Below are 56380 nucleotides of genomic sequence, written 5' to 3'. Positions count from 1 at the left end.
CATGCGCGCTCCACCGGCTCCTACTCGCTGGTTACCCAGCAGCCGTTGGGCGGCAAGGCGCAATTCGGTGGTCAGCGCTTCGGCGAGATGGAGGTCTGGGCGCTGGAAGCCTACGGCGCGGCCTACACGCTCCAGGAGATGCTCACGGTCAAGTCCGACGACGTGGAGGGACGTACCAAGATGTACAAGAACATCGTCGACGGCGATCACGCCATGCAGGCGGGCATGCCGGAGTCCTTCAACGTGCTGGTGAAGGAAATCCGCTCGCTGGGCATCGATATCGAGTTGGAAGGTTAAGCGCTTGGCGCTGATGAATGATGGTCCGCGGGGCCCCGAGATGTTGGGCCCCGCTCATGACAACTCCGCAACGGAGCCGACCCCATGAAAGATTTGGTGAAAGTCCTCAAATCGCAGGCACAGTCCGAAGAGTTCGACGCGATCAAGATTACCCTCGCGTCGCCGGACATGATCCGCTCCTGGTCTTACGGCGAGGTCAAGAAGCCGGAAACCATCAACTACCGTACCTTCAAGCCGGAGCGTGACGGCCTGTTCTGCGCCAAGATTTTCGGGCCGGTGAAGGACTACGAGTGCCTGTGCGGCAAGTACAAGCGCATGAAGCATCGCGGCATCATCTGCGAGAAGTGTGGCGTCGAAGTGACCAAGGCCGCGGTACGCCGCGAGCGCATGGCGCATATCGAACTGGCTTCGCCGGTTGCCCACATCTGGTTCTTGAAGTCGTTGCCGTCGCGCATCGGTATGTTCCTCGACATGACCCTGCGTGATATCGAACGTGTGCTGTACTTCGAGAGCTTCGTGGTCATCGATCCGGGCATGACCACGCTCGAGCGCGGACAGCTGCTCAACGACGAGCAGTACTTCGAGGCGCTCGAAGAGTTCGGCGACGATTTCGACGCGCGCATGGGCGCCGAGGCCGTTCAGGCCCTGCTCAAGGATATCGACCTCGGCGAAGAGATCGATCGCCTGCGCGAGGAGATTCCGCAGACCAACTCCGAGACCAAGATCAAGAAGCTTTCCAAGCGCTTGAAGCTATTGGAAGCCTTCTACAAGTCCGGCAACGCGCCGGCGTGGATGGTCATGGAAGTGCTGCCGGTACTGCCGCCGGACCTGCGTCCGCTGGTGCCGCTCGATGGCGGCCGCTTCGCGACCTCGGACCTAAACGATCTGTATCGCCGGGTGATCAACCGCAACAACCGCCTGAAGCGTCTGCTCGACCTCAATGCGCCGGATATCATCGTGCGCAACGAGAAGCGCATGCTGCAGGAATCCGTCGATGCGCTGCTCGACAACGGTCGTCGTGGCCGCGCCATCACCGGTTCCAACAAGCGTCCGTTGAAGTCGCTGGCCGACATGATCAAGGGCAAGCAGGGGCGTTTCCGCCAGAACCTGCTGGGCAAGCGCGTCGACTATTCCGGCCGCTCGGTGATCACCGTGGGCCCGACCTTGCGCCTGCATCAGTGTGGTCTGCCCAAGAAGATGGCGCTCGAGCTGTTCAAGCCGTTCATCTATTCCAAGCTGCAGTCCAGCGGCCAGGCGTCGACCATCAAGGCCGCCAAGAAGATGGTCGAGCGCGAACTGCCTGAGGTGTGGGACATCCTCGCCGACGTCATTCGTGAACACCCGGTGCTGCTCAACCGCGCGCCGACCCTGCACCGCCTGGGCATTCAGGCCTTCGAGCCGCTGCTCATCGAAGGCAAGGCGATCCAGTTGCACCCGCTGGTTTGTGCCGCCTATAACGCCGACTTCGACGGCGATCAGATGGCCGTGCACGTGCCGCTGACGCTGGAAGCCCAGCTCGAAGCGCGCGCGCTGATGATGGCCACCAACAATGTGCTGTCGCCGGCCAACGGCGAGCCGATCATCGTGCCGTCCCAGGACGTGGTGCTGGGTCTGTACTACATGACCCGCGAACGGATCAACGCCAAGGGCGAGGGCATGGTGTTCGCCAACCTCAAGGAAGTCGAGCGTGCCTTCGGTACCCAGAGCGTATCGATGCACGCGCGGGTCAAGGTGCGTCTGACCGAGTTCGTGGCGGAAGAAGACGGTGGCGAACTCATCGAGAGGACCTCGATTTTCGATACCACCGTGGGCCGTGCGCTGCTGTTCCGCATTCTTCCCAAGGGCGCGCCTTTCGAGCTGGTCGACCAGCCGATGAAGAAGAAGGCGATCTCGCGGCTGATCAACGAGGTCTATCGCCGCAGTGGCCTCAAGGACACGGTGATCTTCGCCGACCAGCTGATGTACACCGGCTTCCGCCTGGCGACCTGGTCCGGCGCCTCGATCGGCGTCAACGACTTCGTCATCCCCGAGGCGAAGAAGGAAATCGTCGACGCGGCCGAGGATGAGGTCAAGGAGATCGAGGATCAGTTCTCCTCGGGCCTGGTCACCGCCGGCGAGAAGTACAACAAGGTCATCGATATCTGGTCCAAGGCCAACGACAAGGTGGCCAAGGCGATGATGGCGGGTATCTCCAAGGAGACCGTGGTCAATCGCGAGGGCAAGAAGGTCGAGCAGGACTCGTTCAACAGCGTGTTCATCATGGCCGACTCCGGCGCGCGTGGTAGCGCCGCGCAGATCCGCCAGCTGGCCGGCATGCGTGGCCTGATGGCCAAGCCGGACGGCTCGATCATCGAAACGCCGATCGTCGCCAACTTCCGTGAGGGCTTGAACGTACTGCAGTACTTCATCTCGACTCACGGCGCGCGTAAGGGCCTGGCGGATACGGCACTCAAGACCGCCAACTCCGGTTACCTGACCCGTCGCCTGGTCGATGTCGCCCAGGATCTGGTGATCACCGAACCCGATTGCGGCACCGAGGAAGGCCTGACCCTGCACCCGGTCATCGAAGGCGGCGATATCATCGTCTCGCTGGCGCAGCGTGTGCTGGGTCGCGTGGTGGCCCAGGACGTCATCGATCCGGCCACCGACGACGTGCTGATCGCGCGCGGTACGCTGCTCGACGAAGCCTGGTGCGAGCAGCTCGACACCATGGGCGTCGACGAGATCGTGGTGCGCAGCACCATCGCCTGTGAAACCCCGCACGGCGTGTGCTCGGCCTGTTACGGTCGCGATCTGGCGCGCGGTCATCAGGTCAACATCGGCGAAGCGGTGGGCGTCATCGCCGCGCAGTCGATCGGCGAGCCGGGTACCCAGTTGACCATGCGTACCTTCCACATCGGTGGCGCCGCCTCGCGCGCCTCGGCGGTGGACAGCGTGCAGGTCAAGCACGGTGGCAAGGTGCGTCTGCACAACATCAAGTACGTCGAGCGTGGCGACGGCAAGCTGGTGGTGGTGTCGCGCTCCAGCGCGCTGGCGATCGCCGACGATCATGGGCGCGAGCGCGAGTACTACAAGCTGCCCTACGGCGCCGAGCTGTCGGTCAAGGACGGCGCGCCGGTCGAGGGTGGTCAGGTGGTGGCCAAGTGGGATCCGCACACCCACCCGGTGGTGGCCGAGGTGCAGGGCAAGGCCCAGTACATCGACATGGACGAAGGCGTTTCCATCCACCGCAGCGTGGACGAAATGACCGGGCTGTCCTCCATCGAGGTGATCGAGTCCGCGGCGCGTCCGGCATCCGGCCGCGACAAGCGTCCGATGATCATGCTCCAGGATGAAGCGGGCGAGCATGTGACGTTGCCGGGCTCCAATACGCCGGTGCAGTATCTGCTGCCCGGCAAGGCGATCGTCTCCGCCGAAAACGGTGCCAGCATCGGCGTCGGCGAGGTCATCGCGCGTATTCCGGTCGAGGCGTCCGCCAACAAGGACATCACCGGTGGTCTGCCGCGCGTCGCCGACCTGTTCGAGGCGCGCAAGCCCAAGGAGCCGGCGATTCTCGCCGAGATCTCCGGCGTGATCAGCTTCGGCAAGGAGACCAAGGGCAAGCGGCGTCTGGCGATCACCCCGGAATCCGGCGATCCGTTCGAAATGCTGATTCCGAAATGGCGTCAGATCAGCGTGTTCGAGGGCGAGACCGTCGAGAAGGGTGAAGTCATCTCCGATGGCCCGAGCAACCCGCACGACATCCTGCGCCTGCTCGGCGTCGCGGAGCTGGCCAAGTACATCACCACCGAAATCCAGGAGGTTTACCGCCTCCAGGGCGTGGGCATCAACGACAAGCACATCGAGGTGATCGTGCGTCAGATGCTGCGCAAGGTGGAGGTGACCGATGCCGGCGATGCCGACTTCATCCCCGGCGACCAGGTCGAACTGGTGCGGGTGGTGGAAGAGAACGCGCGCATGGCCGAGGGCGAAAAGTTCCCGGCCAAGTACGAGCGCGTACTGCTGGGCATTACCAAGGCCTCGTTGGCCACCGAATCGTTCATCTCCGCGGCCTCCTTCCAGGAGACGACCCGCGTGTTGACCGAGGCAGCGGTGACCGGCAAGCGCGATTACCTGCGCGGCCTGAAGGAAAACGTGGTGGTGGGACGTCTGATCCCGGCCGGTACCGGCCTGACCCACCATGCGGAACGTCGCCGTAAGCGCGAAGAAGCTGATCGCACGCAGCATCCGTCGGCCTACGATGTCGAGCAGGAGCTGGGTGCTCAGCTTACCGCTCTCGACGCGGACGACGACGAGTTGTAAAGCGCCGTTTCGTGTTGGCCGGCCCCCTTGGGGCGCCGGCCTTGACGCGGATCGCCGCCAGACATTAGAATGCGCAGCCTTTAACAGTGGGGCGGGTACGCCCCTATCTGCTGAAAAAGCGCTGAATGGGCAAGGCAACCACTGGAGTCAGCTAGACATTATGGCAACGATCAATCAGCTCGTGCGCAAGCCGCGCAAGCGCCCGGTCGCCAAGAGCGACGTGCCGGCGCTGCAGGCTTGTCCGCAGCGTCGCGGGGTTTGTACCCGCGTTTACACCACTACCCCGAAGAAGCCGAACTCCGCACTGCGTAAAGTGTGCCGCGTTCGCTTGACCAACGGGTTCGAAGTGGCTTCCTACATCGGCGGTGAAGGTCACAACCTGCAGGAGCACTCCGTGGTCCTGATTCGCGGTGGCCGCGTCAAGGACTTGCCGGGTGTGCGTTATCACACCGTGCGCGGGGCCCTCGACACCTCCGGTGTGCAGAATCGTAAGCAAGGCCGTTCCAAGTACGGCACCAAGCGTCCCAAGGCCTGAGGCCGAGCGTCGCTCACTAAAGAATCGCAATGGTCGGATAAGAGTAAGGTCGGGCCCCGCGCGAATTGCGCGAAGGTGTCTCGGGTTTACCTGAAGGACCCTTTACTGAGGGCTTATCATGCCTAGAAGAAGAGTTGCCGCTAAGCGCGAAATCCTCCCGGATCCGAAATTCGGAAGCGAGCGCCTGGCGAAGTTCATGAACCACCTGATGGTCAGTGGCAAGAAATCCATCGCCGAGCGTATTGTTTACGGCGCGCTGGACAGGGTTGCCGAGCGTGGCAAGGACGCGCCGCTGGACATCTTCGACAAGGCGCTGGAAGCCATCCAGCCGATGGTCGAGGTCAAGTCCCGCCGTGTCGGTGGTGCGACCTATCAGGTGCCCGTGGAAGTTCGCCCCTCGCGTCGCCAGGCGTTGGCCATGCGCTGGTTGGTGGATGCCGCCCGCAATCGTGGCGAAAAGACCATGGTGCAGCGTCTGGCCGGTGAAATGCTCGATGCCGCTGAAGGCAAGGGTGCTGCTGTGAAGAAGCGTGAAGACGTGCATCGCATGGCAGAAGCCAACAAGGCCTTCTCGCACTATCGTTTCTAAGTGCGTCGCTTCTAAACACTGCTGCCAACCAACGGGAGTTTCATCGTGGCACGCAAGACTCCACTCAAGCGTTATCGCAACATCGGTATCGTTGCCCACGTCGACGCCGGCAAGACCACCACCACCGAGCGTGTGTTGTTCTATACCGGTGTCAACCACAAGCTGGGCGAGACCCATGAAGGTGCATCCACGACCGACTGGATGGAACAGGAGCAGGAGCGGGGGATCACCATTACCTCGGCTGCTGTAACGACCTTCTGGAAAGGCATGAACCACCAGTTCGATGAGCATCGTGTCAATATCATCGACACCCCGGGGCACGTCGACTTCACCATCGAAGTCGAGCGCTCGCTGCGCGTACTCGATGGTGCCGTGGTGGTGTTGTGCGGCAGCTCCGGCGTGCAGCCGCAGACCGAGACTGTCTGGCGTCAGGCCAACAAGTACGAAGTGCCGCGCATGGTGTTCGTCAACAAGATGGACCGTGCCGGCGCTGACTTCTTCATGGTCGTCGATCAGTTGAAGAGCCGTCTGGGCGCCAATGCCGTGCCGATCCAGATCAACTGGGGTACGGAAGAAGACTTCAAGGGCGTCGTTGACCTGGTCGAGATGAAGGCGATCCTGTGGAATGAGGCTGACAAGGGTACCACCTACGAGTTGGTGGATATCCCGGCCGAGCTGCAGGAGACCGCCGAGAAGTATCGCGAAGAAATGGTCGAAGCCGCCGCCGAGGCCACCGAAGAGCTGATGGACAAGTACCTCGAAGAGGGCGAGCTGACCAACGATGAGATCAAGGCGGGGCTGCGTCGCCGTACCCTGGATAACGAGATCGTGTTGGTGACTTGCGGCTCGGCGTTCAAGAACAAGGGCGTGCAGGCGGTGCTGGACGGTGTTGTCGAGTACTTGCCGTCGCCCACCGAGGTCAAGGCCATCGAGGGTGAGCTGGACGACAAGGACGGCACCATCGCCACGCGCGAAGCGGACGACAGCGCCCCCTTTTCGGCGCTGGCGTTCAAGATCGCCACCGACCCGTTCGTCGGCACCCTGACCTTCATTCGCGTCTATTCGGGCGTGCTGAAGTCGGGCGACAGCGTCTACAACTCCGTAAAGGAGAAGAAGGAGCGTGTCGGCCGTATCGTGCAGATGCACGCCAATACACGCGAAGAGATCAAGGAAGTTCTCGCCGGCGACATCGCGGCCTGCATCGGCCTCAAGGACGTCACTACCGGCGACACCCTGTGCGATCTCAACGACAAGATCGTGCTCGAGCGCATGGAGTTTCCGGCGCCGGTGATCTCCGTGGCCGTCGAGCCGAAGTCCAAGCCCGACCAGGAAAAGATGGGTATCGCGCTGGGCAAGTTGGCCCAGGAGGACCCCTCGTTCCAGGTCAGGACCGATGAAGAGACCGGCCAGACCATCATCTCCGGGATGGGTGAGTTGCATCTCGATGTTCTCGTCGACCGCATGCGTCGCGAGTTCAAGGTCGAAGCCAACATCGGCAAGCCACAGGTCGCTTATCGCGAGACGATCCGTGGCAAGGTCGAGCAGGAAGGTAAGTTCGTTCGTCAGTCGGGCGGTCGCGGTCAGTACGGTCACGTACACCTGCGTATCGAGCCGTTGACGGCCGAAGACAAGGGCGAGGACGAGGATCTGCATTTCAAGTTCGCGTCCGAAATCGTCGGTGGCGCGGTTCCCAAGGAATACGTGCCGGCCGTCGAGAAGGGAGCCCATGAACAGCTCCAGAACGGTGTCATCGCGGGTTACCCGATGATCGACGTCAAGGTCACGCTGTTCGACGGCTCCTTCCACGACGTGGACTCCAACGAGACCGCGTTCAAGATCGCCTCTTCCATGGCGGTCAAAGAAGGCGCTCGCAAGGCCAAGGCCGTGTTGCTGGAACCGGTGATGAAGGTCGAAGTCGTGACCCCCGAGGAGTTCATGGGTGATGTCATGGGCGACCTGAACCGCCGCCGTGGTCTTGTACAGGGCATGGATGACTCTTCCTCGGGCAAGATCATCCGCGCCACGGTTCCGTTGGCTGAGATGTTCGGTTACGCGACCGATCTGCGTTCTCAAAGCCAGGGCCGCGCAAGCTACACCATGGAGTTTGCGAGTTACGAAGAGGCGCCGTCCAGCGTCGTCGAAGCCGTCATCAACCAGAACGGTTAACCGTTAGCTAACGTAAAGAGGTTATAGCAGTGGCTAAGGAAAAATTTGAGCGTTCCAAACCGCACGTCAACGTCGGCACCATCGGTCACGTCGATCACGGCAAGACCACGCTGACTGCGGCCCTGACCCGCGTTTCCGCCGAAGTCTTCGGCGGCGACTGGAGTGCTTTCGATACTATCGATAACGCACCCGAAGAGCGTGAGCGCGGTATCACCATCGCGACATCTCACGTCGAGTATCAGTCCGAGGCGCGTCACTACGCCCACGTCGACTGCCCGGGTCACGCTGACTACGTCAAGAACATGATCACCGGTGCGGCCCAGATGGACGGCGCAATCCTGGTGTGCAGCGCGGCTGACGGCCCCATGCCGCAGACTCGCGAGCACATCCTGCTGTCGCGTCAGGTTGGTGTTCCGTACATCGTCGTGTTCCTCAACAAGGCCGACATGGTCGACGATGAGGAGTTGCTCGAGCTGGTCGAAATGGAAGTTCGCGAACTCCTCGACCAGTACGATTTCCCGGGCGACGACACGCCGATCATCATCGGCTCCGCGTTGATGGCGCTGGATGGCAAGGATGACAACGGCATGGGCACCACCGCCGTCGCCAACCTGATCAAGGCGCTCGACGATTACATTCCGGAGCCGGAGCGTGCCGTCGATCAGCCGTTCCTGATGCCGATCGAAGACGTGTTCTCGATCTCCGGTCGCGGTACCGTGGTCACCGGTCGTGTCGAGCGTGGCATCGTGCGCACCGGCGATGAAGTTGAAATCGTTGGTATTCGCGACACCACCAAGACCACCGTTACCGGTGTCGAGATGTTCCGCAAGCTGCTCGACGAAGGTCGTGCCGGTGAGAACGTCGGCGCCCTGCTGCGTGGCACCAAGCGTGACGACGTCGAGCGTGGCCAGGTACTGGCCAAGCCGGGTTCGATCACGCCGCACACCAAGTTCGAGTCCGAGGTCTACATCCTGTCCAAGGAAGAAGGTGGTCGTCATACGCCGTTCTTCAAGGGCTATCGTCCGCAGTTCTACTTCCGTACCACCGACGTGACCGGTACCTGTGAGCTGCCGGAAGGCGTCGAGATGGTCATGCCGGGTGACAACGTACAGATGGTCGTCACCCTGATCGCACCGATTGCCATGGAAGACGGCCTGCGCTTCGCCATTCGCGAAGGCGGTCGTACCGTGGGCGCCGGTGTCGTCGCCAAGATCGTCGAGTAAGTCGTAACCGCTTGATGACCGAAGGGGCTCCGCATGGAGCCCCTTTTCTGCGCATGATTGACTCTCGATGTCAGCATGCCTATAATGCGCATCCTTTAAATGCGTGGGTAGACGGCTCGCGCCGTTACATCCATTGGAGTTTAGGGCTAATGCAGAACCAGAAGATTCGCATTCGGTTGAAAGCCTTCGACCATCGCCTGATCGACCAGTCCGCACAAGAAATCGTGGATACCGCGAAGCGTACAGGTGCCCAGGTGCATGGCCCGATCCCGCTGCCAACCAATCGTGAGCGCTACACCATTCTGATCTCGCCGCACGTCAACAAGGACGCGCGCGATCAGTATGAGATCCGCACTCACAAGCGCGTGCTCGACATCGTCGAGCCGACGGAGAAGACCGTCGACGCGCTAATGAAACTCGACCTCGCCGCTGGCGTGGACGTCCAGATCAAGCTCGATTAACCACACTAGTCACTCGCGGCCCAGCGCTCCGTTTTAAGAATCAGGAGCAGCAGCCGCCACGCCGGGACGGCGTCATACAATGTGCTAGTGGAATGCTCTGGAAAGGGCAGCCATAGCGGGTGACAGCCCCGTACACTATTAGGAGACTGAACATGACTATCGGTTTAGTCGGTAAGAAGAGCGGTATGACCCGCATCTTCACCGAGGATGGCGCATCCGTGCCGGTAACCGTTATCGAGGTTGAGCCCAACCGCGTGACTCGTGTCAAGACCGTTGAAAGCGACGGTTATAGCGCGGTTCAGGTGACAACCGGCTCCCGCAAGGCCAAACACCTGTCCAAGGCCGCCGCTGGCCAGTTTGCCAAGGCAGGTATCGAGGCCGGTCGTTCGCTGATGGAGTTCCGCCTTTCCGAAGGTGACGAGGCTCCGCAAGTGGGCGGCGAATTCACCGTATCCCTCTTCGAAGCTGGTCAAAAGATCGACGTGACCGGCACCTCCAAGGGCAAGGGCTTCCAGGGCGCCGTCAAGCGCTGGAACTTCCGCACCCAAGACATGACCCACGGCAACTCCTTGTCCCACCGTGCGCCTGGCTCCATCGGTCAGTGTCAGACTCCGGGGCGCGTATTCAAGGGCAAGAAAATGGCCGGCCAGATGGGCAATGTTCGCTGCACCGTCCAGAGCCTGGAAGTCGTGCGTGTCGACGCTGAACGCAACTTGCTGCTGATCAAGGGCGCCGTACCCGGTGCACCGGGCAGCGATGTCGTCGTTCGCCGTGCCGTCAAAGCTCGCTGAGGGGTAAAGACCGATGAATCTTAATCTTGCAGGTGCTGATGCCGGCACTGTCGAAGTCGCCGACGCCACCTTTGGCAAAGAATTCAATGAAGCGCTGGTACATCAGGTAGTCACTGCCTATCTGGCGGCGGGCCGTCAGGGTACCCGCGCTCAGAAGACCCGTTCCGAGGTGCGCGGCGGTGGCAAGAAGCCGTGGCGCCAGAAGGGCACCGGTCGTGCGCGTGCCGGTACCATTCGCTCTCCGCTGTGGCGTAGTGGTGGTGTGACCTTTGCGGCGCGTCCTCAGGACTACACCCAGAAGGTCAACCGCAAGATGTACCGTGCGGCGATGCGCTCGATTCTCTCCGAGCTGGTGCGTCAGGAGCGTCTGGTGGCCGTCGAGTCGTTCGTGGTCGAGGTGCCGAAGACCAAGCAGCTGATCGCACAGCTCAAGGAGCTCGATCTGGAGAAGGTGCTGATCGTCACCGAGGAAGTCGACGAGAAGCTCTATCTCGCCGCTCGCAACATTCCCAACGTGGATGTGGTGGACGTCGCCGCTGCCGATCCGGTGAGCCTGGTCGCCTTCGACAAGGTGCTGGTTACCGTCTCCGCCCTGCGTAAATTCGAGGAGAAGCTGGCATGAACCAGGAACGCTTATTCAAGGTTCTGCTCGGACCGCACATGACCGAGAAAGCCGCTTTCGCCGCCGAGAACAATCAGTACGTGTTCAAGGTGGCCAGCGACGCGACCAAGCCCGAGATCAAAAAGGCCGTCGAGGCGCTTTTTGACAAGAAGGTCGATCGCGTTCAGGTCCTGAACATGAAGGGCAAGACCAAGCGCACCGCCCATGGTGTCGGCATGCGCAAGGGCTACCGCAAGGCCTATGTCACACTGGCCGCGGGCGAGACCCTCGAAGACTTCTCTGGCGCCGAATAAGGGCAGGAGTACGGATCATGGCAGTAGTTAAAACCAAACCCACATCCGCCGGTCGTCGCCACCTGGTCAAGGTTGTCAACGACGAAATCTACAAGGGCCGGCCGCATGCCGCGCTGTTGGAGAAAAAGTCCAAGTCCGGCGGGCGTAACAATCGCGGTCGCATCACGACCCGGCACGTTGGTGGCGGTCATCGTCAGCATTATCGCCTGGTCGATTTCAAGCGTAACAAGGATGGCGTTCCCGCCATCGTCGAGCGTCTTGAATACGACCCGAACCGCAGCGCTCACATTGCGCTGCTGAAGTACCTGGACGGCGAGCGTCGCTACGTCATCGCGCCCAAGGGCGTGAAGGCGGGCGATACGCTCGAGTCGGGTGTCAATGCGGCTATCAAGAAAGGTAACACCCTGCCGCTGCGTAACATCCCGGTGGGCTCTACCGTGCATTGCATCGAGCTCAAGCCCGGCAAGGGCGCGCAGATCGCGCGCAGTGCCGGTACCAGTGCCCAGCTGGTCGCACGCGAAGGCAACTACGTCACCCTGCGTCTGCGCTCCGGCGAGACCCGCAAGGTGCTGGCGGAGTGCCGTGCGACGCTTGGCGAAGTGAGCAACTCAGAGCACAGCCTGCGTCAATTGGGCAAGGCCGGCGCCAAACGCTGGCGCGGTGTGCGCCCGACGGTTCGCGGTGTCGCGATGAACCCGGTGGATCACCCGCATGGTGGCGGTGAAGGCCGCACCAGCGGTGGACGTCATCCGGTGAGCCCGTGGGGCGTTCCCACCAAGGGCCACAAGACCCGTAAGAACAAGCGCACCGACAAACTCATTATTCGTCGCCGCAAGGCTCGGAACTGAGATTAAAAGTCTAGACATCAAGAGGTAACGGCTGTGCCACGTTCACTGAAGAAAGGTCCTTTCATTGACCTTCATCTGCTGAAGAAGGTTGAGACTGCAGTGGAAAAGAACGACCGCAAACCGATCAAGACCTGGTCGCGGCGTTCGATGATCCTGCCCAACATGGTCGGGCTCACCATTGCTGTCCATAACGGTCGCCAACACGTCCCGGTGCATGTCTCCGAGGAAATGGTTGGCCACAAGCTGGGCGAATTCGCTGCCACCCGCACCTATCGCGGTCATGTGGCGGACAAGAAAGCCAAACGGTAAGCCAGAGAGGATTGAGAGATGGAAGTCACAGCTAAGCTGCGTGGCGCTCGTTTATCCGCCCAGAAGGCCCGTTTGGTGGCTGACCAGGTGCGCGGTAAACCTGTCGCCGAGGCGCTCGACCTGCTGACCTTCTCACCGAAGAAGGCTGCCAAGCTGGTCAAGAAGACGCTTCAGTCCGCCATTGCGAATGCGGAAGAAAACAACGGCATGGACATCGACGAGCTGCGCGTCTCGACCATCTGTGTCGATGAGGGCATGACGCTCAAGCGCATCCAGCCGCGTGCCAAGGGCCGTGCGGATCGCATTTTGAAGCGCACTTGTCACATCACCGTCAAGGTAGCCGAGAAGTAGGAGTCGACCAGATGGGTCAGAAAGTAAATCCGACAGGTATTCGGCTGGGTATCGTCAAGGACCACACTTCGGTCTGGTATGCCGAGCGCGGTGCTTATGCCGACAAGTTGAACAGCGATCTCGAAGTGCGCGGCTTTCTCGAGCAGCGCCTCAAGAACGCCTCCGTGAGCCGTATCACCATCGAGCGTCCCGCGAATAACGCGCGGATCACCATTCACACCGCCCGTCCGGGCATCGTGATTGGCAAGAAGGGTGAAGACGTCGATCGACTGCGCCGCGACGTCGCCCAGATGATGGGCGTGCCGGTGCACGTCAACATCGAGGAAGTCCGCAAGCCCGAACTCGACGCCGCGCTCGTCGCGCAGAACATCGCCGGCCAGCTCGAGCGTCGCGTGATGTTCCGCCGCGCCATGAAGCGCTCCGTGCAGAACGCCATGCGCCTGGGCGCCGGCGGTATCAAGATCATGTTGTCAGGTCGTCTCGGTGGTGCGGAAATCGCCCGTACCGAGTGGTACCGCGAAGGTCGTGTGCCCTTGCACACCCTGCGCGCGGACATCGACTACGCGACCTATGAAGCTCACACCACCTACGGCGTCATCGGCGTCAAGGTGTGGATCTTCAAGGGTGAAATCCTCGGGGGCATCGAAGAGGTGCGGGCCAAGCAGAAGCAGCAAGGCGCCCAGCCCGCACCCAAGAAGAAAGGTTCCAAGTAAGGGGAGATGTAGTCGATGTTGCAACCTAAGCGCATGAAATTCCGCAAGATGCAGAAAGGCCGCAATCGTGGCCTGGCGCATCGCGGAAGCAAGGTGAGCTTCGGCGAATTCGGCCTGAAAGCCACCGGTCGTGGGCGCATCACCGCGCGCCAGATCGAAGCCGGTCGTCGTGCCATCACGCGTCACGTCAAACGTGGCGGCAAGATCTGGATCCGGGTCTTCCCGGACAAGCCGATCACCAATAAGCCGCTGGAAGTCCGTATGGGTAAGGGTAAAGGCTCCGTCGAGTATTGGGTCGCGCAGATCCAGCCCGGCAAGATGCTCTACGAGATCGAAGGGGTCTCCGAGGAGCTGGCCCGTGAAGCCTTTGGCCTCGCGGCGCAGAAGATGCCCTTGTCCACCACCTTTGTGAAACGGACGGTGATGTGATGAAAGCTCAGGAAATTCGCGAAAAATCGGTCGACGCGCTGCAGGAGCAGCTCTTTGAGCTCCTCCGCGAGCAGTTCAATCTGCGTATGCAGAAGGCCACCGGTCAGCTGAGCCAGACCCATCTGCTCAAGCAGGTACGCCGGGATATCGCCCGCGTGAAGACTGTGCTCAACGAGAAGGCAGGTGACTGAGATGGCCGAAGAGAAGAAAACCCGTACGCTCACCGGCAAGGTGGTGAGCGACAAGATGGACAAGTCCATCGTGGTCATGATCGAGCGCCGCGAGCGTCATCCGATCTATGGCAAATACGTGAAGCGCTCCACCAAGCTGCACGCCCATGACGAGGCGAACCAGGCGAAGGACGGCGATACGGTTTCCATTCAGGAATGCCGCCCGCTGTCGAAGAAAAAAGCCTGGACGCTGGTTGAGGTGGTCGAGCAGGCCAAGGGCTGAGTTCGGCAAGCGCCTTCAAAACCAGTGCAGTCAGATTAGGTTTGGAGAAAACCGATGATTCAGACTCAGACAATGCTGGATGTCGCCGACAACAGCGGTGCGCGCCGGGTGCAATGCATCAAGGTGCTGGGCGGTTCACACCGCCGCTACGCTCGCGTGGGTGACATCATCAAGGTGACGGTGAAAGAAGCTATCCCGCGTGGCAAGGTCAAGAAAGGCCAGGTCATGAAGGCGGTGGTGGTTCGCACCCGTAGCGGCGTCCGTCGTCCCGACGGGTCGTTGATTCGCTTCGACGGAAATGCGGCGGTTCTGTTGAACAACACCAACGAACAGCCGATCGGCACCCGTATCTTCGGACCGGTTACTCGTGAACTTCGTACCGAGAAGTTTATGAAGATCATTTCCTTGGCGCCTGAAGTGCTGTAAGGAGCGAGGCGGATATGCAAAAGATCAAACGTGACGATGAAGTGATCGTCATTGCCGGCAAGGACAAGGGTAAGCGTGGCACGATCAAGCGCGTCCTCCAGGACAGTCGCTATGTCGTGTCCGGTGTGAACATGATGAAACGCCACACCAAGCCCAACCCCATGCTGGGCAACCAGGGGGGTATCGTCGAGCGCGAGGCTCCGATTCACGCGTCCAACGTGGCCATCTTCAATGCGGAGACCGGCAAGGCGGATCGCGTCGGCTTCCAGGTTTCGGAAGACGGTACCAAGGTACGTATCTACAAGTCGACGCAGAAGCAGATCGACGCCTAACGCGAGTCGGGTAGCAAAATGGCGAACTTGAAAGAACGTTATCAAAACGAGGTGGTGGCTGGGCTCAGAGAACAGTTCAGTTACGCCAACGTGATGCAGGTGCCCCGGATCACCAAGGTGACCCTCAACATGGGCATCGGCGAAGCGACCAGCGACAAGAAGCTGATCGACAATGCCATCGGTGACCTGGAGAAGCTCTCCGGTCAGAAGCCGATCGTCACCAAGGCACGCAAATCCATCGCGGGCTTCAAGGTCCGTGAAGGATGGCCGATCGGGATCAAGGTCACGCTGCGCAGTGAGCGCATGTGGGACTTTCTGGATCGCCTGGTGAACATCGCGATTCCCCGCGTACGTGACTTCCGGGGTCTCAACCCGAAGTCCTTCGACGGGCGTGGCAACTACTCAATGGGTGTGCGTGAGCAGATCATCTTTCCGGAGCTCGAGTATGATAAGATCGACCGGATTCGTGGTCTGGATGTAACCATCACCACCACTGCCAACAGCGATGAAGAAGGCCGTGCGCTGCTGAGCGCGCTGAACTTCCCGTTCAAGAAATAAGGGTGGGATCATGGCAAAGAAAAGCATGATAGAGCGTGAGCTCAAGCGCGCGAAGCTGGTCGACAAATATGCCGCCAAGCGTGCCGGGCTCAAAGCTATCATCAGCGACGTCAACGCTTCTGACGAAGAGCGCTTCGACGCACAGCTCAAGCTGCAGTCGTTGCCGCGCGACTCCAGTCCGGCACGCCAGCGTAACCGCTGCCGCGTCACCGGGCGTCCGCACGGCTTCTACAACAAGTTCGGGCTGGGCCGTAACAAGCTGCGTGAAGCCGCCATGCGTGGCGATGTCCCTGGACTCAAGAAGTCCAGCTGGTAACGCCACGTCGAGAATCAGGAGCGCAACGTAATGAGTATGCAAGATACGCTGGCGGATATGTTTACTCGTATCCGCAATGCGCAGATGGCCACCAAGGAGGCGGTTGCAATGCCGTCCTCCAAGCTCAAGGTTGAGGTGGCCCGCGTATTGAAGCAGGAAGGCTATATCAGCGACTTCGCGGTTGCTGAAGGCGCCAAGCCAGAACTGTCCGTGACCCTCAAGTATTTCGAGGGCAAGCCGGTCATCGAACACATCCAGCGCGTTTCCAAGCCGTCCTTGCGCATCTACAAGGGCAAGGGCGAGTTACCGAAAGTCGCGGATGGCTTGGGTGTCGCGATCGTCTCCACCTCTCAAGGTGTGATGACCGATCGTGCGGCGCGTCAGGCCGGTGTCGGTGGTGAAGTCATCTGCACCGTATTCTAGGAGTGACGTAATGTCCCGCGTAGCCAAGTATCCGGTTAAATTGCCCAACGGCGTTGAAGCCAAGCTCGACGGCGATAAGCTCACCGTCAAGGGCGGTCAGGGCTCGCTCGGCATGACCGTTCACCCCGATGTGGTGATCGGCCAGGAAGACGGCCAGCTGACCTTCAACCCGAGCGAGAAAGCCAAGAGCTGGGCAATGGTCGGCACAACACGCGCACTGGTCCAGAACATGGTCACTGGTGCGTCCGAGGGCTTCAGCAAGTCTCTCGAGATCAACGGCGTCGGCTATCGTGCCCAGGCAAGTGGCAAGACGCTAAACCTGACACTGGGCTTCTCCCACCCGGTCGAGTACACGCTGCCTGAGGGTGTCACGGCGGAAACGCCGAAGAACACCACCATCGTGCTGAAGAGCGCGGACAAGCAGCAGCTCGGCCAGGTCGCCGCGGAAATCCGCGCCTTCCGTCCGCCCGAGCCCTACAAGGGCAAGGGTATCCGGTACGGCGACGAGCAAGTCCGCCGCAAAGAAGCCAAGAAGAAGTAAGGCAGGGTTATGAACGCGAAGAAAGAATCTCGTCTCCGTCGTGCCCGCCGCGCTCGCGCCAAGATCCGCGAGCTGGGCGTGTATCGCCTGTGCGTCAACCGTACCCCGCAGCACATCTACGCGCAGATTATCTCGCCGGATGGTGGCAAGGTACTGGCCAGCGCCTCCACGCTGGACAAGTCCCTGCACGAGGGCGGTACCGGCAACGCCGACGCCGCCTCCAAGGTGGGTGCGTTGATTGCCGAACGCGCCAAGCAGGCAGGCATCACTCAGGTAGCCTTCGATCGTGCCGGGTTCAAGTACCACGGCCGCGTCAAGGCCCTGGCCGACGCCGCTCGTGAAGGCGGCCTGGAATTCTAAAGGGTTTTACGATGGCGAAGAACGAACAGAACAGCGGAGATCTGCAAGAGAAGCTCGTGCAGGTCAACCGCGTCGCCAAGGTGGTCAAGGGTGGCCGTATTTTCGGCTTCACTGCCTTGACCGTCGTTGGCGATGGCAATGGTCGTGTCGGCTTCGGTCGTGGCAAGGCACGTGAAGTGCCGGTCGCGATCCAGAAGGCGATGGACCAGGCGCGCCGCAACATGATCAAGGTCAGCCTCAGTGGCCATACCCTGCAGTACCCGGTCAAGGCCCGTCACGGCGCCTCCAAGGTGTACATGCAGCCGGCCTCCGAAGGTACCGGAATCATCGCTGGTGGCGCCATGCGCTCCGTGCTCGAACTGGCCGGCGTCCATGACGTTCTGGCCAAGTGCTACGGCTCCACCAATCCGGTGAACGTGGTGCGTGCGACCATCAATGGTCTCTCCGCCATGCAAGCTCCGGATGACATCGCCGCCAAGCGCGGTTTGTCCGTCGAAGAGATCGCGGGGTAAGGCACCATGGCAGCTTTGATCAAAGTTACACAGATCCGTAGCACTATCGGTGTTCTGAGCAAGCACAAGGCCACCATGAAGGGCCTCGGGCTGCGCCGCATCGGTCATACGGTCGAGTTGGAAGACACCCCTGCCGTGCGCGGCATGGTCAACAAGGTCAACTACCTTGTGCGTCTCGAGGGAGAGTAATCCATGAAACTCAATAGCCTGAGCCCGGCACCGGGTTCCAAGCACGCCGCGAAGCGCGTCGGCCGTGGCATCGGCTCCGGTCTGGGCAAGACCGGTGGCCGTGGTCACAAGGGTCTGAAGTCTCGCTCCGGCGGCAGCGTGAAGCCCGGTTTTGAGGGCGGGCAGATGCCATTGCAGCGCCGCCTGCCGAAGTTCGGCTTCACGTCGATGAAGTCGCTGGTCAGCGAAGAAGTGCGTTTGAACGAGTTGGCCAAGGTCGACGGCGACGTCGCCGATCTGGCAGCGCTGAAGAAGGCCAACGTGCTCAAGGATGCCACGCGATTCGCGAAGGTGATCCTCTCCGGCGAACTGAACAAGGCGGTTACCGTCCGCGGTCTCAAGGTCACCAAGGGTGCCCGTGCCGCGATCGAAGCCGCTGGTGGCAAGGTAGAGGACTAAATGGCTAAGTCAGGAAACGTGCCGGCATCGGGAAGCGGGTTGAGTGAGCTGTGGGCGCGTTTGCGCTTTGTGTTCATCGCCCTTGTGGTGTACCGGATCGGTGCCCATATCCCCGTGCCCGGCATCAATCCTGACCAGCTCGCTGCCTTGTTCAGGGAAAATCAGGGCACCATCCTGAGCCTGTTCAACATGTTCTCGGGTGGTGCGCTGGAGCGCATGAGTATCCTCGCGTTGGGCATCATGCCCTATATCTCCGCGTCGATTATCATGCAACTCCTGACAGCGACCTCGCCTCAGCTCGAGCAGCTGAAGAAGGAGGGTGAGGCCGGCCGTCGCAAGATCAGTCAGTACACGCGCTATGGCACCGTCGTACTGGCATTGATTCAAGCGACCGGCATGGCAGTCGGTCTGGTTGGGCAAGGCGTGACCTATACCAGTGACTTCAGCTTCTACTTCACGGCGATCGTCTCGTTCGTCGCCGGTGCGGTGTTCCTGATGTGGCTAGGCGAGCAGATCACCGAGAAGGGGATCGGCAACGGCATTTCATTGCTTATCTTCGCGGGGATCGTCGCAGGGCTGCCTGGCGCGATCGGCCAGTCCTTCGAACTGGCGCGCAACGATGGCGCGTGGAACGTCCTGCCGCTACTGGCACTGACCATTCTGGCGATCGCCACCGTGGCCTTCGTGGTGTTCATTGAGCGCGGCCAGCGCCGCATCACGGTGAATTATCCGCGTCGCCAGGTCGGCAACAAGATGTATGCGGGTCAGAGCAGCTATCTGCCGCTCAAGGTCAACATGGCCGGTGTCATTCCGGCGATCTTCGCCTCGAGCATCCTGCTGTTCCCGGCGTCGATCGGCCAGTGGGTCGGCTCGGCCGATGGCTTCCAGTGGTTGCAGGTGGCTTCGCAATCGTTGGCGCCTGGGCAGCCCCTGTATATCTTGCTTTTCGCCGCGGCGGTGGTATTCTTCTGCTTCTTTTATACGGCGTTGGTCTTCAATCCCAAGGATGTGGCCGACAATTTGAAGAAGTCAGGTGCCTTCCTGCCGGGTATTCGTCCTGGTGAGCAAACCGCTCGCTATGTCGACAAGGTCATGACTCGTTTGACGTTGTTTGGCGCATTGTACATCACAGCCGTTTCCCTGATGCCTCAATTCCTGATCGTAGCGTGGCAGGTTCCGTTCTTCTTCGGCGGAACCTCGTTGCTGATCGTGGTCGTGGTCATCATGGATTTCATGGCCCAGGTACAGTCGCATCTCATGTCGAACCAGTACGAGTCGGTGATGAAGAAATCCAACCTGAAAGGCTACGGTAGCGGCGGCCTGATGCGCTGAAGCGCGGCCGCACGCATATTGGAGAGAACGATGAAAGTTCGAGCTTCCGTCAAGAAAATGTGCCGTAACTGCAAGATTATTCGGCGTAATGGCGCGGTTCGCGTCATTTGCATCGAACCGCGGCACAAGCAGCGTCAGGGCTAAGTCCTGATACTGATTGAAAGTGGGCGCCGGCATACCCCTCTTGTCTTCGCAAAGACAAAGGGGTATGCTATTGCGCCCTTTGTGGATGACTAACCGAGCAAGCCGCTCAAATTTCGGAGTAAGCTGATGGCCCGTATTGCAGGCGTCAACATCCCGGACAACAAGCATGCGGCGATCTCGCTGACCTATATCTTCGGGATTGGCCGCACTCGTGCACAGGCAGTCTGTGCATCAGCCGGCATCGCGCCGACCAGCAAGATCCAGGATCTGTCCGCTGAAGAGCTGGACACCCTGCGTACTGAAGTCGGCAAGTACACCGTTGAAGGCGACCTTCGTCGTGATGTGACGCTGAATATCAAGCGTCTCATGGACCTGGGTTGCTATCGTGGTCTGCGCCATCGTCGTGGTCTTCCGTTGCGCGGTCAGCGCACCAAGACCAATGCGCGTACCCGTAAGGGCCCGCGCAAGCCGATTCGCAAATAATACGCACGTTCTGGCGTTTAGACAGGAAGAAACATCAACATGGCTAACCCGCGCAGTAACCGTAAAAAGGTTAAAAAGCAGGTAGTGGATGCGGTTGCCCACATCCATGCCTCTTTTAACAACACGATCGTGACGATCACAGACCGCCAGGGCAACGCTCTCTCTTGGGCGACTGCCGGTGGTTCGGGTTTTCGTGGTTCTCGCAAGAGCACCCCGTTCGCTGCTCAAGTAGCAAGCGAGCGTGCAGCGACCGCTGCAGCCGAGTATGGTGTGAAAAACGTAGACGTGCTGGTCAAGGGCCCCGGTCCTGGCCGTGAGTCCGCCGTGCGCGCATTGAATGCCGCCGGTTTTCGCGTGCAAAGCATCACTGACGCGACGCCCGTCCCCCACAACGGCTGCCGTCCGCCTAAGAAACGCCGCGTTTAAGGAGACAGACTCATGGCTCGTTATATTGGACCGAAGTGCAAACTGTCTCGTCGCGAGGGAACCGACCTCTTTCTGAAGAGCGGTGTCACTCCCTTCGAGAAGAAGTGCAAATCCGAGCAGATTCCGGGTGTGCACGGCCAGCGCCGTCAGCGTCTTTCCGACTACGGCTTGCAGCTTCGCGAGAAGCAGAAAGTACGTCGCATGTATGGCGTGCTCGAGAAGCAGTTCCGCAACTACTACAAGGAAGCGGCCCGCATGAAGGGCGCGACCGGCGAGTTGTTGCTGCAGCTCCTCGAATCCCGACTCGACAACGTCGTCTACCGTATGGGCTTTGGCTCCACGCGCTCGGAAGCGCGTCAGCTCGTCAGCCACCGGGCGATCGTCGTCAATGGCCGCAGCGTCAATATCGCGTCCTACCAGGTCAAGCCCGGCGACGTCGTCGCCGTTCGTGAAAAGGCCAAGAACCAGGCGCGCATTCAGCATTCGCTGCAGTTGGCTGGCCAGCGCGGCGACGTGACCTGGGTCGATGTCGATTCCAAGAAGATGGAAGGCACTTTCAAGGCTGTCCCGGAACGCGGCGACCTGTCTGCCGACATCAACGAAAACCTGATCGTCGAACTGTACTCGAAGTAAGCGCGGAACAATCCGCGTTACGCCGAACCCGCCTGGCGGGTTCGGCTCAGAGTACCGAGTATCCGTTTGGCAGCCTGAAAGGTGTTCATATGCAGCGTTCAGTGACAGAGTTTCTCCGTCCTCGCGACATCAAGGTCGAAGAGATCAGCGCGCACCACGCGAAGATCGTTCTCGAACCGTTCGAGCGCGGCTTCGGTCACACCCTGGGGAATGCTCTGCGTCGCATCCTGCTGTCTTCCATGCCCGGCTGCGCCGTGGTGGAAGCAGAGATTACCGGTGTCGATCACGAGTACAGCGCGATCGAAGGCGTCCAGGAAGATGTCATCGAAATCCTCCTGAATCTCAAGGACGTGGCGATCAAGATGCATAGCCGCGATGAGGCCGTGCTGGCGCTGAACAAGCAAGGCCCTTGCGTTGTGACCGCCGGCGATATCGCCACCGATCATGACGTCGAGATCGTCAATCCGGAGCACGTGATCGCCCACGTCAACGAAGGCGCCGAGCTGAAGATGCAGCTCAAGATCGCCCGGGGTCGTGGCTATGAGCCCGCCGACACGCGTGTCGAGGCGGAGGACGAGTCGCGGGCCATCGGTCGCTTGCAGTTGGATGCGACCTTCAGCCCCGTGCGTCGGGTTTCCTATGCCGTCGAAGCGGCGCGTGTCGAACAGCGCACTGACCTCGACAAGCTGGTCATCGATCTGGAAACCGATGGCACCCTGGATCCGGAAGAGGCGATCCGTCGCAGCGCGACCATCCTGCAGGATCAGTTGGGCGCGTTCGTCGATCTGGAAGCCGACAAGGAACAGGAAGTCGAAGAGGAAGAGGATCACATCGATCCCATCCTGTTGCGCCCCGTAGACGATCTCGAGTTGACCGTCCGCAGTGCCAACTGCCTCAAGGCCGAGAATATCTATTATATCGGCGATCTGATTCAGCGCACCGAAGTCGAGCTGTTGAAGACACCGAACCTCGGTAAGAAGTCCTTGAATGAAATCAAGGACGTACTGGCAGCGCGCGGTCTTTCTCTCGGCATGCGGCTGGAGAATTGGCCGCCGGCGAGCCTGAAGGACGACAAGGCCTCCGCGTGAGTGTCGACTCGAGTCCCAGTTTGGTAAGGAATTACAACCATGCGTCATCGTAAGAGTGGTCGTCATCTGAATCGCACCAGCTCGCACCGCCAGGCCATGTTCAAGAACATGTGCGTGTCGCTGGTCGAGCATGAAGTCATCAAGACTACCCTGCCCAAGGCCAAGGAGCTGCGTCGTCATATCGAGCCGCTGATCACCTTGTCCAAGCAGGATAGCGTCGCCAACCGTCGCCTGGCCTTCAGCCGCACCCGTTCCAAGGAAGCGGTCGGCAAGCTCTTCAATGAGCTGGGCCCGCGCTATGTCAATCGCCCCGGCGGTTACGTGCGTGTACTGAAGTGCGGTTTCCGCACCGGCGACAATGCCCCCATGGCCTACGTCGAACTGGTCGACCGTCCGGTCGCCGACGAGGCGGCCGGCGAGGAGTGATCCTCGGCGGGTAACGCCCGGCAAGCGCCATAATAAAACCGGCTCCCTCGGGAGCCGGTTTTTTCGTATGCGTCAGGCATGGCGCAATGTTGATTGGCTTCTCACATTGGTGGCGGACCTAAACCAGGGGGAAGGTCACCTTGCCGTCAGGTTTCTACCGCGCGGGTGGCGCGCGGCGGGTGACTCGCGGTCTGCTTTTCCAGCAGGGGCGCGAGGAAGCGCCCGGTGTGCGAGACCTCCATCCCGGCGACCTGTTCGGGGGTGCCCTCGGCGATGATGCGTCCGCCACCCGAGCCGCCTTCGGGGCCGAGATCGATCAGCCAGTCGGCGGTCTTGATCACGTCGAGGTTGTGCTCGATGACCACCACGGTGTTGCCATGATCGCGCAGGCGATGCAGCACCGTCAGCAATTGGCGGATGTCCTCGAAGTGCAGCCCGGTGGTGGGCTCGTCGAGGATATACAGCGTCTTGCCAGTGTCGCGCTTGGCCAGTTCGCGGGCCAGCTTGACGCGCTGGGCCTCGCCACCCGACAGCGTGGTCGCGCTTTGCCCGAGGCGCACGTAGGACAGGCCGACGTCCATCAGCGTTTGCAAACGCCGCGCGATGGCCGGAACCGGGCTGAAGAATTCCAAGGCCTCCTCCACGGTCATCTCCAGCACTTCGTGGATGCTCTTATTCTTGTATTGCACTTCCAGCGTTTCGCGGTTGTAGCGCTTGCCCTTGCACACGTCGCAAGGCACGTAGATATCGGGCAAGAAGTGCATCTCGACCTTGATCATGCCCTCGCCCTGGCAGGCCTCGCAGCGTCCACCCTTGACGTTGAAGCTGAAGCGTCCCGGCTTGTAGCCACGCGAGCGTGCCTCCTGGGTACCGGCGAATAGCTCGCGAATCGGCGTGAAGATGCCGGTATAGGTAGCGGGGTTGGAGCGCGGTGTGCGCCCGATCGGGCTCTGATCGATATCGATGATCTTGTCGAGCTGATCGAGCCCCTCGATGTTCGTATAGGGCGCCGGAGTCAGCGTGGTCGCGCGATTGAGCTCGCGCGCGGCGATCGGCATCAATGTCGAGTTGATCAGCGTCGACTTGCCCGAGCCGGAGACACCGGTCACGCACACCAACAGGCCGAGCGGTAACGCGAGGCTGACATCCTGCAGGTTGTTGCCGCTGGCGCCGGTCAGGCGCAGCATCTTCTCGGGGTTGCCCGGAATGCGATACGGCGGGATCTCGATGCGTCGCGTGCCGGACAGGTACTGGCCGGTCAGCGAGGCTGCACTGGCCTCGATGTCGCTGGGCGTTCCCTGGGCAACGATCTGCCCGCCATGCACACCCGCTCCGGGGCCGATATCGAGTACATGGTCGGCGGCGCGAATGGCTTCCTCGTCGTGCTCGACGACGATCACCGTGTTGCCGAGATCGCGCAGGTGCACCAGCGTTTGCAGCAGGCGGTCGTTGTCGCGCTGGTGCAGGCCGATCGACGGCTCGTCGAGAATGTACATCACTCCGACCAGGCCGGCGCCGATCTGGCTGGCCAGGCGGATACGCTGCGCCTCGCCACCCGACAGCGTCTCGGCGCTACGCTCCAGGTTGAGATAGTCGAGGCCGACATTGACCAGAAACTGCAGGCGCGCATGGATCTCGTGAATGATCTTGACCGCGATTTCGCCCTTGCGACCCGGTAGTTCGAGGCTCTTGAAGTAACTCCAGGCCTCGCCGATCGGCAGGCGCACGATATCCGGCAGGGCATGATCGTCGATATACACGTGGCGGGCTTCCCGACGCAGACGGCTGCCATGACAGGTCGGGCAGGGCTGTACCGCCAGGTACTTGGAAAGATCCTCGCGGACCATGCTCGATTCGGTCTCGCGGTAGCGACGGCGCATATTTGGCAGTATGCCTTCGAAGGCATGCTCGCGAGTCACCTTGCGGCCACGGTCGTTGACGTAGCTGAAGGCGATGATGTCCTGGCCGCTACCGTTGAGAACGACATCGCGCTCGTGCCGGGCCAAGTCGCTCCACGAGGTTTCCAGCTTGAAGCGATAATGCTCGGCTACCGCCTGAAGCTGGTTGAAGTAGTAGACGCTGCGCCGGTCCCAGCCCTTGATGACCCCCTCGGCCAGCGATAGCTCGGGATGGCTGATCAGCTTCTCGGCATCGAAGAACTGCTGCACGCCCAGGCCGTCGCAGGTCGGGCAGGCACCGGCGGGGTTGTTGAACGAGAACATGCGCGGTTCCAGTTCGGCGATGGAATAACCGCAAATCGGACAGGCGAAACGCGCGGAGAAGGTCATGTCTTCCTGCTCGCCATCCATGAAATGCACGATGGCGATGCCGTCGGCCAGGTTGAGCGCAGTCTCGAACGATTCGGCCAGGCGAAGCTGCAGGTCGTCACGCACCTTGATGCGATCCACGACCACGCTGATGTCGTGCTTCTTGTTCTTGTCCAGGGTGGAAATGTCGTCGAGTTCCAGCACCTGGCCGTCGACCATGGCGCGCACGAAACCCTGGGCGCGCAGTTCGCTGATCAACTGTAGGTGTTCGCCCTTGCGGCCCTTGATCACCGGCGCCAGCAGCATCAACTTGCTGCCTTCCGGCAGGGCCAGCACCTGATCGACCATTTGCGAGACGGTCTGTGCCTCGAGGTCGGTAGCGTGTTCGGGGCAGCGCGGCGTGCCGGCGCGCGCGAACAGCAGGCGCAGGTAATCGTAAATCTCGGTTATCGTGCCGACCGTGGAGCGCGGGTTGTGCGACGTGGACTTCTGCTCGATGGAGATCGCCGGCGACAAACCCTCGATATGATCGACATCGGGTTTTTCCATCATCGACAGGAACTGCCGGGCATAGGTGGACAGCGACTCGACATAGCGGCGCTGGCCCTCGGCGTAGAGCGTATCGAAGGCCAGCGAGGACTTGCCGGAGCCCGATAGCCCGGTGACCACGATCAATTTATCGCGCGGCAGTTCGACGTCGATGTTCTTGAGGTTGTGGGTGCGCGCACCCCTGACCTGGATCCTGTCCATTCCCACCTCGCGTGCGGCGCAAAAGCTCGATTATACGGCCTAGCCGGAAGCAGCGGCAAAGCGACATCGCGCTTTTCCTGACGGATGCCGAGCCGGTAGAATAGTCGATCCACCGTCGCCAATTCGCTATCCGGTGTTATTCGTTCGATCGGTGATCCGGTTTTCCCATTCCAGCATGCGACTCGCTAATGACCTCTCGACTGCTTACCACTGAACGCCGCGCCATCGTCGGTCTGGCCAGTCTGTATGCCACGCGCATGCTCGGACTGTTCATGGTATTGCCAGTACTGGCGCTGTATGCCGATGACTTCAAGGGCGCCACGCCGCTGCTGGTCGGACTGGCATTGGGCGGCTATGGGCTGACTCAGGCGCTGTTGCAGATTCCCTTTGGCCTGCTTTCCGATCGCATTGGCCGCAAGGTGGTCATCGCCGGGGGGCTGGTGCTGTTCGCTCTCGGTAGCGTCGTTGCCGCCGAGGCGACCACCATCGGCGGGGTGATCGTCGGGCGTTGCCTGCAGGGCAGCGGTGCGGTGGCCGGGGCGATCATGGCGCTGCTTGCCGATCAGACTCGCGAGGAAATCCGCACCGCGGCGATGGCCACCATCGGCCTGTCGATCGGCGTGGCCTTCGCCGTGGCGATGGTGGTGGGGCCCTTGATCGCCGCGCCATTTGGCCTGGCCGGGGTGTTCTGGTTCAGCGCCGGCCTGGCGATGCTGAGCCTGCTGGTGCTGTGGCGGCTGGTGCCGGCGGCGCCCCGGCGCGCCCGGCATCGCGACGTGGGACTGGATCGCGGCCAGCTTCGCGATACGTTGGCCCGGGCGGACCTGCTGCGGCTGGATTTCTCGATCTTCGCCCTGCACCTGATCCTGATGGCGGCGTTTATCGCCGTGCCGTTCCGGCTGGTCGACGTGGGTATCGCGGCCGGCCAGCACGGCTGGGTGTATCTCGCGGTGATGGGCCTGGCATTCATCGCCATGGTGCCGCTGGTGATCGTCGCCGAGAAGCGCCGACGCATGAAGGGCGTGTTTCTCGGCGCGGTGGCGAGCATGGCGCTTGTACTGCTGGCGTTGGGCGAACTGGGGCATCAGCGCTGGTCATTATTCGCCTTGCTGTGGGCCTTCTTCGTGGCTTTCAATTTGCTCGAAGCGACGCTGCCCTCGATGATCAGCAAGCTGGCCCCGGCGGGTGCCAAGGGCACCGCCATGGGGGTCTACTCGACCAGTCAGTTTCTCGGCGCGTTTCTGGGCGGTGTGTTGGGAGGGGCCCTGGCGCAGCGTTTCGGTTATGATGCAGTATTCCTCGGTACCGCGCTGCTGGCGGTCGTTTGGCTGGCGGTGATCTGGAAGATGCCCGCGCCGCGCCACCTTTCCAGCGAAGTGGTCGCGCTGGATGCGCATCAGGGCGATGCCCTGGAGGCCCTGATGGCACGCTTCGCCGAGGTAGCGGGGGTGGAAGACGTGCTCGTCGTGCCTGAAGAGCGTGTCGCCTATCTCAAGGTCGACCGCCAACGACTGGACGCCGAGGCGCTGGCGCGAGTGGCCGGCATTAGACAGGATTCAAGGAGCGCCTGAACAGGCCTCAAACTCAAGCTCATGTAAGGAGTCCAACATGGCCCGTGGTGTCAACAAGGTGATTCTGATCGGCAATCTGGGTCAGGATCCCGACGTGCGCTTCATGCCCTCCGGCAACCCGGTGGCCAACCTGCGCATCGCAACGACCGATAGCTGGACCGACAAGCAGAGCGGTCAGCGTCAGGAACGTACCGAATGGCACAGCGTGGTGCTATTCAACAAGCTGGCGGAAATCGCCCAGCAATACGTCAAGAAGGGCTCGCGCATCTATATCGAAGGTCGCCTGCAGACGCGCAAGTGGCAGGGCCAGGACGGTCAGGATCGTTACAGCACCGAGATCGTCGCCAACGACATGCAGATGCTCGACTCGCGCGGCGGCCAGGGTGGCGGTGGCGGCGATTACGCTCAGCAGCCGCAGCAGGGCAACTATGGCGGTGGCGCGCAGCAGGGCGGTTACGGTAACAGCGCCCCGCAAGGTGGCGGCCAGCAGCAGCGTCCGCCGCAGCCGGCTCCGGCCCAGAATAACCAGCAGGGCAACAACTACGGCGCGCCGAACCCCGGCAGCTTCGACGATTTCGACGACGAAATCCCGTTCTGACTGGGATAAGGCTAGCCTGAACCGGCCCCGTCACCGTTCTGGTGGCGGGGCCAGTTCGTTTGGCGTGGCGTCAAGCGCTGTCCGGTGGCAAGTGGCGCCAATGATTGAGCATGGCCAGGCCGACAATCAGCCAGGCCGTAAGCGCGAACCACACCGTGACCTGCGGAATCGCCCTGAGAAAGCCGATGTCGAGTGCCTGGGACAGGCTCAAGGTGCCGGTGGTGTACATGCCCAAGGGAAAGACCATGCCCCACAGCTGCGCGTCGTAACGCAGCGGGTAACGGCGCACCAGGTGACGCCACAACGACAGCCCGACCAGCAGTGGGATCCACCAACTGGCCAGCGCCCAGAACAGTAGCGTGAAGCCCTTGAGAAACGGCACGAAGTCGGTCAGCAGCGTATCGGATCCGGCGCGCAGAATCAGTGTCGAGCCGGCCAGGGTGGTAATCGCAACGGCACCCATGTTGATCCAGTAGGGCGGAGTCAACGCCGCCGCCGAAAGGCGCAGGAAAACCAGCCGGTAGACGATCAGAGTAATGATGATCAGGTACAGCGCGCAGCCGAGCAGGAACATGCACAAGGCAAATAACAGCGCCGCTTCGCTGCGTGCCTCGGACCACGGCAGCAGCGCCGTCAGCACGGCGACGGATTGCGTGCTGACGGTGGTCAGCAGCCAGGCGCCATTGATGCTTTGCTCCATTGCCGGTTTGTCTTGTTGCACGATGACGGCGATGAAGAAGGCGTACATTACTGCCAGCCACAGGGTGACCGCCAGTAACCATAACAGCTGTGCCGCCAGCGTGGCCTGGGCGATCAGCAGCCATTGCGTGCCGAGGATGCCGGTGGCGGCGACCAGCGTAAAGAACCCCGGCCCGCGCGCATGATCGTTCAGATCGCCGACGAGTCGCCTGGGGTAGCGCATTGCGCGCATCAGGGTCAACAGCCATAGCCCGGCATAGGCGAAGGTGCCGAGCAGCGCTAGCAGCCAAGCGAGTGAGGGCATGCCGAGCACATAGGTGTCGATGGCGACGGCACCGGTCGCCATCACCAGCGCGAAGTAGCCGGGAAATAGCTGCGCGGTGCTATCGTCCAGACGGTGACCGAGCCCTTTACGAAACGTATTCATGCGGTTCTCTGATGATTGTGCGTGATGTGCATGGCCAGGCTCACTTCAGACCCAGGCGCCGCGCCAGGCGGTGCAGGTTGCCGCTATCCATCTCCAGAGCACGGGCGGTGGCCGCCCAGTTGCCGCCGTGGGCAGCCAGCGCCTGATGGATATGCCGGCGTTGAAAGGCCTCGGTAGCCTGGCGCAGGGTAGACCATCGTTCCGCGTCATGGGCTTTCGCCGTTGGCGTAGCTGGCGCTGAAGATGACTCGTCGGGATGCTCGAGCGTCGTCTGGGGCAGCTCCAGGTGACTGCGAGCGATACGCACCACGGCGCGGCGGCGTGAGTCGCCGGTAACGCTGGCTTCACCCAGGTAATCGCCAAGTGCGCGCAGCGCGGCGCGGCCCAGGGTGTGCTCCAGTTCGCGAACGTTACCCGGCCAGTGCCAGTTCAGCAGCGCCGCCTCGGCATCCTCGGCCAAGCGCAGGTTGGCCAGGCCCAGGCGAATGCGGTTGTCCTCGAGGAAGCGCCCGGCCAGCAGCGGGATATCTTCACGACGCTCGCGCAGTGGCGGCACCGACAACGGAAAGACGCTCAGGCGATGATACAGATCCTCGCGAAAGCGCCCGGTGGCGACTTCGGCGGCCAGGTCGCGATTGGTCACGGCAATGATGCGCACATCGATACGCTGCGGGTGTTCGCTACCCAACGGCTGAATATCGCCCTCCTGCAGCACACGCAGCAGCTTGGGTTGCAGGGTCAGCGGCAGCTCACCGATCTCGTCGAGCATCAGCGTGCCGCCATCGGCCATGGCGAAATGGCCACGATGATCGCGCACCGCGCCGGAGAAGGCACCACGGCGATGGCCAAACAGCTCGCTCTCGATCAGATGCTCGGGCAGGGCCGCGCAGTTGACCTGCACCAACGGTCCCTGATGGCGCGACGAACGATTATGCAGCGCGCGCACCACGCGCTCCTTGCCGACGCCGGTCTCGCCATGCAGCAACACATTCATATCGGTGGGCGCGACCAGCGTGATGGCTTCGTCAAGGCGGCGCATGGCCGGGCTGCTCCAGTGCAGGGCAGCCTGGGGCGGGCGGTCCTGGTCGAGCGCTTCGCTGAGCCGTGAGCGGGTCGCGCTAAGCTGCGTGGCCAGGCGCACGCAGGTGCCGAGCAGGCTGGCCGTGGCGAGCAGTTCCTGTTCGTCGATATGTTCGAGGCGCCCCGGTTCGAGGGCGTCCAGGGTCAACAGGCCGGTGAGCCGGGGGCCGTCACGCAGGGCGACGCCCAGGCAGTCATGCACTTCGCTGAGATTCTCATCGAGCAAGCCGTCGAAGGGGTCGGGCAAATCGCTATCCGGCGGGAAGCGGCATACGCCGGGGTGAGCGGCGATGGCTGCCAGGCGTGGGTGGGCCTGCAAGGTGAAGTTTCTGCCGCGCACCTCGTCATGCAGGCCGAGTAACGCCACCGGTCGCAGGCCGGTATCGGTCATCACCATCAGCGTGCTGGCATCGGCACGATAGGCGCCGACCATGGCATCGAGAAGTCGCGCCCAGTGATCGTGCAGGGCTTCCGCTGGGTGCCCTTCGCTGAGTTGGGCGAGTAGCTTGCGTAAGGCGACCAGAAAGGATGTCATTTTGACCGACTATGGTGGGTGATTGTAAAAATGATAACTGGTGAGTGTGTCATTTGCACATTGCCCGGCGAGAGTCGCAACATCCTGGCGGTGGCTAGTGGTGGATCGTGCGCTCCATTGTCCCGTATGGCGTGGGCTGTGGGGCAGCGCCGTGGCAGAGTGTCGCGGGTGCTGAAAAAGCCCCGAATCTGGCATAGCGGTTGCTCCTTCAAAGGTGACATATCTCATACACCATGAAGGAGTGTAACAATGCTGACAAGCGCCCAGGAACGTCTGATCGAAGCCACTGCGCCGGTGGTTGCCGAGCACCTCGACGCCATTACCCTGCGCTTCTACCCATTGATGTTCGAACGCTATTCCGACGTTCGCGCGCTGTTCAATGCCACCCACCAGGCCAGCGGCAGCCAGGCCAAGGCCCTGGCAAGCGGCGTGCTGGCCTATGTCCAACTGCGCAAGGACCGCGAGCGGGCCCGGCAGGTCATGAGCACTGTGGTCAGCAAACACGTGGCTTTGGGCATCCGCCCCGACCAGTACCCCATCGTCGGCGAGTGCCTGATGGCGGCGATCGGTGAGGTGCTGGGCGATGCCGTGACCGCCGAGATCGCTGACGCCTGGAGCGGACTCTACGAGGAACTGGCGGGCCTGCTGATCGAGATGGAGGATCATCGCTATCTCGAGTTTGCCAATCGCGAGGGCGGCTGGCGCGGCACACGCACCTTCCGCATCGCCGAGACGCGCCAGGAGAGCCGGGTGATTCGCTCCTTCGTGCTGGCGCCCGAGGATGGCGGGCCGGTGGCCGATTTCGAGCCGGGGCAATTCATCGGCGTCAAGCTGACCATCGATGGCGAGCCGGTCTATCGCCACTACAGCCTCTCGGCCGCACCCAACGGCAAGACCTATCGGCTGTCGATCAAGCGCGAGCCGGGCGGGCGGGTCAGTTCCTATTTCCATGAGCTCATGACGGTCGGCGATACACTCGAGTTGTTGCCGCCCTCCGGCGATCTGACCCTCATCGATGGCGACGAGCCGCTGATGCTACTCAGTGGCGGAGTTGGCCAGACACCGATGCTGCCATTGGCCAGCCGGGCACTGGAGCAGGGGCGCAAGGTCGTATACCTGCATGCCGCGCAACACGGTGAGCTTCATGCCTTCGGCGATGAGCTGGATGCCCTGAAGTCGAGTTATCCGCAACAGCTGCGCAGTGTCACGCTGTACGACCAGCCCCAGGCCAACGACTCACCCGATCACGTCGGCCTCATCGACCGTGAACTGCTTGCGCGCTATTTGCCCGAGGGCCAACCGCGCTGCTACTTCGTCGGCCCGCAGGGCTTCATGAGCTGCGTCGACGAGCATCTGGAAGACTTGGGCGTGGCTGCCGAGCGCCGGCATTACGAGTACTTCGGCCCGGCACGGCCGTTGCGTAGCGCCTGATCCATACCTTATGAACGAGGCCGCCATGATCGTGCACTCCGCTTTGACTCGGGCCACGCCGCTATGGCGGCTGGCCTTCCGACCGTTCTTTCTGCTCGGTGCCGCTTTCAGCCTGCTGGCGATGCTGATCTGGGGGGCGTTCTGGCATGGCACCATCTTACTGCAGCCACATGGCGGCATGTTCTGGTGGCATCAGCACGAAATGCTATTCGGTTTCGTCGCGGCGATCGTGGTCGGCTTCCTGCTTACCGCCGTGCAGAACTGGACGGGGCAGCCGGGATTGCGTGGCGTGCCATTGCTGGCACTGGCGGGGCTATGGTTGTTGGGGCGCCTGCTAATGGCCTCGCCACTGGGGCTATCGCCATGGGTGTTGATGCTGGTGGATGTGGCCTTCCTGCCGCTGGTGGCCATGGCCCTGGCTTGGCCGGTGATCAGAGTGCGGCAGTGGCGCAACCTGATCTTCGTGCCGGTGCTGGCGCTACTGGCCTTGAGCAACGGCTTGATGCATTACGCATTGGTTCTCGGCGATGCCCTATTGATGCGCGGTTCGGCGCATCTCGCGGTACTACTGATCGTGCTACTGATGATCGTGCTGGGCGGCCGGGTCATTCCGTTCTTCACCTCGCGCCGCTTGCAGCGCCCAGCGCCAACGCGTCCAGCATGGCTGGAAGTCGTGGCACTCGGTAGCGTGGTGGCCATGCTGCTGATGCAGCTAGCTGGGTTGGCCGGAATGCCGCTCCCGGCCAGTGGGTGGGCGGCCCTCGCCTTCACCGCCGGGCTAGGCAATGCCCTGCGATTACTGCGTTGGGAAGGCTGGCTTAGCTGGCGTGAACCGCTGCTATGGGGGCTGCATGTCAGTTATGCCTTCATCTGCATCGGTCTGATTATGTGGGGCCTGGCCGCGCTGGGCATCGTGGCGACATCGCTGGCGGTGCATGCCCTGACCGTGGGTGGCATGGCCAGCATGATATTGGCGATGATATCGCGCGTTGCGCTGGGGCATACCGGGCGCTCCATCGTGACCCTGCCGGGGATCGGTATCGCCCTGGTTCTACTGGTGCTGGCGGCGATACTGCGCGCCTTGCTACCTGCCGTGTGGCCGCTAGCCAGCCACTGGGCACTGAGCTTCGCCATCGTGTTCTGGTGTCTGGCCTTCGGCCTGTATTTATACCGTTACAGTCATATTTTGCTGTCAAATCGTGCTGATGGGGCGGAAGGGTAATCGACGCATCGGGCGGAATAAAAAGGAAACCAGCATGTTACGACTGAAGAAACGCACGAGCATGACGGAGCGTACAGGGGAAAAAGCATACAGCCAGGAGCGTGAAGCACTGTTAAGTCGTATTGCGACGCTCGAGAGTGAGAAGCAACTGACCCGGCGGGTTTTCGAGAATCTGACCGGCTTCGGTGAGTCGCTGGTCACATTGCGCGAATCCTTCGCCGATCTTTCGCGACTGCTCACCGACAATCGCCAGGCGACCGAGCGCACCGCTCAGGAGTCGCAAGCCAGTCGCGGCGCCCTGGAGATAATCGTCGCCGAGCTAGCCAGCATGAATGTACGCATCGGCGACACCGCCAGCCAGGCGGCCACGCTAAACAGCGATGCCGAGCGAATCAGCGATTTCGTCGAAATTATCGACAATATCTCTCGGCAGACCAATTTGCTGGCGTTCAATGCCAGCATTGAAGCGGCCCGTGCGGGCGAGTCGGGGCGTGGTTTCGCGGTGGTCGCCAGCGAGGTACGCAACCTGGCTGGTCGCACCGGTGGCGCGACCGTCGAGATCGGCGACCTGATCAAGCATATCCAATCCCAGGCCAGTGATACCGATACGCATATGCGCGGCAATGCCCATGATGCCGATAAGCTTAGTGGCGAGGCCAACAGCGTGCTGGAGCGCACCGGGCGCCTGCTTTCCCTGTCTCATGAAAGTAGCGTTGCACTAGGCTTCGCGGCGATGCTCAGCGAGATCGAACTCGCCAACCTCGAAGAGCTACAGATCAAGCTCGAGGTGTATCGTGTCTTCATGGGCCTGTCGAATGCCACCGCTGCTAGTTTCCCATCCGAGACGGAGTGCCGACTTGGGCGTTGGTACTATGAAGGGGAAGGCAGTGCCTTATTTGCCAATGCCGAGGGCTTTCGCGCCCTGGAGGAGCCGCATCGGCAGGTTCATGTGCAGGCTCAAGAGGCGGTCAGCCACTTTCATGCCGGAAACCAGGAAGCCGCATTGGTGGCCTTGGCGGCCATGGAACAGGCCAACCTGAATGTCATGACGCGGCTGCGTCTGGTCATGCAGCGTGGGCGCCCAGCGTCTCTTACCGAGAGGGCTGCGCGCAGTCTGCCCTCGCCTGGCTTGAGCGTCGTATAGCACCCGGTGTTTTGCCTTCTTGAGAGGCTCGCGTGGATTATTTCCTGGTTAAACAGATCCATATGACGGCTGTCGGGTTCAGCTTGGCGCTATTCATGCTGCGTGCCTGGTGGTCGGTGCGCGAATCTCCACGGCTTAAGCGGCGCTGGGTGCGCATTGTGCCGCATCTGGTGGATAGCGTGCTGCTGGTGTTCGGCGTCTGGCTGATGGTGCTGCTGCGCGCCTGGCCCACTCAGCAGCCTTGGCTAATGGCTAAGCTAATCGGGCTGGTCGCTTATATCATGGTGGGTAGTTTCGCCATAAAGCGCGGTAGAACGCCGCTGATACGTGGCCTGGCGGCGATTGCCGCCGTGGCGATCTTCATTTATATCGTCGGCGCCGCTGTCACCCACCATCCGCTATCCTGGTGGCAGTTCCTCATTACCACCAGAGGGTGAAAATGATCGGGCTTGAAAGCGCCTTGCTCGCTGATCTGACTACCGAATTGCCTAGTGCGGTGCGTTTGCAGCGGCTGGTATGCATGCTACGCGAGTATTTTCACTGTGGTGCCGTCGGTCTGCTGCGGTTGGATGACGACGCTTTAAGCCCGGTCGCGGTGGATGGCCTGACGCGCGAAGCGCTGGGCCGTCGTTTCGTCGTCGCCCAGCACCCCAGGCTCGCCACGATTCTGGCGAGCCGCGAGACGGTGGCTTTCCCGCCTGATTCAACATTGCCGGACCCCTACGATGGCCTGGTAGAAAACCATGTCGGCGAGCCACTGCCGGTCCATGACTGCATGGGTATCAGTCTGTATATCCAGGGCAGCCTATGGGGTGCGCTGACATTGGATGCACTGCGGGCCGGCACCTTCGACGATGATGCCCGCGACGATCTGCAGCGTTTCACCTTACTGGTCGAGGCAGCGGTGCGCATGACCCGGTTAGAACAGGATATTCGTGGGCTACGCCTGGTTCGCAGCGATGAAATGGGAGAGATCGCCACTAGCCGGGATGAGGGTGAGATTATTGGGCAGAGCGCGCCGATACGCCGTCTATTGGATGAGATCGAGGTGGTAGCCGACTCGGAGCTGCCGGTGCTGTTAACCGGTGAGACCGGGGTGGGTAAGGAGCTCTTCGCGCGACGCCTGCATCAGCGCTCAAGACGACGCCGGAAGCCGTTGATACAAGTCAACTGCGCGGCGCTGCCGGAATCGCTGGCCGAAAGCGAGCTGTTCGGTCACGTGAAGGGAGCCTTTTCGGGGGCGGGCAATGCCCGCGCGGGGCGCTTCGAAGCAGCCGATGGCGGAACCCTGTTCCTTGATGAGATCGGCGAGCTGCCGCTGAGCGTTCAGGCCAAGCTGCTAAGGGCTCTACAGAACGGTGAGATTCAGCGCCTTGGTGAGGATGTGCCACGGCATGTCGACGTACGTATTATTACCGCAACCAACCGGCAATTGCGCGACAGCGTGCGCGATGGTCATTTCCGCGCGGATCTCTATCACCGTCTCTCGGTGTATCCGGTGCCGATCCCGCCGCTACGCGAACGTGGCAGCGATGTGCTGGTGTTGGCCGGGCATTTTCTTGAACTCAACCGCACCCGCCTGGGATTGCGTAGCTTGCGTCTCTCTCCTGCGGCCGAAGAGGTGCTGTGTCGCTATGATTGGCCCGGCAATGTGCGTGAACTTGAGCATGTTATTAGCCGCGGAGCAATCAAGGCCTTGAGTCGAGGGGCCCAGCGAGAGGATATTGTGACTCTGGAACCGGAGCTGCTTGACCTGCCTTTCACGCCGCGGGGTATCGAAATAACTGAAGAAGTATCTTACCAACAGCCAATGGAAACCTTGCATAACAGCGTGGCGCGTGCTCAGCGTGCAGCCATTCGCCAGGCGCTGGCTCAGGCCGAAGACAACTGGGCGGCGGCGGCAAGAATGCTCTCGGTGGACCCCAGCAATCTGCATAAGCTGGCGCACCGGCTTGGTCTCAAGTCCGAGAGTCGGCACGATTCCTAAGCCGATACCGAAGCATAGCAACACCTAAATCAGCGCCAGATCCATGCCGGCGGATCGCTCGCCGGGAATGATTCCATGCTCGCTTCATCCAACATGTCTTCGATGGAGCTGTCCGCTTGCGGGGGAGCCGACGGTTTCGCTTCACTGATGGGCCGGCGCTGTGACGCTAGGGCAGTGAGTTCATTGTCGAGACTCCGCACGCCGTTCATAGCCTGTATTACCTGTTTCATCGTCTCCACCTCTCTTGCCCGTTCGAATCGCTCGAGAGCAATTGCTTGGAACCCGCCAAGGCCTGAGCAGGCGGACTCCAAGGTAGCGCCCATGGACGCCAGATTCTGCAGGCCTATTGACGCCGGCCGTGCAGCGCTTACCCAGCGACCGCGTTATGCTATAGCGAACATAATGGACAGAAATCCGCCCGCTCATCGTGGCCCATCCAGAAACCGGCCTCATGCCTGGCGATGCATGTCTTAAGAGCCTGATACTCATTATCGGCGCTCGCCCTGAATAGCGGATCACAGCCCCAGTCGCAAGTTGTGACCAATTCCAGCCAATCGCTGGCTGTCAGCCGTTCGGCAAGTGGCCCGTGTACCTGGGTTTCCTCGCAGTGCATGTGTGCACGATAGAGTTCGATATAAGCCTGGGCCAGATTCATGGTTGTCAGGTCCAGCTCGGGGGCAGCGCGTCCTTCGGCGATAGCAGCGAGCTTGGCATAAAGCTCGTCACCATAGATTGCTATGCGCCGGTGCTCTTCATGGAGCAGGTCCAATGTGGGCTGGACCTCTGGATAGCGCAACGCCAGCCGCTCGAACAGCAGATCTTCGAAGGCATGATGCGTACGATCGGGATGCTGCGTCATGTAATGGAAGATATCGCGCAGCAAGGTGAATTCGGGTGTGTCATCGCGACGAGCCCCGTAAAGCTGGCGATCGAGAATGCACAGCAGGCCTTCAAAGTTATGGTGGTCGTCCTGCAGGCGCTTGAGGGCGGGGATGGTCATGGTTGCCTCCTGTCATGGTCGGGACAGAGTAAGCTTGGGGTCTTCTCCCTATTGAGCTTCTTCACTTCTTCTATAGCAGGAAGCGTGCCAATTCTATCCCTTTGATAGTGCAGAGAACCTGGCCAAGAGGGTGAGTTATACCCGCCCGCAATAGGGTGATTATCACCAGTAATGGTAATAAATACCGCTAAATGCCAGCTCGCCGACAGCGCTTGGAACCCTAGTGTTCATCGGTTCAGGCCCCGCAAAAAGTGCGGAAGTTCTGCTCCTGAGACGCCGCCGGCTGGGCATAAGCCTTCGCGCCCTGGTGTTTTTCGAAGGGCCTCCTCGATCCGATGATTGCGAGGGATATAGATGGGGTTCACAGCACACATGCGCGTAGCGATGGTCGCGGAGTCGACATTCCCTCGGCTGGCGTTCCGCTCGGCTGCCGCCGCGTGGCTCTTAGGCTCCGTTCCTGAATAGCATGGCCTTGATATTGCCGATGGCGCGCATCGGGTTGAGCCCCTTGGGGCAGACCCAGGTGCAGTTGCCGATCTGACGGCAACGAAACACGCTGAACGGGTCTTCCAGTTCGGCCAGGCGCTCCGCCGTGGCGGTGTCGCGGCTATCGATCAGAAAACGATAGGCTTGTATCAGTCCCGCCGGGCCGATGTATTTTTCGGGGTTCCACCACCAAGAAGGGCAGGCCGAGCTGCAGCAGGCGCACAGGATACACTCATAGAGACCATCGAGTTTCTCGCGATCCTCGGGGCTCTGCAGACGCTCGATGGTGCCTGGCATCTGGTCATTGATGAGGTAGGGCCTGATCTTCTCGAACTGACGGAAGAATTGGCCCTGATCGACGACCAGATCGCGGATCACCGGCATGCCGGGCAGCGGCCTCAGCGTCAGGGTGCCCGAGCGACCGATCGCCTCATGCACGGGAGTGACGCAGGCCAGCCCATTTTTGCCGTTGATGCTCATGCCATCCGAGCCACATACACCCTCGCGGCACGAGCGCCGATAGGCCAGTTCCGGGTGGGTGGCTTTCAAGTGCTCCAGTACATCGAGCACCATCCGCTTGCGAAATTCGTCGCCGATCTGGAAGGTTTCGATATACGGTGCCGTGTCGATTTCAGGATGATAGCGAAACAGCTTGATGGTAATCATGAGCCTCCCGAGGCGCCATCAACCAGCTCAGCGAGGGCAATAGGGTCGAGGATGACAACGGCCTTGCCGGCGATGCTAAGTAACCCTCGTGCTTCCAGGCGTCGAAAGGTCCGGCTCATGGTTTCCGGCGCCAGACCGAGGTAGTTGGCGAGATCCGAGCGTGACATCGGCAAGCGGAAATGCCTGGCGGAGAGGCCACGATTGGCGAAGCGTTGTGAAAAATCCAGCAGCACCATCGCCAGGCGCTGCTCGGCCGAGCGGCGAGCCAGCAGGTGAGTTGTGCTCTGCTCGGTGGACAGCTCCCGGCTCATGATGCGCAGTAATTGACGTTGCAAGGCCGGGATGCGCTCGCTGAGGTGTTCCAGTTCGGTGAAGGGGATCTCGCAGACGTGGGACGTTTCCAGTGTGACCGAGGTGGACGGATGGCTGCGCGATGCGATGGCGTCGAGCCCCAGTATTTCCCCGGGTAGATGAAAGCCGGAAATATGTTCGTCGCCGCTGGGTAGCAGCGTCGACGTCTTCACCGATCCCGTGCGTACCGCGAAAATCGACTGAAAATGGCCACCAGCCTGCAATACATAAGTGCCGCGCTTCATGGGCCGACGCGTTTGCACTATCCGGGCCAGTTCACTGGTGTCCCCTTGGGGTAGTTCGCGGGGCAGGCACAGTGAATGTAGCCGGCAGGTGCGGCATTTCTCTCTGGCGGGTGACGTAGCGGGCATGACCCTATCCTCGCTTCGAAGCCATCCAATAACGCCTGTTACAATCCTCAGTAGGGAATATGCAGGCGCTGGCAGGCGTTGATACGTACGATATAACCGATTTTCAGCAGTACCGGCCCGGTGATGATCAGCATGTGGGCTAGGACCTGCTCGGCCAGGCCTAGCCGGTGGTCGACGATATAACCACCGAGGATACCCATGAATAGCAAGACTAGCCCACTCAGCAGCACGGCGTGAGAGAGCGAGAGAGTATGGCGAGGGGAGTCGAAGAAATGGATCACGGTAGCCTCCTTGTGATGTCGCCAGCGTTGTAGCGGGCTATATTACATAAAGCAGGAACTGTGCCAATTAATTTTTTATTGAGTGTCAGTAAGTTACCAGAAAAGCGTGTCTTTTTGATGGGTAGTTTACTGTGGTTTTAACAGTTTTATGTCGATTTGACATTTCCTCGATAGGAAGCGCTCTTCACGGTGGCGGATGGCCGGCCTCGGCCACATCGGAAATATTTCCTTGATTAGATAAAGCTACTTTTCCCTTGATCCTCGTCAATATTGCGTCTAGACGTGGATGGTATCTTGGCGCCTAGCTTGTGCGCCGATCGGGAGAAGTCCATGAGTCATTTCATTGATCGTCTGAAATACCTGACCCGTAAGCCTCCTGAATTCGCCGGGGGGCACGGCGAAACCCGCGACGAGACTCGTCAATGGGAGGATGGCTACCGTCAGCGTTGGCAACACGACAAGGTCGTGCGCTCGACGCACGGGGTCAACTGTACCGGCTCGTGTAGTTGGAAGATCTACGTCAAGAATGGACTGGTCACCTGGGAAACCCAGCAGACCGATTACCCGCGCACCCGCCCTGATCTGCCCAACCACGAGCCGCGCGGCTGCCCGCGTGGGGCCAGCTACTCCTGGTATCTATACAGCGCCAACCGCCTCAAATACCCGCTGGTGCGCAAGGCGCTGGTCAAGCTGTGGCGCGAGGCGCTGGCCGAGCATGGCGACCCGGTGGATGCCTGGGCCTCGATCGTCGAGGATCCGGCCAGAAGCGCCGAGTACAAGCGCGCCCGAGGCATGGGTGGCTTCGTGCGTGCCGACTGGGACGAGATACAGACGCTGATCGCCGCCTCCAATGTCTACACCGCCAAGCAGTACGGCCCGGACCGTGTCGTCGGGTTCTCGCCGATCCCCGCCATGTCGATGGTCTCCTACGCGTCAGGGGCGCGCTACCTGTCGTTGATCGGCGGTGTCTGCCTGTCCTTCTACGACTGGTATTGCGACCTGCCACCGGCCAGCCCACAGACCTGGGGCGAACAGACCGACGTGCCCGAGTCCGCCGACTGGTACAACAGCGGCTATATCATCGCCTGGGGCTCCAACGTACCGCAGACGCGCACGCCGGACGCGCACTTCTTCACCGAGGTGCGCTACAAGGGCACCAAGACCGTCGCCATCACCCCGGATTACGCCGAAGTCTCCAAGCTCTGCGATGAATGGTTGAGCCCTCAACAGGGCACCGATGCCGCGCTGGCGATGGCCATGGGCCACGTCATCCTCAAGGAGTTTCATCTCGACAAGCCCAGCGCCTATTTCACCGATTATGTACGCCGCTATACCGATATGCCGATGCTGGTCGAACTCGAAGCGCGCGAGGATGGCAGTTACGCACCGGGCAAACAGCTACGTGCCAGCGACTTCGCTGCCAACCTCGGCCAGGCCAACAACCCTCAATGGAAGACTCTGGCATGGGACGAAACCAGCGATCGTCTGGTGGTTCCGCGCGGCTCGATCGGCTTCCGCTGGGGCGAGGATGGACATTGGAATCTCGAGCCGGTGGATGCCGATGGTAACGACGTCTCACTGAGCCTGTCGCTGATCGAAAGGCATGACAGTGTTGCCAGAGTTGCCTTTCCGTATTTCGGGGGGATCGAACGCGAGCATTTCAAGCATGTGGCCGGCAACGATGTGCTCTATCACAACCTGCCCAGCAAGCGCCTGACATTAGCCTCCGGCCGCGAGGTGCTGGCGGTCACCGTGTTTGACCTGATGTGCGCCAACTACGGCATCGATCGGGGTTTGGTGGGCGAGAGCGAGGACGATGGCGCCACGACCTACGATCAGGTGCGCCCCTATACTCCGGCCTGGCAGGAGGCGATCACCGGGGTGCCTGCTGCGCAGGTGACTCGACTGGCGCGTGAGTTCGCCGACAATGCCGACAAGACGCGCGGTCGCTCGATGATCATCGTCGGTGCCGGCATGAACCACTGGTACCACATGGACATGAACTACCGTGGCCTGATCAACATGCTGGTCATGTGCGGTTGTGTCGGCCAGAGCGGTGGCGGTTGGTCGCACTATGTGGGTCAGGAGAAGCTACGCCCGCAGACTGGCTGGACACCGCTGGCCTTCGGCCTCGATTGGCAGCGCCCGCCACGCCACATGAACGGTACCTCGTTCTTCTATAACCATTCGAGCCAGTGGCGCTACGAGAAGCTCGAGATCAAGGAGTTGCTCTCACCGCTGGCGCGCCCCGAGGACTTCAAGGGCAGCCTGATCGACTTCAACGTGCGCGCCGAGCGCATGGGCTGGCTGCCCTCGGCGCCACAGCTCGATACCAACCCATTGCGCCTGGCCGCCGCCGCCGAGGCCGACGGCAAGAGCACCGCCGACTACGTGGTCGAGCAGCTCAAGAGCGGCAAGTTGCGTTTCGCCGCCGAGGATCCGGATGACCCGCAGAACTTCCCGCACAACCTGTTTATCTGGCGCTCCAACCTGCTCGGCAGCTCGGGCAAGGGCCATGAATACATGCTCAAGTACCTGCTGGGTACCAAACACGGCATCCAGGGCAAGAACCTGGGTGATACGGGCGCCACGCTGCCCGAGGAAGTGGTCTGGCGCGACGAGGCGCCGGAGGGCAAGGTCGACCTGCTGGTGACGCTGGATTTCCGCATGTCCACCACCTGCTTGTATTCGGATATCGTGCTGCCCACCGCGACCTGGTACGAGAAGGACGATCTCAACACCTCGGATATGCATCCGTTTATCCATCCGCTGACCGCGGCCACCGATCCCGCCTGGGAATCGCGCAGCGACTGGGAGATCTACAAGGGCATCGCCAAGGCTTTCTCGCGGGTGTGTGTCGGCCATCTCGGCGAGGAAACTGACCTGGTCACACTGCCGCTGCAGCATGACTCGCCTGGTGAGCTGTCTCAGCCCGATGTGCTGGATTGGAAGCGTGGCGAATGCGAGCCGATTCCCGGCAAGACCATGCCCAACCTGATAGAGGTCAAGCGCAACTATCCCGACACCTACGAGCGTTTCACCTCGGTGGGGCCGCTACTGGATAGCCTGGGTAACGGTGGCAAGGGTATCAATTGGGATACCCAGTCCGAGGTCGAGTTGCTGGGTAGGCTCAATTACGTCAAGCCGGATGGCGCGGCCAAGGGGCGTCCGCGGATCGATACCGCCATCGACGCCGCTGAGATGATCCTGACGCTGGCACCGGAAACCAACGGCCAGGTAGCGGTCAAGGCCTGGGGGGCACTGTCGAAGATCACCGGGCGCGATCACACCCATCTGGCGCGGCCCAAGCAAGAGGAGAAGATCCGCTTCCGCGATATCGTCGCCCAGCCGCGCAAGATCATCTCCAGCCCCACCTGGTCGGGGCTCGAGGACGAGCACGTCTCCTACAATGCCTGTTACACCAACGTCCACGAGTTGATCCCCTGGCGCACCCTGAGCGGGCGTCAGCAGCTTTACCAGGACCACGCCTGGATGCGTGCCTTCGGCGAGAGCCTGCTGGTCTATCGCCCGCCGATCAATACCAAGGCAGCCACCAGCCTCAAGGCGCCGAGTAGCAACGGCAATCCCGAGATCGCGCTGAACTTCCTGACGCCGCACCAGAAGTGGGGGATCCACTCCACCTACAGCGACAACCTGCTGATGCAGACGCTATCGCGGGGTGGGCCGATTGTCTGGTTGTCCGAGGACGATGCGCGCTCGATCGGCATCGAGGATAACGATTGGATCGAGCTGTACAACGCCAACGGCGCGATCGCCGCCCGCGCGGTGGTCAGCCAGCGGGTCAAGACCGGCATGGTGATGATGTACCACGCCCAGGAACGCATCGTGAACGTCCCCGGCTCGGAAATTACCGGTACACGGGGCGGGATCCATAACTCGGTGACCCGTGTCTGCCCCAAGCCGACGCACATGATCGGCGGTTACGCGCAGCTTGCCTACGGCTTCAACTACTACGGCACGGTGGGCTCCAATCGCGACGAGTTCGTCATCGTACGCAAGATGCACAACATCGATTGGTTGGATGGCGAAGGTAACGACACCGTCCAGGAGGCCGTGAAATGAAGATTCGCTCGCAAGTCGGCATGGTCCTCAACCTCGACAAGTGCATCGGCTGTCATACCTGCTCGGTGACCTGCAAGAACGTCTGGACCAGTCGTGAAGGTATGGAATACGCCTGGTTCAATAATGTCGAGACCAAGCCGGGTATCGGTTATCCCAAAGAGTGGGAGAACCAGAAGAAATGGAAGGGCGGTTGGCTGCGCCGCAAGGATGGCAAGATCGAGCCGCGCATCGGTGGCAAGTGGCGCGTGCTGGCGAACATCTTCGCCAATCCCGACCTGCCGGAAATCGACGACTACTACGAACCGTTCACTTTCGATTACCAGCATCTGCATAGTGCCAAACCCAGCGAGCACCAGCCGGTGGCGCGACCGCGTTCGCTGATCTCCGGCCAGCGCATGAACAAGATCGAATGGGGCCCCAACTGGGAGGAAATCCTCGGCACCGAGTTCGCCAAGCGCCGCAAGGACAGTAACTTCGAGCGGATCCAGGCCGATATCTACGGCCAGTTCGAAAACACCTTCATGATGTACCTGCCCAGGCTATGCGAGCACTGCCTGAATCCGACCTGCGTGGCGTCGTGCCCGAGCGGGGCGATCTACAAGCGCGAGGAAGATGGCATCGTGCTGATCGACCAGGACAAGTGCCGTGGTTGGCGGATGTGCATCTCGGGCTGCCCGTACAAGAAGATCTACTACAACTGGAAGAGCGGCAAATCCGAGAAGTGTATCTTCTGCTATCCGCGTATCGAGGTGGGGCAGCCCACCGTTTGCTCCGAGACCTGCGTGGGGCGCATTCGCTACCTCGGCGTACTGCTCTACGATGCCGATCGTATCGAGGAGGTTGCCGCTTCACCGGACGAGCGCGATCTCTACCATCGCCAGTGCGAGATATTCCTCGACCCGCACGACCCGGAAATCATCGCCCAGGCGCGTAAGGACGGGGTGCCGGATAACGTGATCCAGGCCGCCCAGGCCTCGCCGGTCTACAAGCTGGCTATCGACTGGCAACTGGCGCTGCCGCTGCACCCCGAATACCGCACACTGCCGATGGTCTGGTACGTGCCGCCGCTGTCGCCGATCCAGTCCGCCGCCGAGGCCGGGCATGTCGAGTACGACGGCGTGCTGCCGAAGATCGAGTCGCTGCGTATTCCGGTGCGTTATCTCGCCAACATGCTCACCGCAGGTGAAGAAGAACCGGTGGTACTGGCGCTCAAGCGCTTGATGGCGATGCGTGTGTACATGCGCGGCAAGCATGTGGAAGGCAACCCCGATGCTAGTGTGCTCGATGAGGTTGGCCTGAGCGTGGCCCAGGTCGAGCAGATGTACCGTTATCTGGCGATCGCCAACTACGAAGACCGCTTCGTGATACCCACCAGCCATCGCGAGCAGGCCCGCGAGGCGTTCCCCGAGCGCGGCGGCTGCGGTTTTACCTTCGGTAACGGCTGTCATGGCGGCGATAGCGAGTCCAGCCTGTTTGGCGGCAACAAGCAGAACACCACCCTGGTCAAGCCAGTAGAAACCTATGACCCCGTCGAGGATGCGCGCGATGTCTGATCCAGCAGAGCAAGTCGAACAGGACGAGGTGGTACAGGGAATGCGCAGCCTGCGGGTACTGGCGCGGCTGCTGGATTATCCGACCCCGGAGCTACAGCAGGCGAGCGGCGAGCTGATCGAGATCATCGATGCGGAGCCGCGCCTATCGGCGCCGCTGCGCGGCAGGCTGCGCGACTGGTGCCGGCGTCTGGCCGCTACCGCGCTGCTCGACTTGCAAGCCGAGTATGTCGGCCTGTTCGACAAGGGGCGTTCGACGTCACTGTTGCTGTTCGAGCATGTGCATGGCGAATCGCGCGAGCGTGGCCAGGCGATGATCGACCTGCTGGCCGAATACCGCGCCGCCGGCTTCGAGCTGGATGCCCGCGAGCTGCCGGATCACCTGCCGTTGTTCCTCGAATACCTGTCGACTCGCGGCGAGGTCGATATCGGCCGCTGGCTGGGGGAGATCCGGCATATCCTGGCGCTGCTGGCCGCCCGCCTGGAGGAGCGTGGTGCCGAGCATGCCCTGGTGCCGTTGGCATTGCTGGCACTGATCGGCGCCGAAGCCGATGTCGAGGCCCACCGGCTACAGGTTGCCGAAGAGGCACCCGATCACACCCCGCAAGCGTTGGACGCCGTCTGGGAAGAGGAGGCCGTGCGCTTTTCCGCCGATTCCGATCAGGACTGCGCGATGCAGTCCGCCGAGGGCCGGCGTCTCGCCGAGCGCAAACAAACTACATCCAGCGAGGCGGTGCGCATCGTCACTCCACCTTCTGCTGGCGTGAGAAGCTGATGGGAGGCATGTCATCATGGGCGCTTTCATGGGTTATCTGAATGGGCTGTTGTTCGGGCTGTACCCCTACCTTGCGGGCAGTGTCTTCCTGATCGGCAGCCTGCTGCGCTTCGACCATGGCCAATACACCTGGAAGACGGGCTCGAGCCAGTTGCTTTCCAAGCGCCAATTGCGCTTGGGTAGCAACCTGTTTCATATCGGTATCCTGGTGATCTTCTTCGGCCACTTGGTGGGGCTGCTGACCCCGCATTGGGTCTATGCCCCCTTCATCAGTGCCGGCGCCAAGCAGGTGGTGGCGATCATCGTTGGTGGCATCGCCGGGGTGATGTGCCTGGCGGGCGGGGCGATTCTGTTGCACCGTCGATTGACCAACCCGCGCGTGCGGGCCTCCTCGCGGACCGCCGATAACCTGATTCTGGCGCTGTTCGTGGTGCAGGTCACCCTGGGGCTCTTGACCATCATTCCCGCGCTTGGCCACCTGGATGGCGGCGTCATGCTGATGCTTGGCAGTTGGGCGCAGTCGGTCGTGTATTTCCAGGGTGACGCCGCCGCTCATCTGCAGGGCGTTGGCTGGATCTACAAGCTACACATTCTGGTTGGCTTGACCATCGTGCTGATATTCCCGTTCACTCGCCTGGTACACGTGTGGAGCGTACCGCTGGGTTACTTCGGCCGGCGTTACCAGATCGTGCGCCGGCGCGGCTGAAACGGGCCTTCTCGCGCGCAGTTTTATCATTGAGGAGAGTGTCATGCAGGTGATCGATGTCGAGCAACTGCCAGGGGGCGCGGCTCCCCCGCCCATTCGGGTCGGCGAAGTGGCCATCGACGAGCAGGCCGTCGCCGAGGAAATGCAGTACCACCCAGCCGGCTCGGTCGACGAGGCCCAGCTATTGGCGGCGCGTGCGTTGGTGGTGCGTGAATTGCTATATCAGCGTGCCGAGATGCTGGGGCTGACGGCGGGCATCGATGAGCGTGGAGTCGAGAGCGATCGGCTCATCGCCGAACTGCTCGAGCATGAGCTCGACGTGCCGGAACCCGATGAGGCGGCCTGCTGGCGCTTCTTCGAGAGCCATCGCCAGCGTTTTTCCGAGCCCACCCAGATGCGAGTGCGCCATATCCTGCTCCCGGCAGCACCGGATGACGCCCCGGCGCGGGATGCCGGATATCGGCTCGGCCAGAAGCTGCTCAAGCAGCTCGAAGAAATCCCCGAACGCTTTAGCGAGCTTGCCCAGCGCCATTCCGCCTGCCCATCCCGGGATGAGGGTGGCGAGCTGGGCTGGCTCGTGCCGGGTCAGACGGTCGGTGAACTGGATCGTGCCTTGCAGCACCTCCCCTGCGGCCTGCACGAGCGTCCGCTGGCCTCACGCTATGGCTGGCATGTGGTGAGCATCGACGAGCGCGTCGAGGGGCAAGCATTGGCCTTCGAGCAGGTCGCCGAGCGTGTTCGCCATACCCTGCGCGAGCAGGCTACGCGTCGCGCGCTGCGCCACTACTTGTTGGCGTTGCAAGAGGATATCGGTGTTGAGGGCATTGCCCTGGATGACGATAGCGCCGGAGCGCTGATGCAATAATAACCGATGAGCGTTTCCTGACGCGTTGGACAGGTAATCCTTCTCGCTTGGGCACCCACCGTGTACCTTGGTCGCGGACAATCGGTTATCCAACGAGGAAACGACGGACCATGCAAGCGAAGCAAGGGGCAACTGCCTACCGGGTCGCCTGGCAATCGATCATCGTGCTGTTCACGCTGTTATTACTCACGGGCTGTGGCGTCAACAACCTGCCCACGTATGATGAACAGGTCAAGTCGGCCTGGGCGCAGGTGGAAAACCAGTATCAGCGGCGCGCCGATCTGATTCCCAATCTGGTCAAAACCGTCAAGGGATTCGCCAAACAGGAACAAGAGACATTGACCGCCGTGGTGGAGGCGCGCGCCAAGGCGACGTCCATCCAGGTCGACGAGAGCATTCTCGACGATCCACAGAAACTGCGCCAGTTCCAGCAGGTTCAGGGGCAGCTCTCGGGCGCACTGAGCCGCTTGATGGCGGTTTCCGAACGTTATCCCGAGCTGAAATCAAACAAGAACTTCCTCGCGCTGCAGTCTCAGCTCGAGGGCACCGAGAACCGCATCGCGGTCGCCCGGCGCGACTTCATTCAAGCGGTCGAACGGTACAATACCGAGATTCGTACCTTCCCGGGGCGTATCTGGCATAGCCTGCTGTACAGCGAAATGGAGCTGCGCGAGAACTTCGAGGCGACCGCGGCCGATGCCGAGCAAGCCCCCCAGGTGGAGTTCTGATGGCTCGCCTGCTGCGTTTCCCCGTCATTTTACTGCTGTGGGCTTGCGCGTTGGGCGTGCAGGCTCAGCAGCAGCCCGATTTTCCCGAGCTGAGCGGCCGGGTCGTCGATCGGGCCGAGATGCTCGATGCCTCGGTCGAAGCGCAACTGACCGCGATGCTTAAAGCCCATGAACAGGCCACCACCGAGCAGGTGGTGGTCGTCACGTTGCCGAATCTACAGGGCTACCCCATCGAGCAGTTCGGTTATCAATTGGGACGCCACTGGGGCATCGGCCAGAAGGGCGAAGACAATGGCGCGCTACTGATCGTTGCCGAGGAAGAGCGGGCGATTCGTATCGAAGTTGGCTATGGCCTGGAGGGTCGCCTGACCGATGCGCAGTCCTCGGTGATTATCAGCCAGATTATCGTGCCGGCGTTCAAGCAGGGCGATTTCGCTGGTGGAATCACTCGCGGGGCACAGGCGATGGTTCAGGTGCTGGGTGGCGATCCGCTCCAACAGGCAGCCGTCGGCGGCAGTCGCCAAGCCGACGAGCCCGCCAGAGGCCCGATGTCGATCTTCTTCTTCGTACTGCTTCTCGTCGTCACGATGCTGGTGCGTGGCGGGGGCCGAGGTCGCGGCGGTAGAAGAGGCGGCCGCTCCGGGCTGCTTGGCGCGGTACTGCTGGGCGCGGCCCTCGGTGGACGCGGCGGTGGTGGAGGCGGTGGCTTCGGCGGGGGCGGCTTCGGTGGTGGCGGTGGTGGCTTCGGCGGCGGCGGTGCATCCGGTGGCTGGTAAAACAATTTCAACGAGTACAGATACCCCATGGCTTTACTGAGCGAAAGTGAGCAGCGCCAAGTCGCCGAGGCGATCAGCCGGGTCGAGCGCGAGACCGAAGCCGAGCTGGTTACGGTACTCGCCGCCAAAGCCGACGATTACGCATATATCCCCTTACTCTGGGCCAGTATCATCGCCCTAGTGGTGCCCGGTGCGATCAATTATTTCCCGGGCTGGTTGGAGCCGCATGTCTTGTTGCTGGTCCAGTGGGCCACCTTCATCGTGCTGGGTCTGATATTTCGTATTCCTGCGATCACCACACGCCTCATTCCAAGCAGCGTGCGCTATTGGCGGGCATCGAATCTGGCACGGCGTCAGTTTCTCGAGCAGGACCTGCATCACACCGCTGGCGGCACTGGCATGCTGATCTTCGTATCTGAAGCCGAGCGCTATGTGGAAATACTGGTCGACCAGGGGATTTCCAGCCGACTGGATAACGATACCTGGCAAGAGATCGTTAAATCCTTCACCCAACACGTCCGCCAGGGCCAGACCCTGCAAGGTTTCCTGGAATGTATCGAGTCGTGTGGCCAGCATCTCAAACGAGAGATACCCGCGACGCATGAGCGCAACGAGTTGCCTAACCATCTGGTGATTCTTCCCTGACCGGTCGCGCTGGGCAGTCGTCCCTGGATCGGGACAGGCTCGGCTAGCGGTAGCGGCAGGCCGGCAGGCCCTTCACGCCGGGCCTCACGGCAAACAGCCCGCCGGCCTGTTCTTCGTCGTCGCGGCCCACCGCGGCGGTGGTAATATACAGCGTGGATAGATCGTCATCGCCGAAGGTGCAGCAGGTGATGCGCGACACCGGCAGGCGAATCTCGCGATCCAGGCTGCCGTCGGGCAAAAAGCGGCTGACCCGCCCACCGTCCCAGTGGGCGACCCATAGCCCGCCCTCGGCATCGACGGTCATGCCATCGGGGCAGCCGTCGCGTTCGCCGAAATGCACATGCTCGCGCTTGTTGCTCAACTCGCCGCCAGGCGATAGATCGAAGGCATAGATCGTACGCGCCGGGCTATCGGTGTGGTAGAGCGTGCTGCCGGTGGCATCGATCGCCGGGCCATTGGTTACCGTGTAGTGGCGATCCATGGCGACCAGGCCACGCTCGTCGAAGCGATAGAAGATGCCTGTTGCCTCGCTTTCGGCATCTTGCATGGTGCCGAACCACAGCCGACCGTGGGTGTCGGCCTTGCCATCGTTGAGGCGATGGTCCACGGCATCGGCGACCGGCTCGGCGAGGGTGGCGGTAATGCGCGGGCCATTATCATCGAATTGCAGCCGCACCAGCCGCGAGCGCAGCCCGGCGACGAAGCCTCCGTCGGCGTGCGGGGCCAGCCAGCAGCAGGCTTCGTCCAGTGGCCACTCGAGCGTCTCGCCGTTGGCGGGGAAGTGGGCCAGCAGACGGCTGCCCAGGATATCGACGAACAGCAGTGCCTGATGGTCGGCGGACCACAGCGGACCTTCGCCGAGTTGGGCGCGGCCGGTCCATACACGGCGGATGGTATCGGTCATGAGATGTCCCGGTGATTGACGAGTTGCCAGTCGTGCATGGTGCCGCAACCTTGCCGCAATGAAAATGCTGCCGGGGTGATCACCGCCGAGATGACAGCGGCAAGCCGAAATGCTTAAGTATGAACCCCTTTGGGTGTCGTGGCATTGCCGCCGACACGCTCAAAGACGAATTCGAGGGATGCAAACGCCGTGAAGTTGTTGATTATGGATGCCGGACATTGTCTTAGTCTGGCGTTGGCCCGTGAAGCCAACCTGCGCGGTGACACCGAGTTGGTCATCGTAGAGGGGTTATCGCTGGCGTCCGGCCAGCTCGAGGATGTGGCGCCCGATGCCCTGGTGATCCCACCCTTGGCGCAGCCGATCAGCGCCGACCCGGCCGCGGTCACCGCGCATGCCGAGGCGGTCGAGGCGTGTCTGGAACACTGCCAACATTCGGAGGTGCCGCTGATCTGGTGCGTTTCCGACCAGCTCTACGAGGACGGCGCCGAGACGCCTATCGACGAGCACGTGGTCCCCGCGCCGCGTGACGAGAGCCTGCGCCGGTTGATCGTTACCGGCAACCTCATTCGTGAGCGGTACCCGCGCCACCTGATCGTGCGTTTGGGGCCGCTGTTCGCGCTGGCCGGCGCCGACGCCTGGCTGACCGAGTTGCTCGAATCGCTCCAGAGCGGGCAGGAGGTGCGCGCCGCCGAGGACATCATCTTCTGCCCGACCTCGGCGGATGCCGCGGCGCTGGCGCTGATCGGCATGCTTCAACAGCAAGGCTGCGGCGCCAACGCCTGGGGCGCCTACCACTTGGCCGGTACCGAGCCGGTCAGCCCCTATACCTTCGCCTCGGTGGTGCGCACCCAATTGGCCACACGCCTCGAAGGGCTCGGCAAGCGGGCCGAACTGGGCGATCTCAAGGCGCTCAATCACCACCATGACCAACCGCTGCGCCGGGTACTCAACTGCCGGCGCGTGCTGGAGGCATTCGGCGTGCATCAGAAACCCTGGCGGCTCGAACTAGGACGCATGCTGGATACCTGGTGCCAGGCCTACCAGGTCGAGGAGGAGGCATGAAGGCACTGCGCAGTGCGATCTTCTATTTCGGCTACTTCTTCGGCATTCTGGTGTTCGGCCTGTTGTGTCTGCCGGTGACGCCGTTGCTGCCGTTGCGGGGGCGCTATCGGTTGCTCAATCTCTACAACCATTTCATTGTCGTCTGGTTTTCGCTGACCTGTGGCGTGCGCTACGAGGTGCGTGGCCGCGAGCATGTACCCGAAGGGCCGGTGGTGATTCTGGCCAATCACCAGTGCGAATGGGAGACGCTGTTCCTGCAGGTGCTCAAGCCGCCGGTGTGCACGGTGCTCAAGCAGGAACTGCTGCGTCTGCCGCTGTTCGGTTGGGCGCTGCGCCTGCTGCACCCCATCGCGCTGGATCGTTCGCGACCCTCGCGGGCCATGAAGCAGGTGCTGACTCAGGGTCCCCAGCGCCTCAAGGAAGGGCTTTCGGTATTGATCTTCCCCGAGGGCACGCGGGTCGAGCTGGGCCAGCGGCGCCGCTATAACAAGAGTGGCGCGGTGATCGCCTGCCGCGCCGGTGTGCCGGTGTTGCCGGTGGCGCACAATGCCGGTGAACGCTGGCCGGGTCGGCACTGGATCAAGAATCCCGGGCGACTGTCGGTGGTCGTCGGCGAGCCGATCGCCACCCAGGGGCGCACTCCGGAAGAGGTGCTGGTCGAGGTCGAGAACTGGATCGAGACGCAGCTCGAGACGATCTGCGAGGTGCCGCGGCCGGCGCGGGCAGGTGCCCCGGCGAACAATCTTCCCGCCTAGAGCTACTTTTGTGATCCCTTCTGGGGTCGAAACAAAAGGGCGCCCGAGATCGTCTGAGCGCCCTTAAGCATTAGCATGGCATTAACCGCTCGGCGGCATCAGTCGTGCCAGCGTTGCAGCACCAGGCAGGCGTTGGTGCCGCCGAAGCCGAAGCTGTTGGAGAGCACAAGCTCGATTGCAGCGTCGCGGCGCTGGGTGACGATATCGAAGCCCTCGGCCTGATCGTCGAGTGCATCGACATTGGCCGAGGCGGCGATAAAGCCATGCTCCAGCATCAGCAACGAGTAGATGGCTTCCTGCACCCCGGTCGCGCCCAGCGAGTGACCGGTCAGCGACTTGGTCGAACTCATCGCCGGCGTGCTGTCGCCGAACACCTCGCGCACCGCCCTGAGCTCGGCGACGTCGCCGACTGGCGTGGAGGTGCCGTGGGTATTGATGTAATCGATATCGCCGTCGACCGTGGCCAGCGCCTGACGCATGCAGCGCGCTGCGCCTTCGCCGGAAGGCGCAACCATGTCGTAGCCATCGGAGGTCGCGCCGTAGCCGACGAGTTCGGCATAAATCTTCGCGCCGCGCGCCTTGGCGTGTTCGAGTTCTTCGAGCACCAGCATACCGCCACCGCCGGCGATGACGAAGCCGTCTCGGGCCTTGTCGTACGCTCGCGAGGCCTTGTCGGGCGTGTCGTTGTAGCCGGTGGATAGCGCACCCATGGCATCGAACAGGCACGACAGCGTCCAGTGCTCCTCTTCACCGCCACCGGCGAACACCACGTCCTGCTTACCGAGCTGAATCTGCTCCATGGCGCTGCCGATACAGTGCGCGGAGGTGGCGCAGGCCGAGGAGATCGAATAGTTGATGCCCTTGATCTTGAACGGCGTGGCCAGGCAGGCGGAGACCGTGCTGCCCATGGTGCGGGTGACGCGGTAGGGGCCCACGCGGCGCAGCCCTTTCTCGCGCAGCACGTCGGCGGCCTCGACCTGGTTGGCGCTGGAGGCACCGCCGGAACCGGCGATCAACCCGGTGCGTTCGTTGGAGACCTGTTCGGGGGCAAGGCCGGCATCCTCGATCGCCTGAGCCATGCTGACATAGGCATAGGCCGCCGCATCGCCCATGAAGCGGCGTAGCTTGCGGTCGATCAGCCCATCGAGGTCGATATCGACCACGCCGGCAACCTGGCTGCGGAAGCCACGCTCGGCATAGTCTTCCTTGAAGCGGATGCCCGAGCGCCCGGTCTTGAGTGCGTCCAAGACTTGATGCTGGTCATTGCCCAGGCAGGACACGATGCCCAGGCCGGTGACTACCACTCGTCGCATGGAAGCCTCCTGATCAGAAATTCGCGGTAGAAGTGAACAGGCCGACACGCAGGTCATTGGCCTGGTAGATCTCGCGGCCATCGACCGACAACGTACCGTCGGCGATGCCCAGGATCAGTCGTCGAGTGATCACCCGCTTCATATGAATATGGTAGGTGACCTTGCCGGCATTGGGCAGTATCTGGCCGGAGAACTTGACCTCGCCGCAACCTAGTGCGCGTCCGCGCCCCGGATGGCCGAGCCAGCCCAGATGAAAGCCTACCAGTTGCCACATGGCGTCCAGCCCCAGGCAGCCTGGCATGACCGGGTCGCCGGGAAAGTGGCAGTCGAAGAACCACAGGTCGGGGTGGATATCCAGTTCGGCAATCAGTTCACCCTTGCCGTACTTGCCGCCTTCCTCGCCGATGCGAGTGACGCGGTCGAGCATCAGCATATTGGGTGCCGGCAACTGGGCGTTGCCAGGGCCGAACAGTTCACCTTGGCTGCATGCCAGCAGCTCTTCGTAACTAAAGGAATGTTGCTTGGTCACTGGGTCGTTCCAAGAGTCGGAATTATAGTGTCATGCGCCTGCGCAGACGCGCCTAGTCTACTGGCAGCACGTGGTGAATGCACGTCGCGTCAAGCGTGGACGGTTGATGCGTGCAATGCAACGCCGGCGATTGTGCCGCTTCGACTTGCGCCGGGCTTTCCCGTCGGGGCATGATGCCCTGTGTTCGTCGCGGCAGTCATAATTACAAATGATGAGACATCATGTGGCCTTCCTTCTCGCTTAATCGCCCGTTGACCTGGATGGGCCTGGCCGCCTTGGCGGCGATGAGCTGGCTGCCATTCGTGTCGCTGCGCCTGGCCGCGCTGGGCATGGTGACGATCGCGCTGTTCGATGGCTGGCGCCAGATTCGCCGCGAACATCGTCGCCGCCAGCTCAGTGAAGAGGCCCTCAAGCTCTCCGAGGATGGCGTGATGATTGCCGATAGTCGCAATCGCATCGTCAGCGTCAACCCCGCTTTCACGCAAATCACCGGCTATACCCACGAAGAAGTGTTTGGCCTCGATCCCTCGACATTTTCCACCGGGCGTCACGATAGCGCCTTCTACGAACGCTACTGGCAGACGCTTAACGCCACGGGTCGCTGGGAAGGCGAAATATGGAATCAGCGCAAGCATGGCGATCAGTATCCCGAGTGGTTGCGCGTCCGGGCCTGCACCGATCGCAAGGGGCGCGTCAGCCACTACATCGGCCTGTTCACCGATATCTCTCGGCATAAGGCCCGCGAGCAGGATCTGCGTCGCATCGGCTTCGAGGACCCGCTGACCGGGCTGCCCAACCGGCGCCGCCTGCACGATCTGCTGGTCTCGCGGCTGCATCACCTGCGCGCTGGCGAGGGCCTGGATCTGGCGCTGATCGATATCGACGGCTTCAAGTCGGTCAACGATGCGCTGGGCGTCGACAGCGGCGACCGCTTGTTGGCGCGCTTCGGCCAGCGCCTGGCGGCGTTCGTCGCCGGTGGCGTGGTCGGGCGCCTGGGCGGCGACGAGTTCATGGTCATTCGCACCACCACCTTCGACGATCACCAGCGCTGGGTCTCGGGCCTGCGCGAGCATATGTGCGAGCCGTTCGAACTCAACGGCAGCTCGCTGCGCCTGGGGCTGACCATCGGCAGTTGCCGCGCGCCGGAGGACGGTAAGGACCCCGGCGTGCTGCTCCAGCGCCTGGAATCGGCGCTGTACAGCGCCAAGCGTCATGGTCGCAACCACGATCGGCGCTTTCGGCCCTCGCTGGAAGTCGACGGCGACCGTCAACTGGCGCTGGTCAACGAACTGCGCCGCGCGCTGGCCCAGGGTGGGCAACTGGAATTGCATTACCAGACCCAGCACCGTCTGGCCGACAATGCGCTGGTCGGCATGGAGGCGTTGCTGCGTTGGCGGCATCCGGAGCTTGGCCCGATAGCGCCCAACGACTTCATCCCACTCGCCGAGCGCCATGGCATGATGGTCGCGCTCGGCGGTTGGGTGATCGAACAGGCGGTCTCCCAACTGGCGAGCTGGCGCGCCAACGGCATGCCGAGCGTGCCGGTATGGGTGAACATCTCCGCGCTGCAATTGATCCAGGGCGACCTCGAATCGTGCCTCGCCGCAGCGCTGGCGCAGCACCGGATACCCGCCCAGCAAGTGGGACTGGAGTTGACCGAGTCGGTGCTGCTCGATGAGCGCGCGGGGGATATTTCTCCGCGCCTCGAAGCACTGCGCCGCCAGGGCCATCAGATCGCCATCGATGATTTCGGTACCGGCTACTCGTCGTTGGCCTATCTCAAGCGCCTGCCGGTGGACAAGCTCAAGCTCGAT

The 56380-nt window shown here is 61.6% G+C and carries 62 protein-coding genes (2 of these 62 only partly in view); 52 read left to right on the top strand and 10 right to left on the bottom strand.

All coding sequences use genetic code 11. The annotated features are described in order from the left end of the window. The 34 genes from rpoB to rplQ form a co-directional block, all read left to right on the top strand. Positions 1-297 carry the final stretch of a DNA-directed RNA polymerase subunit beta gene (gene rpoB / locus BLR92_RS17375; protein WP_089730544.1) on the top strand. Its footprint begins 3780 nt before the window's first position, so 297 of the gene's 4077 nt are visible here — the last part of the coding sequence; its start codon lies off the left edge, out of view; the stop codon is at positions 295-297. A gap of 84 nt (positions 298-381) precedes the next feature. Next, a complete protein-coding gene (gene rpoC / locus BLR92_RS17370; protein ID WP_089730543.1) occupies positions 382-4599 on the top strand; it encodes a DNA-directed RNA polymerase subunit beta' in 4218 nt (1405 codons plus the stop codon). 160 nt (positions 4600-4759) lie between these two features. Next, positions 4760-5134 (top strand): 30S ribosomal protein S12, encoded by a 375-nt coding sequence (rpsL, locus tag BLR92_RS17365; protein ID WP_089730542.1) that lies wholly within the window; start codon positions 4760-4762, stop codon positions 5132-5134. Between the two features lie 118 nt (positions 5135-5252). Beyond that, on the top strand, positions 5253-5723 hold the full coding sequence (gene rpsG / locus BLR92_RS17360) for a 30S ribosomal protein S7 (RefSeq protein ID WP_089730541.1): 471 nt from the start codon (positions 5253-5255) through the stop codon (positions 5721-5723). Between the two features lie 45 nt (positions 5724-5768). Continuing rightward, positions 5769-7889, top strand: a complete 2121-nt coding sequence (fusA, locus tag BLR92_RS17355; RefSeq protein ID WP_089730540.1) for an elongation factor G — start codon at positions 5769-5771, stop codon at positions 7887-7889. 29 nt (positions 7890-7918) lie between these two features. After that, positions 7919-9112 (top strand): elongation factor Tu, encoded by a 1194-nt coding sequence (gene tuf, locus BLR92_RS17350; protein WP_089730539.1) that lies wholly within the window; start codon positions 7919-7921, stop codon positions 9110-9112. A 149-nt stretch (positions 9113-9261) separates the two neighbouring features. Further along, positions 9262-9573, top strand: a complete 312-nt coding sequence (gene rpsJ / locus BLR92_RS17345) for a 30S ribosomal protein S10 (RefSeq protein ID WP_089730538.1) — start codon at positions 9262-9264, stop codon at positions 9571-9573. 152 nt (positions 9574-9725) lie between these two features. Beyond that, complete coding sequence (gene rplC / locus BLR92_RS17340) at positions 9726-10364, top strand: 50S ribosomal protein L3 (protein WP_089730537.1); 639 nt, start codon at positions 9726-9728, stop codon at positions 10362-10364. Between the two features lie 13 nt (positions 10365-10377). Continuing rightward, a complete protein-coding gene (gene rplD / locus BLR92_RS17335) occupies positions 10378-10986 on the top strand; it encodes a 50S ribosomal protein L4 (protein WP_089730536.1) in 609 nt (202 codons plus the stop codon). Then, positions 10983-11279 carry a 50S ribosomal protein L23 gene (gene rplW, locus BLR92_RS17330; RefSeq protein ID WP_089730535.1) on the top strand — a complete coding sequence of 99 codons (297 nt, stop codon included), beginning with the start codon at positions 10983-10985 and terminating at the stop codon, positions 11277-11279. Before rplD ends, rplW begins: the two co-directional genes overlap by 4 nt. A 17-nt stretch (positions 11280-11296) precedes the next feature. Then, positions 11297-12127, top strand: a complete 831-nt coding sequence (gene rplB, locus BLR92_RS17325) for a 50S ribosomal protein L2 (protein ID WP_089730534.1) — start codon at positions 11297-11299, stop codon at positions 12125-12127. Positions 12128-12160: 33 nt separating this feature from the next. Then, positions 12161-12436, top strand: coding sequence for a 30S ribosomal protein S19 (rpsS, locus tag BLR92_RS17320; RefSeq protein ID WP_089730533.1), 276 nt, complete (start codon positions 12161-12163; stop codon positions 12434-12436). An 18-nt stretch (positions 12437-12454) separates the two neighbouring features. Next, positions 12455-12787, top strand: coding sequence for a 50S ribosomal protein L22 (gene rplV, locus BLR92_RS17315; RefSeq protein WP_089730532.1), 333 nt, complete (start codon positions 12455-12457; stop codon positions 12785-12787). Positions 12788-12798: 11 nt separating this feature from the next. Beyond that, on the top strand, positions 12799-13500 hold the full coding sequence (gene rpsC / locus BLR92_RS17310; protein WP_089730531.1) for a 30S ribosomal protein S3: 702 nt from the start codon (positions 12799-12801) through the stop codon (positions 13498-13500). A 15-nt stretch (positions 13501-13515) separates the two neighbouring features. Then, a complete protein-coding gene (gene rplP, locus BLR92_RS17305) occupies positions 13516-13929 on the top strand; it encodes a 50S ribosomal protein L16 (protein WP_089730530.1) in 414 nt (137 codons plus the stop codon). Next, a complete protein-coding gene (gene rpmC / locus BLR92_RS17300) occupies positions 13929-14120 on the top strand; it encodes a 50S ribosomal protein L29 (protein ID WP_072824360.1) in 192 nt (63 codons plus the stop codon). The genes rplP and rpmC overlap by 1 nt, the downstream gene beginning before the upstream one ends. A 1-nt stretch (position 14121) precedes the next feature. Beyond that, positions 14122-14382, top strand: coding sequence for a 30S ribosomal protein S17 (gene rpsQ, locus BLR92_RS17295; RefSeq protein ID WP_089730529.1), 261 nt, complete (start codon positions 14122-14124; stop codon positions 14380-14382). Positions 14383-14436: 54 nt separating this feature from the next. Then, entirely contained in the window at positions 14437-14808 is a 372-nt protein-coding gene (gene rplN, locus BLR92_RS17290) for a 50S ribosomal protein L14 (protein ID WP_089730528.1), read from the top strand. A gap of 14 nt (positions 14809-14822) precedes the next feature. Next, positions 14823-15140, top strand: coding sequence for a 50S ribosomal protein L24 (rplX, locus tag BLR92_RS17285; RefSeq protein WP_089730527.1), 318 nt, complete (start codon positions 14823-14825; stop codon positions 15138-15140). Between the two features lie 18 nt (positions 15141-15158). Continuing rightward, positions 15159-15698, top strand: a complete 540-nt coding sequence (gene rplE, locus BLR92_RS17280) for a 50S ribosomal protein L5 (RefSeq protein ID WP_089730526.1) — start codon at positions 15159-15161, stop codon at positions 15696-15698. A gap of 10 nt (positions 15699-15708) precedes the next feature. Then, positions 15709-16014 carry a 30S ribosomal protein S14 gene (gene rpsN / locus BLR92_RS17275; protein ID WP_089730525.1) on the top strand — a complete coding sequence of 102 codons (306 nt, stop codon included), beginning with the start codon at positions 15709-15711 and terminating at the stop codon, positions 16012-16014. Positions 16015-16044: 30 nt separating this feature from the next. Beyond that, positions 16045-16437 carry a 30S ribosomal protein S8 gene (rpsH, locus tag BLR92_RS17270; protein ID WP_089730524.1) on the top strand — a complete coding sequence of 131 codons (393 nt, stop codon included), beginning with the start codon at positions 16045-16047 and terminating at the stop codon, positions 16435-16437. Between the two features lie 10 nt (positions 16438-16447). Then, a complete protein-coding gene (gene rplF / locus BLR92_RS17265; RefSeq protein ID WP_089730523.1) occupies positions 16448-16978 on the top strand; it encodes a 50S ribosomal protein L6 in 531 nt (176 codons plus the stop codon). A gap of 9 nt (positions 16979-16987) precedes the next feature. Next, entirely contained in the window at positions 16988-17338 is a 351-nt protein-coding gene (gene rplR, locus BLR92_RS17260) for a 50S ribosomal protein L18 (RefSeq protein ID WP_089730522.1), read from the top strand. A gap of 11 nt (positions 17339-17349) precedes the next feature. Continuing rightward, on the top strand, positions 17350-17850 hold the full coding sequence (gene rpsE / locus BLR92_RS17255) for a 30S ribosomal protein S5 (RefSeq protein ID WP_089730521.1): 501 nt from the start codon (positions 17350-17352) through the stop codon (positions 17848-17850). 6 nt (positions 17851-17856) lie between these two features. Beyond that, positions 17857-18039: a 50S ribosomal protein L30 gene (gene rpmD, locus BLR92_RS17250; protein ID WP_089730520.1), complete on the top strand. Its 183-nt coding sequence runs from the start codon at positions 17857-17859 to the stop codon at positions 18037-18039. A gap of 3 nt (positions 18040-18042) precedes the next feature. After that, on the top strand, positions 18043-18477 hold the full coding sequence (gene rplO, locus BLR92_RS17245) for a 50S ribosomal protein L15 (RefSeq protein ID WP_089730519.1): 435 nt from the start codon (positions 18043-18045) through the stop codon (positions 18475-18477). Then, entirely contained in the window at positions 18478-19809 is a 1332-nt protein-coding gene (gene secY / locus BLR92_RS17240) for a preprotein translocase subunit SecY (protein WP_089730518.1), read from the top strand. Between the two features lie 30 nt (positions 19810-19839). After that, positions 19840-19953 carry a 50S ribosomal protein L36 gene (gene rpmJ / locus BLR92_RS17235; protein ID WP_009099023.1) on the top strand — a complete coding sequence of 38 codons (114 nt, stop codon included), beginning with the start codon at positions 19840-19842 and terminating at the stop codon, positions 19951-19953. A 126-nt stretch (positions 19954-20079) separates the two neighbouring features. Next, entirely contained in the window at positions 20080-20436 is a 357-nt protein-coding gene (rpsM, locus tag BLR92_RS17230; protein ID WP_089730517.1) for a 30S ribosomal protein S13, read from the top strand. Positions 20437-20475: 39 nt separating this feature from the next. Beyond that, on the top strand, positions 20476-20862 hold the full coding sequence (gene rpsK, locus BLR92_RS17225; RefSeq protein ID WP_011505752.1) for a 30S ribosomal protein S11: 387 nt from the start codon (positions 20476-20478) through the stop codon (positions 20860-20862). Positions 20863-20874: 12 nt separating this feature from the next. Next, positions 20875-21495 carry a 30S ribosomal protein S4 gene (gene rpsD / locus BLR92_RS17220; protein WP_089730516.1) on the top strand — a complete coding sequence of 207 codons (621 nt, stop codon included), beginning with the start codon at positions 20875-20877 and terminating at the stop codon, positions 21493-21495. Positions 21496-21584: 89 nt separating this feature from the next. Then, positions 21585-22583, top strand: a complete 999-nt coding sequence (locus BLR92_RS17215; protein WP_089730515.1) for a DNA-directed RNA polymerase subunit alpha — start codon at positions 21585-21587, stop codon at positions 22581-22583. Between the two features lie 39 nt (positions 22584-22622). Continuing rightward, positions 22623-23009 carry a 50S ribosomal protein L17 gene (gene rplQ / locus BLR92_RS17210; RefSeq protein WP_089730514.1) on the top strand — a complete coding sequence of 129 codons (387 nt, stop codon included), beginning with the start codon at positions 22623-22625 and terminating at the stop codon, positions 23007-23009. A gap of 146 nt (positions 23010-23155) precedes the next feature. On the opposite strand, the gene uvrA is transcribed toward rplQ, so the two are convergent. Continuing rightward, complete coding sequence (gene uvrA / locus BLR92_RS17205) at positions 23156-26026, bottom strand: excinuclease ABC subunit UvrA (RefSeq protein WP_089730513.1); 2871 nt, start codon at positions 26024-26026, stop codon at positions 23156-23158. 188 nt (positions 26027-26214) lie between these two features. Here uvrA and BLR92_RS17200 point away from each other — a divergent pair, with 188 nt between their 5' ends. Together BLR92_RS17200 and ssb are read left to right on the top strand one after the other, a co-directional pair. Continuing rightward, complete coding sequence (locus BLR92_RS17200; RefSeq protein ID WP_089730512.1) at positions 26215-27597, top strand: MFS transporter; 1383 nt, start codon at positions 26215-26217, stop codon at positions 27595-27597. Between the two features lie 37 nt (positions 27598-27634). Then, positions 27635-28195 (top strand): single-stranded DNA-binding protein, encoded by a 561-nt coding sequence (gene ssb / locus BLR92_RS17195; protein WP_089730511.1) that lies wholly within the window; start codon positions 27635-27637, stop codon positions 28193-28195. 70 nt (positions 28196-28265) lie between these two features. Here the strand turns inward: ssb and BLR92_RS17190 are convergent, their stop codons facing one another. Both BLR92_RS17190 and norR (BLR92_RS17185) read right to left on the bottom strand, forming a co-directional pair. After that, positions 28266-29321, bottom strand: a complete 1056-nt coding sequence (locus BLR92_RS17190; RefSeq protein ID WP_089730510.1) for a tellurite resistance/C4-dicarboxylate transporter family protein — start codon at positions 29319-29321, stop codon at positions 28266-28268. Positions 29322-29361: 40 nt separating this feature from the next. After that, on the bottom strand, positions 29362-30936 hold the full coding sequence (norR, locus tag BLR92_RS17185; RefSeq protein WP_089730509.1) for a nitric oxide reductase transcriptional regulator NorR: 1575 nt from the start codon (positions 30934-30936) through the stop codon (positions 29362-29364). Positions 30937-31185: 249 nt separating this feature from the next. Here norR (BLR92_RS17185) and hmpA point away from each other — a divergent pair, with 249 nt between their 5' ends. From hmpA to norR (BLR92_RS17160), 5 genes are read left to right on the top strand one after another with little or no spacing between them, the layout of a single operon-like run. After that, on the top strand, positions 31186-32367 hold the full coding sequence (gene hmpA, locus BLR92_RS17180; protein ID WP_089730508.1) for an NO-inducible flavohemoprotein: 1182 nt from the start codon (positions 31186-31188) through the stop codon (positions 32365-32367). Positions 32368-32392: 25 nt separating this feature from the next. Then, positions 32393-33589: an NnrS family protein gene (locus BLR92_RS17175; protein WP_245704253.1), complete on the top strand. Its 1197-nt coding sequence runs from the start codon at positions 32393-32395 to the stop codon at positions 33587-33589. 34 nt (positions 33590-33623) lie between these two features. Further along, positions 33624-34733, top strand: coding sequence for a methyl-accepting chemotaxis protein (locus tag BLR92_RS20090; RefSeq protein ID WP_281242946.1), 1110 nt, complete (start codon positions 33624-33626; stop codon positions 34731-34733). A gap of 32 nt (positions 34734-34765) precedes the next feature. Continuing rightward, the gene (locus BLR92_RS17165; RefSeq protein WP_089730505.1) at positions 34766-35170 is read left to right on the top strand and encodes a SirB2 family protein; all 405 of its coding nucleotides are present in this window, start codon (positions 34766-34768) and stop codon (positions 35168-35170) included. 2 nt (positions 35171-35172) lie between these two features. Next, the gene (norR, locus tag BLR92_RS17160; protein ID WP_089730504.1) at positions 35173-36720 is read left to right on the top strand and encodes a nitric oxide reductase transcriptional regulator NorR; all 1548 of its coding nucleotides are present in this window, start codon (positions 35173-35175) and stop codon (positions 36718-36720) included. Positions 36721-37108: 388 nt separating this feature from the next. Here norR (BLR92_RS17160) and BLR92_RS17150 read toward each other — a convergent pair whose 3' ends face one another. The 4 genes from BLR92_RS17150 to BLR92_RS17135 all read right to left on the bottom strand — a co-directional run bounded on the left by BLR92_RS17150 (position 37109) and on the right by BLR92_RS17135 (position 39875). Continuing rightward, complete coding sequence (locus BLR92_RS17150) at positions 37109-37720, bottom strand: hemerythrin domain-containing protein (protein ID WP_089730502.1); 612 nt, start codon at positions 37718-37720, stop codon at positions 37109-37111. Positions 37721-38164: 444 nt separating this feature from the next. After that, positions 38165-38869: a succinate dehydrogenase iron-sulfur subunit gene (locus tag BLR92_RS17145; protein WP_281242950.1), complete on the bottom strand. Its 705-nt coding sequence runs from the start codon at positions 38867-38869 to the stop codon at positions 38165-38167. Further along, on the bottom strand, positions 38869-39594 hold the full coding sequence (gene fnr, locus BLR92_RS17140) for a fumarate/nitrate reduction transcriptional regulator Fnr (RefSeq protein ID WP_089730500.1): 726 nt from the start codon (positions 39592-39594) through the stop codon (positions 38869-38871). The genes BLR92_RS17145 and fnr overlap by 1 nt, the downstream gene beginning before the upstream one ends. Positions 39595-39641: 47 nt before the next feature. Further along, positions 39642-39875 carry a hypothetical protein gene (locus BLR92_RS17135; RefSeq protein ID WP_089730499.1) on the bottom strand — a complete coding sequence of 78 codons (234 nt, stop codon included), beginning with the start codon at positions 39873-39875 and terminating at the stop codon, positions 39642-39644. Positions 39876-40205: 330 nt separating this feature from the next. Here BLR92_RS17135 and BLR92_RS17130 point away from each other — a divergent pair, with 330 nt between their 5' ends. The 8 genes from BLR92_RS17130 (at position 40206) to BLR92_RS17095 (ending at position 50003) form a co-directional block, all read left to right on the top strand. Continuing rightward, positions 40206-43958, top strand: coding sequence for a nitrate reductase subunit alpha (locus BLR92_RS17130; protein ID WP_089730498.1), 3753 nt, complete (start codon positions 40206-40208; stop codon positions 43956-43958). Further along, complete coding sequence (gene narH / locus BLR92_RS17125; protein WP_089730497.1) at positions 43955-45511, top strand: nitrate reductase subunit beta; 1557 nt, start codon at positions 43955-43957, stop codon at positions 45509-45511. Before BLR92_RS17130 ends, narH begins: the two co-directional genes overlap by 4 nt. After that, entirely contained in the window at positions 45504-46283 is a 780-nt protein-coding gene (narJ, locus tag BLR92_RS17120) for a nitrate reductase molybdenum cofactor assembly chaperone (protein ID WP_089730496.1), read from the top strand. The genes narH and narJ overlap by 8 nt, the downstream gene beginning before the upstream one ends. Positions 46284-46311: 28 nt before the next feature. Continuing rightward, the gene (gene narI, locus BLR92_RS17115; protein WP_089730558.1) at positions 46312-46989 is read left to right on the top strand and encodes a respiratory nitrate reductase subunit gamma; all 678 of its coding nucleotides are present in this window, start codon (positions 46312-46314) and stop codon (positions 46987-46989) included. Between the two features lie 43 nt (positions 46990-47032). Continuing rightward, entirely contained in the window at positions 47033-47854 is an 822-nt protein-coding gene (locus BLR92_RS17110) for a peptidylprolyl isomerase (RefSeq protein ID WP_089730495.1), read from the top strand. A 110-nt stretch (positions 47855-47964) separates the two neighbouring features. After that, a complete protein-coding gene (locus BLR92_RS17105) occupies positions 47965-48582 on the top strand; it encodes a LemA family protein (protein ID WP_089730494.1) in 618 nt (205 codons plus the stop codon). Next, positions 48582-49358 carry a TPM domain-containing protein gene (locus BLR92_RS17100; RefSeq protein WP_175488843.1) on the top strand — a complete coding sequence of 259 codons (777 nt, stop codon included), beginning with the start codon at positions 48582-48584 and terminating at the stop codon, positions 49356-49358. Before BLR92_RS17105 ends, BLR92_RS17100 begins: the two co-directional genes overlap by 1 nt. A 27-nt stretch (positions 49359-49385) precedes the next feature. Next, complete coding sequence (locus BLR92_RS17095; RefSeq protein WP_089730493.1) at positions 49386-50003, top strand: TPM domain-containing protein; 618 nt, start codon at positions 49386-49388, stop codon at positions 50001-50003. Between the two features lie 43 nt (positions 50004-50046). Here BLR92_RS17095 and BLR92_RS17090 read toward each other — a convergent pair whose 3' ends face one another. Continuing rightward, entirely contained in the window at positions 50047-50907 is an 861-nt protein-coding gene (locus BLR92_RS17090; RefSeq protein WP_089730492.1) for an SMP-30/gluconolactonase/LRE family protein, read from the bottom strand. A 189-nt stretch (positions 50908-51096) separates the two neighbouring features. On the opposite strand from BLR92_RS17090, the gene BLR92_RS17085 reads away from it, so the two are divergent. Next, positions 51097-51969: a sugar nucleotide-binding protein gene (locus tag BLR92_RS17085; protein WP_089730491.1), complete on the top strand. Its 873-nt coding sequence runs from the start codon at positions 51097-51099 to the stop codon at positions 51967-51969. After that, on the top strand, positions 51966-52724 hold the full coding sequence (locus tag BLR92_RS17080) for a lysophospholipid acyltransferase family protein (protein ID WP_089730490.1): 759 nt from the start codon (positions 51966-51968) through the stop codon (positions 52722-52724). The genes BLR92_RS17085 and BLR92_RS17080 overlap by 4 nt, the downstream gene beginning before the upstream one ends. Before the next feature lie 98 nt (positions 52725-52822). Here BLR92_RS17080 and fabB read toward each other — a convergent pair whose 3' ends face one another. Further along, the gene (fabB, locus tag BLR92_RS17075) at positions 52823-54037 is read right to left on the bottom strand and encodes a beta-ketoacyl-ACP synthase I (RefSeq protein ID WP_089730489.1); all 1215 of its coding nucleotides are present in this window, start codon (positions 54035-54037) and stop codon (positions 52823-52825) included. Between the two features lie 13 nt (positions 54038-54050). Then, the gene (gene fabA, locus BLR92_RS17070) at positions 54051-54566 is read right to left on the bottom strand and encodes a 3-hydroxyacyl-[acyl-carrier-protein] dehydratase FabA (protein WP_089730488.1); all 516 of its coding nucleotides are present in this window, start codon (positions 54564-54566) and stop codon (positions 54051-54053) included. Positions 54567-54787: 221 nt separating this feature from the next. Here fabA and BLR92_RS17065 point away from each other — a divergent pair, with 221 nt between their 5' ends. Next, positions 54788-56380, top strand: partial view of a putative bifunctional diguanylate cyclase/phosphodiesterase gene (locus BLR92_RS17065; protein ID WP_089730487.1) — the 5' portion only. Its footprint extends 270 nt past the window's final position; 1593 of the gene's 1863 nt are visible here — the first part of the coding sequence; it begins with the start codon at positions 54788-54790; the stop codon falls past the right edge of the window.

The organism is Modicisalibacter muralis, from assembly GCF_900102945.1.
GTDB lineage: Bacteria > Pseudomonadota > Gammaproteobacteria > Pseudomonadales > Halomonadaceae > Modicisalibacter > Modicisalibacter muralis.
The sequence above is the reverse complement of the archived record's forward strand: the minus strand, read 5'-3'. Positions and strand labels throughout refer to the sequence as shown.

Coding starts and splice junctions, on each gene's coding strand:
- rpoC (WP_089730543.1), top strand. CDS start 382: ATGAAAGATTTGGTGAAAGTCCTCAAATCGCAGGCACAGTCCGAAGAG.
- rpsL (WP_089730542.1), top strand. CDS start 4,760: ATGGCAACGATCAATCAGCTCGTGCGCAAGCCGCGCAAGCGCCCGGTC.
- rpsG (WP_089730541.1), top strand. CDS start 5,253: ATGCCTAGAAGAAGAGTTGCCGCTAAGCGCGAAATCCTCCCGGATCCG.
- rpsJ (WP_089730538.1), top strand. CDS start 9,262: ATGCAGAACCAGAAGATTCGCATTCGGTTGAAAGCCTTCGACCATCGC.
- rplC (WP_089730537.1), top strand. CDS start 9,726: ATGACTATCGGTTTAGTCGGTAAGAAGAGCGGTATGACCCGCATCTTC.
- rplD (WP_089730536.1), top strand. CDS start 10,378: ATGAATCTTAATCTTGCAGGTGCTGATGCCGGCACTGTCGAAGTCGCC.
- rplW (WP_089730535.1), top strand. CDS start 10,983: ATGAACCAGGAACGCTTATTCAAGGTTCTGCTCGGACCGCACATGACC.
- rplB (WP_089730534.1), top strand. CDS start 11,297: ATGGCAGTAGTTAAAACCAAACCCACATCCGCCGGTCGTCGCCACCTG.
- rplV (WP_089730532.1), top strand. CDS start 12,455: ATGGAAGTCACAGCTAAGCTGCGTGGCGCTCGTTTATCCGCCCAGAAG.
- rpsC (WP_089730531.1), top strand. CDS start 12,799: ATGGGTCAGAAAGTAAATCCGACAGGTATTCGGCTGGGTATCGTCAAG.
- rplP (WP_089730530.1), top strand. CDS start 13,516: ATGTTGCAACCTAAGCGCATGAAATTCCGCAAGATGCAGAAAGGCCGC.
- rpmC (WP_072824360.1), top strand. CDS start 13,929: ATGAAAGCTCAGGAAATTCGCGAAAAATCGGTCGACGCGCTGCAGGAG.
- rpsQ (WP_089730529.1), top strand. CDS start 14,122: ATGGCCGAAGAGAAGAAAACCCGTACGCTCACCGGCAAGGTGGTGAGC.
- rplN (WP_089730528.1), top strand. CDS start 14,437: ATGATTCAGACTCAGACAATGCTGGATGTCGCCGACAACAGCGGTGCG.
- rplX (WP_089730527.1), top strand. CDS start 14,823: ATGCAAAAGATCAAACGTGACGATGAAGTGATCGTCATTGCCGGCAAG.
- rplE (WP_089730526.1), top strand. CDS start 15,159: ATGGCGAACTTGAAAGAACGTTATCAAAACGAGGTGGTGGCTGGGCTC.
- rpsN (WP_089730525.1), top strand. CDS start 15,709: ATGGCAAAGAAAAGCATGATAGAGCGTGAGCTCAAGCGCGCGAAGCTG.
- rpsH (WP_089730524.1), top strand. CDS start 16,045: ATGAGTATGCAAGATACGCTGGCGGATATGTTTACTCGTATCCGCAAT.
- rplF (WP_089730523.1), top strand. CDS start 16,448: ATGTCCCGCGTAGCCAAGTATCCGGTTAAATTGCCCAACGGCGTTGAA.
- rplR (WP_089730522.1), top strand. CDS start 16,988: ATGAACGCGAAGAAAGAATCTCGTCTCCGTCGTGCCCGCCGCGCTCGC.
- rpsE (WP_089730521.1), top strand. CDS start 17,350: ATGGCGAAGAACGAACAGAACAGCGGAGATCTGCAAGAGAAGCTCGTG.
- rpmD (WP_089730520.1), top strand. CDS start 17,857: ATGGCAGCTTTGATCAAAGTTACACAGATCCGTAGCACTATCGGTGTT.
- rplO (WP_089730519.1), top strand. CDS start 18,043: ATGAAACTCAATAGCCTGAGCCCGGCACCGGGTTCCAAGCACGCCGCG.
- secY (WP_089730518.1), top strand. CDS start 18,478: ATGGCTAAGTCAGGAAACGTGCCGGCATCGGGAAGCGGGTTGAGTGAG.
- rpmJ (WP_009099023.1), top strand. CDS start 19,840: ATGAAAGTTCGAGCTTCCGTCAAGAAAATGTGCCGTAACTGCAAGATT.
- rpsM (WP_089730517.1), top strand. CDS start 20,080: ATGGCCCGTATTGCAGGCGTCAACATCCCGGACAACAAGCATGCGGCG.
- rpsK (WP_011505752.1), top strand. CDS start 20,476: ATGGCTAACCCGCGCAGTAACCGTAAAAAGGTTAAAAAGCAGGTAGTG.
- rpsD (WP_089730516.1), top strand. CDS start 20,875: ATGGCTCGTTATATTGGACCGAAGTGCAAACTGTCTCGTCGCGAGGGA.
- BLR92_RS17215 (WP_089730515.1), top strand. CDS start 21,585: ATGCAGCGTTCAGTGACAGAGTTTCTCCGTCCTCGCGACATCAAGGTC.
- rplQ (WP_089730514.1), top strand. CDS start 22,623: ATGCGTCATCGTAAGAGTGGTCGTCATCTGAATCGCACCAGCTCGCAC.
- uvrA (WP_089730513.1), bottom strand. CDS start 26,026: ATGGACAGGATCCAGGTCAGGGGTGCGCGCACCCACAACCTCAAGAAC.
- BLR92_RS17200 (WP_089730512.1), top strand. CDS start 26,215: ATGACCTCTCGACTGCTTACCACTGAACGCCGCGCCATCGTCGGTCTG.
- ssb (WP_089730511.1), top strand. CDS start 27,635: ATGGCCCGTGGTGTCAACAAGGTGATTCTGATCGGCAATCTGGGTCAG.
- BLR92_RS17190 (WP_089730510.1), bottom strand. CDS start 29,321: ATGAATACGTTTCGTAAAGGGCTCGGTCACCGTCTGGACGATAGCACC.
- norR (WP_089730509.1), bottom strand. CDS start 30,936: ATGACATCCTTTCTGGTCGCCTTACGCAAGCTACTCGCCCAACTCAGC.
- hmpA (WP_089730508.1), top strand. CDS start 31,186: ATGCTGACAAGCGCCCAGGAACGTCTGATCGAAGCCACTGCGCCGGTG.
- BLR92_RS17175 (WP_245704253.1), top strand. CDS start 32,393: ATGATCGTGCACTCCGCTTTGACTCGGGCCACGCCGCTATGGCGGCTG.
- BLR92_RS20090 (WP_281242946.1), top strand. CDS start 33,624: ATGTTACGACTGAAGAAACGCACGAGCATGACGGAGCGTACAGGGGAA.
- norR (WP_089730504.1), top strand. CDS start 35,173: ATGATCGGGCTTGAAAGCGCCTTGCTCGCTGATCTGACTACCGAATTG.
- BLR92_RS17150 (WP_089730502.1), bottom strand. CDS start 37,720: ATGACCATCCCCGCCCTCAAGCGCCTGCAGGACGACCACCATAACTTT.
- fnr (WP_089730500.1), bottom strand. CDS start 39,594: ATGCCCGCTACGTCACCCGCCAGAGAGAAATGCCGCACCTGCCGGCTA.
- BLR92_RS17130 (WP_089730498.1), top strand. CDS start 40,206: ATGAGTCATTTCATTGATCGTCTGAAATACCTGACCCGTAAGCCTCCT.
- narH (WP_089730497.1), top strand. CDS start 43,955: ATGAAGATTCGCTCGCAAGTCGGCATGGTCCTCAACCTCGACAAGTGC.
- narJ (WP_089730496.1), top strand. CDS start 45,504: ATGTCTGATCCAGCAGAGCAAGTCGAACAGGACGAGGTGGTACAGGGA.
- narI (WP_089730558.1), top strand. CDS start 46,312: ATGGGTTATCTGAATGGGCTGTTGTTCGGGCTGTACCCCTACCTTGCG.
- BLR92_RS17110 (WP_089730495.1), top strand. CDS start 47,033: ATGCAGGTGATCGATGTCGAGCAACTGCCAGGGGGCGCGGCTCCCCCG.
- BLR92_RS17105 (WP_089730494.1), top strand. CDS start 47,965: ATGCAAGCGAAGCAAGGGGCAACTGCCTACCGGGTCGCCTGGCAATCG.
- BLR92_RS17100 (WP_175488843.1), top strand. CDS start 48,582: ATGGCTCGCCTGCTGCGTTTCCCCGTCATTTTACTGCTGTGGGCTTGC.
- BLR92_RS17095 (WP_089730493.1), top strand. CDS start 49,386: ATGGCTTTACTGAGCGAAAGTGAGCAGCGCCAAGTCGCCGAGGCGATC.
- BLR92_RS17090 (WP_089730492.1), bottom strand. CDS start 50,907: ATGACCGATACCATCCGCCGTGTATGGACCGGCCGCGCCCAACTCGGC.
- BLR92_RS17080 (WP_089730490.1), top strand. CDS start 51,966: ATGAAGGCACTGCGCAGTGCGATCTTCTATTTCGGCTACTTCTTCGGC.
- fabB (WP_089730489.1), bottom strand. CDS start 54,037: ATGCGACGAGTGGTAGTCACCGGCCTGGGCATCGTGTCCTGCCTGGGC.